The following is a 57,671-nucleotide window of genomic DNA, read 5'->3' on the forward strand; positions in this document are numbered from 1 at the left end:
GCGCGTCCGCGCGAGGGGACCGCCGTAAGGTTGGCGAGGCGCCCGGCAGCGCGCTCCTCGTCCACGGCGAGCCCGCAGACGATGGCGGACATGAGCGGCATGAGGGCGCCGAGGAACTGGGCGTAGGCGTCCGCGCCCAGCGCCGGGTCCCATCGGGCTACTGAGAAGTACTCGCCGCAGGCAAGACCGGCTGCCAGGCCGCAGACGAGGTGCACCGCCGTGAGCGGGGAGCGTGCCAGGCGCAGGGCCTCGGAGAGCAGGGCCCGCGAGAGAGTCATGCGCGGCGTCGGGTCGGATAGTCGCGTCACGGCCATCACCTCTCCTCGGAGCGCGCGAACCAGGCCGCGCCCGCCGCCGTGAGCGCGGCGAACGCGAGCGCGCAGACCGCAAGGCCCGCCAGCGTGAGCATGCCATCCGCCGCGAGCGCCCCGCCGAGCGCCATGTCCGCCGCGAGTGGCTCGCCGCTCGGCAGCACGGGGATGAAGCTCGTGGGGATGACCATGCTCGCCGAAGGCGGAAAGAGCTGCGGCAGCGGCACTAACGACCAGGCGAACCCACCCACGAGTTGCGCGGCGAGCGGGCAGAAGATGCCCGCGAGCATGCCGAGCCGCGCCGTGAGGAAGAGCCCTGCGGGGATCATCCACGCCGCGGTCACCGTGTTGACGAGCGCGCAGAGGAGCATCGTGAGCGTGCCCGCGGCCGTGAGGCCCTGCGAGGAGAACGCCGATCCCGCGAGGTAGATGCCGAAGACCACGAGGTTCGAGAGCGTGCAGAGCGCGAGGCACCAGAGCGCCTTGGCCCACCAGGCGCGCCCGAGCGGGAAGCCCAGGCCCAAAAGCCCCCGCATCCGCGTGCGAGCGTCCGCCCGCGCGACGCACGCCACCACGAGCGAGAGACACACGGGCAGGAAGAGCGCGTACCAGTAGTTCCACGCGCTGAAGATCTGCACGCCCCGGTAGGGCATCGCGCCGAGCAGCGGCATCGGCAGCGCCATGAGCACGGCCAGGCGAACCGGTGCCGCGTGGCGCGACTTCAGGGCCTCGGCGCGCAAGCCCGCGAGCAGGCCGCCTTTCTCGCCTGTCATGCCGCCACCTCCCCGCGCGCTCGTCGCCCTTCCCGGCAGAAGCTCATGAAGAGTTCCTCGAGGTCCTGCCCGGGCCGAAGCGCATCCTCGTAGGCGAGGCGCCCCCCGCAGATGATGCCGATGGTGTCCGCCATCTGCTGCACCTCGGAGAGGATGTGGCTCGAGACGATCACCGTCGTACCCGCCGCCGCGAAGCCGCGGATCTGGTCGCGCAGCTCCTCGATGCCGATGGGGTCGAGACCGTTGGTGGGCTCATCGAGCACGAGCAGGCGTGGCCGGGCGATCAGCGCCAGCGCGAGCCCCAGGCGCTGCCGCATGCCCATCGAGAAGCGCCCGGCGCGCTTCTTCCCGGTGTCCGCGAGGTCCACGGCGGCGAGCACCTCATCTATGCGGCTCTCGGGAAGGCCCAGCAGCGTGGTGCGCACGCGCAAGTTCTCGCGCGCGGTGAGGTTGGGGTAGAGCGGCGCCTCCTCGATGAGGCTGCCGATTGCGTAGAGGTCCTCGCGGCGCCAGGCGTGCCCGGCAAAGAGGATCTCCCCGGCCGTCGGCCGCAGCATCCCGCAGATCATCTTGAGCGTTGTCGACTTGCCGGCGCCGTTGGGGCCGAGCAGCCCGTACACCTCGCCCTCGCGGATATGAAGGCTCACGTCGGCCACGGCGTCCTGCGCCTGGTCGCCGCGGCCGAAGCGCTTGGTGAGCCCGCGCGTCTCGAGCATGTAACCCATGGGTTTATCCTTTCTCTTCCGGGCGCGCGGGCCGAGCCACCGTGCCCGCGCGCCTTACCTTTCGGGTTCACCATCCATGGTGGGGCGCGTTTCTAACGAAGCCGTAACGGCCGTTGGGTTCTTTTGGCGCTAGCCCTTCTCGACCCGCACATCATGATTAATTTGCTTAAGGCAACAACTTTCCCGATCGATGTAATCACCGAATCAAAACGTGTACATAAGCCATCAAAGATGCCGAAAAATGTCATATTTGGAGGCTGATGTACACAAATGCAGAATCCCGCACAACCCAGAAGCACCCTCCATATGTCTGGACTCTCTATGCTTACGCTGGATAGACATCGCCAGAACGGGTATAGTATCGAAAGTTTTGTCGTTTACCAGCGGGGGAGTCCTGTGGGCATCAAGAAGAAGATCAAAAAGGAGCTTATCGGCACTTCCGATTACCCGTCGAATAAGATCTTTACGATCTCCAATTTCATCACCTTTACGCGCCTGATCCTCACGCTCGTCTTCCTGTACCTGTTTGTGACGGACAACAACCGTGTCGTCGCCATTGTCATCTATGCCATCGCGGCCTCCACCGACTGGATGGACGGTCAGATTGCCCGCATGACCAAAACGGTCTCATGGCTCGGCAAGGTTATGGATCCCATCTGTGACCGTGCGCTGCTGTTTACCGGCGTGCTAGGTCTCGTGGTCCGCGGCGAGCTTCCCATCTGGGTCTGCGTGCTCATTATCGGCCGCGATATCTACCTGGGCATCGGCACGCTCATCGTGCGCCATTATCACCGTCGTCCCATTGACGTCGTCTTTCCCGGCAAGATTGCCACGGCGCTGCTCATGACCGGCTTCTCGCTTATGCTGCTTGGGTTCCCCGTCGTGGACGGCTGGCATCTGCTGCCTGCCACGTACACGGCATTCCCGGGCCTCAACGGCAGCTCGGTGCCCCTCGGCATCTTCTTTGTGTACGGCGGCGTCATCTTCTCCATGCTCACCGCTGTCATCTATTCCATTAAGGGCGGAGTGGCCATTAAACAGGCTCTCGCGCATCCCGAGGACGAGGACATCGACTTTCTGAACCCCGAAATCGAAGACTGATTCGTTGGGGTATGATTACGTACGGTTCATTATTTGCGGCACGTCCGCGATAAGTTAGGGGTTGTCATGGACAACATGGTTAACAATATGCCTCAGAATGATAAGACTGCTGACGCTACCTGCGTATTCCGCGTGCCTTCAAGCGACGTCACCGTTCCCGACCTCATGGCCAACGTGCGCATCACCGCCCCCGTTCTGTCCATCGTCAAGGGTCCGCAGACTGGTGCCGCCTTTGAGCTCGAGGACGACGTGACCACCATCGGCCGCGATCCTGCGAACGGCATCTTCCTCAATGACATGACCGTATCGCGCAGCCACGCGCGCATTATCCGCGAGGGCCTCGGCGCTCGCATCGAGGACTTGGGCTCGCTCAATGGCACCTGGGTCGACGGTGCCATCGTCAATGCAGCCCCGCTGCACGACGGTTCTTCCGTCCAGATCGGTACGTTTACGCTCATCTACCACGAGAGCACGCCGGAGCGCATCGAAACCGGTGAGTAGGGCATGGCCGAACGCAACTATCTGAGTATCGGCCAAGTCGTCAACCTACTTCGAGGCGCATACCCCGATCTTTCGAACTCAAAAATTAGATTTCTAGAAGATGAGGGGCTCATTACCCCTCATCGTACGCCTAAGGGATACCGTCAGTACTCTAAGGAGGACGTTGATCGCCTGGAGGTCATTCTGCATTTGCAGAAGACCCGCTACATGCCGCTCAACGTGATTAAGCAGCGCTTGGAAAACGCCACGGACCTGTCAACGCTCGCCTACGAGGTGGGCTTGCTGTCCGATGTTCCGCTCAAGACGGAGCCCAAGGAGACTAAGCAAAAGCTGCATCCCATTGAGACCATTCCCGATATGCTGGGCGTCGAGATTTCGTTTATCCGCTCGCTCGCCGAGAACGACCTCATTCGCATCATCAAGAGTCCGCAGAATCGTGAGCTCGTCGATGGTCGCGATTTTCCAATCATCCGCTACTGCTCCGAGCTGTCACGCTTCCATATCGAGCCCCGCAACCTGCGTCAGTACGTGTCTTCCGCCAACCGCGAGTCCTCGATGTTTGAGCAGGTGCTCGTGAGCATGCTCGGAATGGATACCTCCGATGACAAGCGCGACGCCAAGCTCGAGCGTGCGTTTAAGAAGCTTCACGACCTGACCGAGGGTGTGCACACTGCGCTGCTCAAGAACCGCGTTTTTGAGTCGCTCAATGCCGTGGTCGAGGACGCCGACATCGATGCACTCGATGAGGAAATCACTCGCTCCGAGTCCACCAAAGCCAAAAACGAAGAGATAGCCACGCCGGCTTCGCACGAGGATTCTCTCGTAAAGCCGCTCAAGGTCGTCGCCCCTTCGCACTCCGGCACCGCCACGGCGGGCAAATAACCGCTGCCGCTTATCCGGCAACCCATTGAAAGGTCATGCAATGTACGACTTCGAATCTCAAATCGTCGACATCCCCGACTATCCCGAGCCCGGAGTCATCTTTAAAGACATCACGCCGCTCTTTGGCAATCCCGAGGCGCTCAAAGCCATGACCGATACCCTCGCCGAGCACTTTGCCGGCATGGGAATCACCAAGGTCGTGGGTCCCGAGGCTCGCGGCTTTATGGTTGGCGTACCGGTGGCTGTAGCCCTTGGCGCCGGCTTTGTTCCCGCACGTAAACCGGGCAAGTTGCCGCGCGAGACCGTAAGCCAGAGCTACGAGCTCGAGTACGGCACCGATTCAATTGAGATCCATGCCGACGCTATCAGCTCTAAAGATACCGTGTTGATTCTGGACGACTTGGTCGCGACGGGCGGAACCGTCGAGGCAACAGGTAAACTGGTGCGAGATATGGGCGCAAAGCTTATCGGTTACGGTTGTATACTTGAGCTTGCGTTTCTCAACCCGCGCGAGAAGCTCACGCCGTCTGATGACGATGTGGAGCTCTTTAGCCTGGTGACGGTAGACTAGCCATTACCCTTAGTTACTGGAAAGGAAGCTACATGCGCACAGCAAACACGCACAAAAACATGGCACGCTGCGCTGCTACGGCAACCCTCGCTTGTGTTTTGGGCTTGGGCCTCGCGGCTCCTGCCTACGCCGATACCGCATCCGACCTTGCCGCTGCTCGTACCAAGCTCGAGCAGATCGGCACGCAAACCCAGCAAATTCATGAAGAACTCTCCGCACAGACGCAGGCGCTTGATCAGACTGCAGGCGAGATCACGCAAAAGCAGCAAGAGATCGCCGAAGGCCAGGCCAAGCTCTCGACCTATGTCGCCGGCGAGTACAAAACCGGCGGTCTGAGCCTGCTTCAGGTTTTGACGGGTGTCGATGATCTGAGCGATATGCTCAACCGTCTGTTCTACTACGGCAAAGTTTCCGATAAGCAAGCTCAGACCATTCAAGAGGTCAAGGAGCTTAAGCAGCAGCTCACCGATAAGCAGGCCGAGCAGGAGAAGAACGTCGCCGCGACGCAAAAGAAGGTCGACGAGCTCAATGCCCAGCAGGCTGAGGCTCAGAGTGTCGTGAACTCCCTGGATTCGCAGCTGCAGGCCGAGCTCGCTGCCGAGGCCGAGGCCAACGCTGCGCTGCAGGCTGGCATTAATGCTAGCACCGCCGAAAAGGCCACGGTGAGCAACGACACCGCCGGTACGACCGAGAACACCAACAATGGTGGCCAGACCAACAATAACAACAACCAGGGCGGCAACACGCCGGCTCCCGCACCGCAGCCTGCCCCCACGCCCGCTCCGGCTCCCACGCCTTCGGCACCGAGTCAGTCTGTTGATGGTGGCTCCGTTGTTTCGCGCGCCTACAGCAAGCTCGGCTATGCGTATTCTTGGGGCGGCATTGGACCGAACAGCTTTGACTGCTCCGGTTTTGTAAGCTATTGCCTCACGGGACGCTACTGCCGTCTGGGCACCACGGTCGACTTCATGGGTTGGACCCGTGTGTCCGATCCGCAACCCGGCGATGTTGTGGTTAACTCCTACCATACCGGCATTTATATCGGTAATGGTCAGATGATCCATGCTTCCGACTACAAAACGGGCGTCATCATCAGCTCCGTTGCCGCCGGCATGAACAACAACTATATCTTCGTGCGCTACTAAGTCACTCTGTATAGCAAACGAAGGTGAACCTCGTGGCCTTTGAGCTGCGAGGTTCATTTATTTATGACCGTGCTCCATACATGATCCTAATGTGCTAGTTTTCAATACTAGATGCACGCTTCATCGGTGAGCAATATAGCTATAATGATTGAGAAGCATATAGAAAGGACCCTCTATGAGCTGGGCACTTATCTCCGATTCGAGCTGCAATCTCCGCGATTGGAACCCGACCGCGCCCCATACCACCTTTGCATTTGCACCCCTCAAAATACGAGTGGGGGAGCGCGATTTCGTCGATGACCTCACGCTCGACGTTCACGAACTCAATTGCGCCGTGCAGGCGGAGTCGAGCGCTTCTTCGAGCGCCTGTCCGAGCGTAGGCGAGTGGACCGAACTCTTTAGACTTGCCGACAAGATGATTTGCATGCCCATCTCGGAGGGCGTATCGGGGAGCTATAACGCCGCCGCCACGGCACGCGATATGGTTCTTGCCGAGGAACCGGACCGACAGATCCATCTGGTCAATTCACGCGCAGCCGGCGGCAAAATGGACCTGATTTTTTTGCTGTTCGACCGCTATCTCGCAAGCAATCCAGACGTTTCATTTGAGGAAGCCTGTGGCTATTTTGATGAGCTGGAACAGAACAGCAAGATCCTATTTAGCCTGTGCAATTACGAAAACCTTGCGAAGGCCGGACGTATCCCCAAGGCGGCCGGCGTTATTGCCAATAAACTCAACATTCGAGTTTTAGGCACGGCAAGCGAGGCGGGGGAGATTAAGCTCGTTGGTCACACCCGTGGCGAAAAGAAGATGCTTGGCAAGATTGTCGACACCATGGAGGCCGAGGGCTTTACCGGCGGCGAGGTTGTCATCGACCATGTCGAAAATGAGGCGGGCGCCCAGGCACTTGCAAGCCGCATTGTAGAGCATTGGCCTGGCTCCAAGACCATTATCATGCCCTGCAATGGACTGGATTCATACTATGCCGAGATGCACGGTCTTATTATCGGCTACGGCATGGGCGTGGCTTCGGGTCGATAATGTCCAAATAAACAAACGTGCAGGCGGGACAAAGTGTCTGATGGCTCTTTGTCCCGCCCGTCCTGTACGTCGGCTAGCTATTAAACCCATTGAACTTTAGGTAGCTCATTAGATACGCCTTCGATACAAAAGACGATACCGCGCTGCGAACGAGCAGCGACTCGCGTGTGACCTGATGAGCTGTATCGGGTACAGGAACCTGCTCAATTGAAAAAGCCGCACGAATCGATGCCTCGAGCTGATCAATCACATAATCAAAGGCGGTCGGTGCATCGTAGCTCAGGCGCTGAATGTTAAAGAGCGCCTGAACCGCAGCGATGGGCAGCACCTGCTTAAAGATACAAATGGCGATGAGACGCGCAATCTGCTCACGGCCATATTGCTTTTTTACCGGAGCAGGTACCAGACCGATCTTCACGTAGTTGTTGATCATGGAGGGCGTAATAACGGGCTGGTCCAAACAAATCGAAAGCGGTTCCATCCACAGTTCGATGTACTCAATGACCTGATCACGGTAGAGCGTTACATTCGGCAACTGGTTATAGCGCGGCAAGCTGAGCGTATTGAGTTTGCGAACTATATCAGACTGGATAAATGCATCAGGTAGCACCGTTGGCTGAATATCCTCTGGGCTAATGCTAGCCGACGTATCGGACATAGGAATGACATGTTTAACGTGATTCATATGGTGCCTCCGTTCGTTTTCAATATTGTATTCTAGATTATCTAGTTTTGCATATCACAATGAACGGCATGATCGTCGGCTTTGGCTCGGGTCAAGCCACAGGATAGCTGGCCCATTTTTTACACAACAAAACGTCCCGCGGCAACGTTGTATCAAGCTCCTTGCCGCAGAACGTTTAAGTAACATAACAACCTTACATAAGATATATTATCGTACTTATCCGCGGAGAAACGCGTATGCGCTCGTTGCTGCTATGGCTCCGTCAGAAACGGCGGTCACAACCTGGCGTAAACGCTTGGAACGGATATCGCCGGCTGCGAATAAGCCGGGCGTACGGGTGGCCATCGAATCGTCGGTGACAATGCCGCCGTCAGGAGCCAGATCGACTAGATGCTCAACCAGCTCGGTATGCGGCAGCATCCCCGTAAAGACAAAGATGCCAAACGAGCCAGGTTCAAATGACTCGGTATGAGTCTCGCCAGATGCATTGTCCTTAAAGGTAATCGTCGTTGGCATGGCTTCGCCCGATAGCTCCACAATACTAGTTTGGTACCTAACTGTAATATTGTCCTTTGCGAGTACTTTCTGAACAACACCATCGGGCGCACGAAACTGGTCGCGGCGCAGCACGATGGTCACACTGCTGGCAATGTCGGACAGGAACAGCGCCTCTTCGCATGCCGAATTGCCACCACCGATTACAAAAACCTGCTTGCCGCGGAAAAACATGCCGTCACATGTTGCGCAATATGAAACGCCACGACCGCGATACGTATCCTCGCCTGCGAAACCTGCCGGACGCGGCGTGGCACCCATGCAAGCGATAACGCTCGAGGCCAGCGTATCGCCCATATCGTGATGCACCGTAAACAACGCTGCATCGGCATCGTAATCGATACCCGTAACCATGCTCCATGTAACCTGTGCTCCCAGGCCCTCTGCATGCTGCTGAAAACGCTCGCCAAGTTCGGCGCCACTCAGGAGCGGGAAACCCGGATAGTTCTCGACCTCATTGGTTGTGGCGATCTGCCCTCCCGACATGCCCTGCTCAATCACGGTCGTCGTCAGGTTGGCACGCGCAGCATAAATGGCGGCAGCATAGCCCGCGGGGCCGCCACCGATAATCGCAACATCGATCGGCTTATCGGTAGTCATGAAGCGTCCTTTCGTCGAAACGTTGTCGTTCTTTGCGCTCATACCCAAATTTACGTGAACGTGACACTCATGCACTACAATGATAAATCCGTATTACAAAGCTGAAGGGGAGTTATCGATGGACCAGGCGCAGACGAGTGACGACGCTCCCCTGCTCACGCACAGCACTCCCCAATCGGAGCAAACCACGCTCCTGGCTCAGCAAAAACCTCTCGTGACCATCGTGCACGCCTCCGTTGGCTCGGGCCACAAGGCCGCCGCAAATGCGATTGCGCAGGCATTCGACCTTATCCGCGGCACCAATGGCATCCCCGAGGATATTGAGATTGAAGTGCTCGATATCCTTGATTTTGGACGTATTAAATTCGACGGCAATAAGACCGCGGCTTCTTTTACGGGAGCCACGCGCCCCATTTACGACCTGACCTGGCGATATACGCTTACGGGACATCTTCTCTGGGGTGGCGGAACGGCATGGTCGCGAATTATGTTCCCCGCCTTCAACGAATATATTCGTAGCCGCAGGCCCATAGCCGTGGTTGCAACGCACATCACGGCAGCCAATGTTGCCGTGGGCGCCCGCGTAATTACGGGTATCGATTATCCGGTCATCTGCGTACCGACCGACTACGAAGTCGAGGGATGGTGGCCCCACAAGGACACCGATTTATTCTGTGTTGCCAACGAATTTATGGCCGAAACGCTGCGTCCGCGCAAGGTGCTCGAAACAAAGATTCGCATTACCGGCATTCCCATTCGCGCCGGATTCGACACGGATTACGATCGCGAGGAAGAGCTAGCTAAGTTCAACCTCCCCACCGACAAGACCGTCGTGCTGGTAATGGCCGGTGCCAGCTTGCCTCAACCGTACGTTCGCTTTCGCGCGGAGATGGACCGCACCCTCCCCTTCCTACGCAGCTTCGAAGACATGCACTTTGTCTTTTTGCCGGGCAAGGATAAGGAATACGCCGCCCGCCTCAAGACGCTCTTCGATGCCATGAAGCTCGAAAACGTCACAGTTCTGGACTACGTGAACGACATGGCGGCCCTCATGCACGGCTGCGACCTGGCAATTCTCAAATCGGGCGGACTCACCGTCACCGAGTGCCTATGCGCACATCTGCCGATGATCCTGCTGGGCAAGTCCTATGGCCAGGAAAAGGCCAACACCACCATGCTCACCGGCATGGGCGCCAGCATGCATGTCACCACCGCACGAGAACTCATCGTGACGCTGCGTCATCTCCACGATCATCCCGAGTCGCTCAAGGCACTGCTCATCAACGGCGAAGTACTACGCCGACCCCACGCAGCCGAAGACATCGCCATCGCAACCATGGAGCTCGTAGGCAAACCCCAAAAGCGCAAACGAGCCTTCTGCCGCTTCTACTGGGGCGGAAAACCCGCGCATATCCGCTAGCGTCTTTATGTCCGCTTACCTGCGGGAGGCCCCTATATATCATCCCATGCTCAAACATTCTCGCTTCGCTGCGAAACTGCGCGTGGGACGATATATAGGGGCCTCCCGCAGGTAAGCTGCGTTTACGTACTAGCAGCTATACCAGATTCCCCTCCAGTAGAATCTGCAAAGGGGAACCAGAAAATATAAATACAGTAAGTCGATGCGACAAAGGAGGTGACCCTTCATCGCATCGACTTACTAGAAAAGTAAATATTGTTTCAAGCGAGTAGCCGCCCGCCCGGGGCTTACCTATATCGTTCCACGCGCAGTTTCGCAGCGAGCGAAGCGACGCGAGAATGTTTGAGCATGGAATGATATAGGTAAGCCCCGGGCGGGAGGGATACGAGCGCCCTAGGCGATGCCGCTGGAGCCGAAGCCTCCTTTGCCTCGGTCGGTTTCGTCTAGTTCTTCTACTTCAATAAGGTTGACCGTGGGGACTTCTTGGATGACGAGTTGGGCTATGCGGTCGCCTTTGTTGATTTGGATGTCGTTGGAGGGATCCAAGTTGATAAGGATAACCTTAAGCTCACCTCGATAGTGAGCATCAATGAGGCCCGGCGTGTTGACTATAGACAGGCCCTGCTTGATGGCCAAGCCGCTGCGGGGCTGGACGAAGCCGGCGTAGCCATCGGGCAGGGCGATGGCCAGCCCCGTAGAGACCAGACGGCGTTCGAAGGGCTTCAGGACGCAGTCCTCGTTGGAGCGTAAATCCAAGCCGGCATCGGTGGGATGGGCGTATTTGGGAAGCTCGACGGTGGGGTCGAGACGCTTTATGTTGACGGAAATGTTGGACATGGAATCACCTTAGCTTGTCGAGCTCTTGCAGAAACTCATCGACGTCTTTGAAATCACGGTAGACCGAGGCAAAACGGATGTACGCAACCTTGTCGATCTTAGCCAAGCGCTTGAGCACCATGTCACCCAACTCATGGGACGTGACGGCCGTCAGCGTGCGAGAGCGAAGCTCGACCTCGATGTCATCGATAATCTCATTGAGCTTCTTAGTGTCGATATCGCGCTTGATGGTGGCGCGCATCAAGCCGACGAGCAGCTTATTGCGATCGAACCGCTGCTTGGTTCCGTCTGACTTAATGACCTCGATTGGGTCTTCGCATCGCTCGAACGTTGTAAAGCGATAGTTACACGAGCAACATTCGCGGCGGCGCTTAATGGTGTTATTTGACTCCTGCATACGGGAATCAACGACGCGGGTATGTGCCTTGCCGCATTTGGGACAGCGCATGGTACCTCCTCTTAAACGATAACAAGGGTACCATGCGCAGCGCGATAATGATTACGAACGAGCAGGAACCTTAAGATGCGCACCGGCGGCGAGCGAACCATGCTCCAGATGATTGACGTTACGGATCATGTCGGAAGTCTCTTGCGTGGAAAGGCCTTCGATTGGATATTCCTCGGCAAGCGACCAAAGAGAATCGCCAGGCTGAACGCGAATGGTCTCGTAGGTAACGTTGGAAACGGACTCGGCATACGCGGCATGACGAGCGCTAAAGACCGACGTAGCGAGGACAAAGAAGAGCGTAAGCGCAACGGCGACGGCGACAATCGTCGGAACCTTCAGGGCAACGCGGGCCGGCGCGACTACAGCCTGCTGATTGCGCGCAGGCTTTACGGTCAAAGGCTGAAAGCCGGAGCGGCCACCCTGAACAACCGTAAAAGTGGGTTCTGCAGGCGTCTCGAGCTTAAGGGCGAGGTTTCCCTGGACCATATTCGTTGCGTTCATCATGTTCTCCTCTCGCGTGTTTTGCTGAGAACAGTTTTATCAAGCCGCGCGGACAAAAATGTCTAGCGCGAGAACGAATGTTCGGTTATTATTATCTTCGAACAGTTGTTCCTGTCAAGCAAAATTCGAACATTTGTTTGACATGGGTAGAGAGGATGCCCTGATGGCTCGCAAAATTACCAAGCGTCAGCAGCAAATTTACGACTTCATCAAGGAATATCAGCAGGAGAAGGGTTATCCGCCCAGCGTGCGCGAGATGGCTTCTGCCGTGGGCCTTTCCTCCCCCAGCACCGTGCACGCCCATCTCTCTGCCCTTGAAGCGCGCGGGCTACTCAAGCGCGATGCCACCAAACCGCGCGCCCTGGAACTCTTTAACGAGGATGGTTCCTCTGTCTCAATTTCCAAATCTGACGAGCCCACCGCACCTCGCGGAACGGTCTCGCTACCGCTCGTTGGTCGTGTCGCGGCTGGGATTCCCATTCTGGCAGAGCAGAATATCGAAGACACGTTTACTATCCCGACCGAAATCGCCACTGATCAGGGTTCCTTTATCCTTGAGGTGCATGGGAGCTCAATGATCAATGTCGGCATCTTCAATGGCGATTACATCATCGTCCGTGAACAAAAGAGTGCCATGAACGGCGAAATTGTCGTGGCCATGATTGATGGTTCGGCGACCGTCAAGACGTTCTACAAGGAGCAGGGGCGTGTGCGCTTGCAGCCCGAGAACGACACCATGGAACCTATCTATGCAACGAATCCCGTTATCCTGGGCAAAGTCGTCGGCTTGATGCGCCGGTTCTCGTAATGCAAAAACGCATAACCATCTTTGATACCGTCCGCGGGTTTACGATGATTTCTATGGCAGGTTTTCACGCTTGCTATGATCTCGCCTACCTGTACGGCTGGGATATGCCTTGGTTTACCCAGACTGTCTTTCAAGACGTCTGGCGCGCCAGCATCAGCTGGGTATTTTTGTTTATCGCGGGTTGGATGTGCACGCTCTCACGCAACAATGCCAAACGAGCGGCTAAGTACGCTGCCGCAGCTTTGGTCGTCTGGATCGCAACAACGCTCGTATCGGTCGACGATTCAGTGAACTTTGGCATCATTTATTGCATGGCGGTGTGCACCGCGGTGGTTGCGTTCACCCGTCCGTTACTCCAAAAATTACCGGGCTCATGGGGCATCGCAGCGTGCCTTGTTCTTTTTGCCCTAACCTGGGGCATTCCAAAGGCGGTCTACCCACTCCCCTACCTGGCATGGCTTGGATTCCCAGGCCCGGGTTTTGTTTCGGGAGATTACTATCCGCTCATACCGTTTGTCTTTATGTACCTTACCGGCTTTTTTGCTGCCCAGGCAGCACAAGCATCAAGTCTCGAAGCGCCAGCATGGGCATACGCCAATCCTATCCCGGCGCTCGCAGTCCTGGGTCGGCATGCCTTACCGTTCTACCTGCTCCATCAGCCAGTCATTCTAGGCGTGCTAGAAATCGTTTATTCCGTACGATAGCGCTCGAGCCGCGGTGCAATACGAGCCGGCAGTTTCGCCACAATGCGAACGCCGTCCTCGAGATATTCCTCATGCAGAAGGGTTCCCTGCTCATGCACCAGCGTGATGAGAGCGCCCTCACGATACGGGATATCAGCGGAGAGCAACACATCGGTGGCAGCTGCCTCGCGAGCAATCCGGTCGACGAGATCGTCGAGCCCTTCGCCCGTTTGAGCCGAGAACAGAACGGCCTCCGGATAGCGACGACGGAAACTCAATCGATCGACGCTATCGAGAAGATCGATTTTATTGAATACGGTAAGCGTTAAACGCTCTCCGGCGCCGATCTCATCAAGCACGCGGTCGACAGCCTCCAGCTGCCGCTCATAGTCCTCGTCAGACGCATCTACGACTTTGAGAATTAGATCGGCACCCAAAACCTCGGACAACGTCGATTTAAAGGCATCGACCAGACCATGGGGCAGCTTTTGAATAAAGCCGACGGTATCGGTAATCGTCATGCCGCGACCGCCGGGCAGACGATACGAACGCGTCGTAGGGTCGAGCGTAGCAAACAGCTTGTCCTGCGAAAGTACCGTAGAGCCGGTCAGACGATTGAGTAACGTCGATTTACCGGCATTGGTATAACCGGCTAACGCGACGCGAAACGCCGGGGACTCAATGCGACTCTTGGATTGAACATCGCGACGCTGTTCAACCTGCTTGAGCTCACGACGAAGCGCAGCGATCTTATTACGAATGAGGCGACGGTCGACCTCGAGCTGACTTTCGCCCTGACCAAAACGTGAACCGATGCCGCCGCGCGTCTGCTCCTTGGCGAGATGGCTCCACATGCCACGCAGGCGAGGCAACAAATATTGAAGCTGTGCCAGCTGTACCTGCAGGCGTCCCTCACGCGTCTGAGCATGCAGGCCAAAGATATCCAGGATCAGTGCAGTACGATCGATAATCTTTACCGGCTCGCCCACGGCTTTCTCCAAATAGGATTGCTGCGAGGGGGTCAGGTCGTCGTCAAAAATAACGACATCGGCATCCATGCGATGCACCAGGCCGCACAGCTCCTCTACCTTACCGGAACCGATAAACGATTTAGGATACGGCTTTACCAAACGCTGCGACAAGCGTGCCACGCACTGGGCACCAGCTGTGTGGGCAAGACGCTTCAGCTCATCAAGCGAGCGATCGAGCGGCCATGCATTGTCGCGCCACTCAACACCAACTAAAATGGCACGCTCGGGCTCGGGTGCCGTGGGAACAAGGGGGAAACGGGGCATTAGGCAGCCTCAATACGATGCAGGATATCCTCAACGACCTCATCGATCGTACATTCATCCATATCAAACCACACGATACGGTCATCGCGCTTAAACCACGAAAGCTGACGCTTGGCATAACGACGCGAACGCATCTTAATGAGTTCGCGAGCCTCATCCATGCTCATCACGCCATTGAAAGCATCGATGATCTCTTTATAGCCAATTGCCTGCATCGACGTCAGGGCATCACCCAGCCCCTGGCCCATAAGACCGCGGACCTCATCGACAAGACCCTGCTCAAACATCAGATCGACGCGCAGGTTAATGCGTTCATAGAGCACCTCGCGATTTCGCGTCAGGCCAAACCATAACGCATGATAATGCTCGCGCGGAAAACTAAACTGCGATTTTTGCTGCGCATAGGAAACGCCATCATCGTGCATTTCGAGCGCGCGAATCACACGGCGCACGTTATGGGGATGAATAACAGCAGCCGATTCTGGATCGCGCTCGGCAAGCAAGGCATGCAGTTCTTCCTCGCCAATACGCTCGGCAAGCTCCTGATAGCCCGCACGACGATTGTCCTCAAGTTCACCCGAGGGAAAGTCCATCTCATCGAGGGCGGCCTTGAGATACAGGCCCGTACCCCCGCAAAACACCGGAAGACGTCCTGACCCGAGCAGGCGCTCAACATGCGCGCGAGCGTCGGCCTGGTAAAGCGCTGCAGAGTACGCTACGCCCGGCTCTACGATGTCAACGAGACGCAGGGGCGCCGTGCACTCATCGGGCGTCATCTTTGCGGTGCCGATATCCATACCGCGATAGATTTGCATCGCATCACACGAAAGCACTTCAGACGAAAGGCGAGCGGCCAAACGGTCAGCGACGTCACTTTTACCAACCGCAGTCGGACCGACAATCGCAACGGCGGAAAGACCTGCCCCGGGAGAAATCATTAGCGCGGCTCACCCACAACGGAACCTGACAAATACCAAGTCTTAGCAACGTCGACGTCAACATCAACGATCTTACCAATAAGCTGGTCGATGCTATATCCCTCGGGAATGGGCGCATGAACGGTCTGATTCTTGGGGCTCTTGCCCAGCAGCACCGCATCGTTCTTTTTACTCGTACCCTCAATGAGCGCCGGCACCACGGTATGGAGCTCACCCTGGTTGTACTCGTGCGCTGTCGTCTCGATAACCTTGACCAGACGGTTAAAGCGCTCAAGGATGACCTCGTGCGGTGTGGGATCATCAATCTCGGCGGCCGGGGTACCAGCGCGCTTGGAGTAGATAAACGTGTAGGCCTGAGCATAGCGAACGGTCTCGGCAAGTGAGAGCGTCTGCTCAAAGTCTTCCTCGGTCTCGCCGGGGAAGCCAACGATAATATCGGTCGAGAGCGCAATATCGGGCATGCGGTTTCGAATGCGATCGACCAGGTCTAGATAGTCCTCACGCGTATAGCGACGGTTCATCTCTTTTAGAATGCGCGTCGAACCCGACTGAACGGCCAGGTGCAGTTGTGGCATGACGGCGGGCGTCTCGGCCATGGCGTCGATAGTCTCGGGCAGCAGGTCCTTGGGATGCGAAGACGTAAAGAAAATGCGCTCCACGCCCGTATCGCCAACGGCGCGCAGCAGGTCGGCAAAGCGCGGCTTCCCAAACAGATCGCGGCCATACGAGTTAACGTTTTGGCCCAGCAGCGTGATCTCGCGCACGCCTTGGCGCACCAGACCGGTCACCTCGTCGACAATCTCCTCGAAGGGGCGGCTCTTTTCGCGGCCGCGCACATACGGCACGATGCAATAGGTGCAGAAATTGTTGCAGCCCGTCATAATGGGCACCCAGGCGTGATACTGGGTCTCACGATGCCACGGCATGCTCATGGCATCCGTGTCCTCATGCTCATTAGTGCGGATATGACGGTTGCCATCCTGGAATGCCTCGGCAATGAGCTCAGCCACATGTGCAATGGAATGCGTGCCGAAAATGACGTTGACGTTATCGACGTTGGTAAGCAGCCCCTCACCGTCGCGCTGGGCAATACAGCCGCCTACAGCAACCACGCGCTTGCCCGAGGGCGAAGGCGGCAGGCTTTTGCAGGAATTGCATTGACCGTACAGGCGCGTATCGGCGGCCTCGCGCACGCAGCACGTCATAAAGACGACGATATCGGCATGCTCGGGATCGAGTGCCATAAGGCAGCCATATGAATCAAGCAAGCCGCTCACGCGCTCGGAATCGTGCTGATTCATCTGACAGCCAAACGTGCGGATAAAGTAGGTTTTACCGGCAAGAATTTCGCGTGCGGAACGCTGGTCCATATGCATGTGTCCTAACGATAAAGGCAAATCAAACTAAGCAAACGCTACGCCACGGGCTTAACGTCATCAACAACGACGTTATCCATGGCGGCTCGATTGATTTGATGAACGTAAATAGAGAGACGGATCGCCGTGCGAGATTCCCCATTGATGAGAATATCGGAGAACACCGGCGCGCAGGAGATATCGAAGCCCGTGGGAATCAAAAAGCCGCGCGCAATAGCCACGGCCTTAATGGCCTGATTGACGGCACCGGCGCCGACACACTGAATATTGACGGGTACGCCATCTTTGACCATGCCGGCAATGGCGCCGGCTACGGACGCGGGTGATGATTTGCTTGATACCTTCAGGCAATCCATGAAGAAACTCCTGCGTTTAAAAGTACGTTTTAACTGCAATAACTGTATCGTACCGAGCGGACTCGGTAAAGATGCTATTCCTCTTTGGCAAGATCGAACGTCACGGTGATACGATCACGTGTAACACGAATCTTAGGGTCGCCGCAGAGGTTGAGGTAATACCGAGCAGCAAGGTCGTTAAAGTCACGCTCAACGGCTCGTGAGAACTGTGCCATATCATCCTTGGCAATACGCAAGCCGCGGCGGTCCTTAGCAAGATCGACCGGAGTGGACGCACGCGAGGACGAGTCGCGCTCACGAAGGAGGCGCGCGGTCACGCCGCGAACGGGCTTAATCTGCCCAGCCAAGATACGATGGGCCGTACGCTCGGACATCTCAAGGCCAAGACCCGAACAAATACGGATAAAGTCCTCGGCATCCGATGCAAGCCCCAGTCGATCGACCACCGGAAGCTCGGCTTCGTCATCAATAAACAAAAGACGGGACGCATCGAGACGACAGGAAGCCTGCGCATGCAGCGTCGCGGCGATTTCGGACGGAGAACCCAAATAGACATCACAGGCGCGCAGTTCCTCGAGGGCAAACTCGCAGGCGGCGCGAATGATGTTGTGGGGACCGCGGGCACACACGTAATGACCGTCATCGTCCTTGACGGCCTGGGGCCAGCTGGACTGATCGGCACGCTCGCTAAGGCGGTCGGTGGCGACGCTCACCTTAAAGGCAGAGCCAAGGTCCACGTCCGACGTGACGACACGGGCCTCGTCGGTGTTCTGCTTAATTGAGAACAAAGCCATGCCTCGTCCGTGAACACCCCAGCGATCCATCTTCATGCTCTCGAGCTTAGAGGTCACACGAGCATCGAAAATGCGCTCTTGCATGTCCTGCGGCACGCCCGAACCGTTGTCCAGGAAGACGAGCGTGCGGACGCCATCTTCCTTGGTCGTGGCGAGATAGACCTTATCGGCGCCGGCATCACGAGCATTACGAAGCATTTCGATGACGATATCCTCGACATGCTGAATGTCGTGCTTTGCCTGACGCCGCTCGGCCTCCGAAACGCGGAGGCGGACATACCCCTCGCCAAGGTTTTCCTCGACGCGAAGGTTGCCCTCCCCCGACATCGACGCGATAAATGAGATGAGCTCGTTCGCGTCGCTCATGTTATTTAGCGATATCGACGGCGCGGCTCTCGCGAATCACAACAACGCGCACCTGACCGGGATACTCCATCTCTTCCTCGATCTGATGGGCGATATCGTGAGCCAAAACCGTGGACTGGGCGTCGGAAATCTTGTCCGGCTGCACCATAACGTGAACCTCGCGACCAGCCTGCATAGCATAGGTACGCTCGACACCGTCATGGGAGTTGGCGATCTCCTCGAGCTTCTCAAGACGCTTGATATAGTTCTCGGCCGACTCGCGGCGGGCACCGGGGCGAGAGGCAGAGACAGCATCGGCGGCCTGAACGAGGACATCGAGTACTGAATTAGGGTCGACGTCGGCGTGGTGGGCCTCGATGGCGTGAACGATAACGGGCTTCTCGCCATAGCGGCGGGCAAGCTCGGCGCCAATAACGGCATGCGGGCCCTCGACGTCATGATCGATTGCCTTGCCGAGGTCGTGCAGCAGACCAGCGCGCTTGGCTGTCACAACGTCCAGACCAAGCTCGGAAGCCATCACACCGCACAGGTCGGATACCTCGAGGGAGTGCTGAAGCACGTTCTGGCCAAACGAGGTGCGGTAGCGCAGAGCACCCAGGGTCTTGACGATCTCGGGGTGCAGGTCGTGGATACCGGTATCGAAGGCAGCCTGCTCGCCAGCCTCGCGCACGCGCTGCTGAACCAGGTCGGCAGCCTTGTGATACATCTCCTCGATACGGGCGGGGTGAATACGGCCGTCGGCGATGAGGTTCTCGAGAGCGACGCGGGCAGTCTCGCGACGGACGGGGTCGAAGCTCGAGAGCACTACCGTCTCGGGCGTGTCGTCGATCACGAGGTTGACGCCGGACACCTGCTCGAAGGTACGGATGTTACGGCCCTCGCGGCCGATGATGCGACCCTTCAGGTCGTCAGAAGGAATATGCACGGAGGTAACGGTGACCTCGGCGGTGTGATCGGCGGCACAGCGCTGAATCGCCAGGGAAAGAATCTCCTGGGCGGTTTTATGGCACTCCGCGCGAACTTGCTGCTCAGACTCGCGAATAATGGTGGCAGCCTCATGGGTGACCTCGCCACGCACCTTGTCGAGCAGCTCCTTATGGGCATCCTCGCGGGTAAGGTCGGCGATACGCTCGAGCTCGGAGGTCTGCTTGGCACAGAGCTCCTCAAGCTCACGGGAGCGCTTCTCGACTTGGCCGGCCTGGCTGGACAGCTGATGCTCGCGCTTATCGAGGGCATCGTTACGGCGATCGAGGGACTCCTCGCGCTGCATCACGCGATTCTCGAGCGTACGAATCTCGCTCTTACGCTGCTTGTCCTCGGCCTCGGCAGCCTGCTTATTCTTGATGATCTCTTCCTTGGCCTCAAGCAGAGCCTCTTTTTTGAGGGTCTCAGCCTGACGCTGTGCATCACCGATCAGGGACTCAGCCTGTGCATGTGCCGACTGAATCTTTTCATCGGCCTCGTGAAGACTACCCTGCTTGGCGGTGCGCATGTAGGCAATGGCGGCGACGGCACCCAAAACGATGCCAACGAGCGCTGCAATGATAGGCATGCTCACTCCTTTTTATGGATTCGTTACACAACAAAGCGAACCGTCCTTACGAACGGCTCGCGACATTTGAGTAATATGGGCGCAGCTTATGCGGGTCGGATACAGATAAACATATAAACAAACTCATCACAGATGAGCACATATCACAAAGCAAATGACAGTGTTTATCGTACGTTGAACCACAACAACTGTCAAATAAATGGCCCCAGCACGGCGGCTAAAACGCGGTGAACGGCAGGGCCACAAAACACATACGCCTAAACCGCACATTCCTCACGTTCGGCATCGAGACGTGCCTTAACGGCATCGGCGGCGATGTGATACGAGAAGCCCTTGCCCATCAAAAACCGAACCAGTTTTTCAAATCCGCGCGTCTCTGGAACACGCCGCTTGGCGAGCAGGGCTGACGCACGCGCCAAATCGTCTTCGGCGGCAAAATAATCCTCGGGATAACCGGGAATGTCATCGAGCACGACATGACGACGCTTGAGCTCGGTCTCGATTTTACGCTGTCCCCAACCGCGCCGCTTGCGTTCCTCGATAAAGTACGAGCAAAAGCGGTTCTCGTCTAAAAAGCGATACTCGGTGGCGCGCTCGACGGCGAAATCGATCGCGGGCTGGCGAAAGCCGTAGCGAGCCAGCTTGTCACGGACCTCACCCGTCGCATGGTCGCGGCGCGACAACATCTCGGTCACCATGGTGAGAGCACATTTACGCTCGATGAGCTGCACCGCCTCACGAAAGTTATCCCAATCACAGGGAAGATCAGGGCGGTTTTTGACATACAGGCGCGCGGCCCGCACGGGAATCCAAATGGACCGCTTAAAACCGCCCTCAAGCTCACAATCGATCTGTGCGCAAGGCTTTTTGGACGCATACCCGCTCGAGAACGAGGAGGCCGCCTTCTTATCGGGAAAGACGACCGTGGCCTCGGTCACCGTATACGACATGAGCGTAACCGCTACTCGTCGCCATCATCGAGCATGGCGGAACCATCGATGGCGTAAAGCTCGTCAAACTCCTCAGGCGCAGGCTGATCGGTCAGCTCGACCTCGGACGGAGCATCGTCATCAAACTCAAGCCCGCAGGCAAGGCGGACCTTATGCTCAATCTCGTCGGCGCAATCGGGGTGTTCGCGCAGGAACGCCTTGGCGGCCTCGCGACCGTTGCCGAGCTTGTCCTCGCCATAGGCAAACCAGGAGCCCATCTTCTTGCAAATGCCGCACTCGACAGCCATGTCCAGAATCGAGCCCTCCTTAGAGATGCCCGTACCGTACATGATGTCGAACTCAGCAGAACGGAACGGAGCTGCCACCTTGTTCTTAACGACCTTGGCGCGCACGCGGTTACCGATAACCTCATCCTTAAGCTTAATGCTGTCGATGCGGCGAATGTCGATACGCACCGAAGAGAAGAACTTAAGGGCGCGGCCGCCCGTCGTGGTCTCGGGGTTGCCGAACATGACGCCGATCTTCTCTCGCAGCTGGTTAATGAAGATGCACGTCGTGTTGGACTTGGACAGCGAACCGGCGAGCTTGCGGAGCGCCTGGCTCATCAGGCGAGCCTGAAGACCGACCGTAGTGTCGCCGATCTCTCCCTCGATCTCGGCACGCGGGGTCAGCGCGGCGACGGAGTCGACGACGATGGCATCGATGGCGCCGGAACGCACGAGCATGTCAACGATCTCGAGCGCCTGCTCACCCGTATCGGGCTGGGAAATCAGTACCTCGTCGATATCCACGCCAATGCGCGCGGCATACGTGGGATCGAGCGCGTGCTCGGCATCGATAAATGCCACCACGCCACCCATTGCCTGGGCCTCGGCCAGGATCTCGAGCGAAAGCGTCGTCTTACCGGAGGACTCGGGACCGTAGATCTCGACGATTCGGCCGCGCGGCACACCGCCGATACCCAGAGCGGCATCGAGTGCCAGAGCGCCCGTGGGGATGGCCTCGACCTCGAGCTCGGGGCCACCGTCGCCGTACCTCATGATGGAACCCTGGCCGAATTTCTTCTCGATCTCGGCCTTGGTGGTGGCGATCATCTCATCGCGCTCTTTACCCGTCGTGCGAGCATGAACGGTACGTACGGGACCTGAATTCTTGGCCATGAAAAGCCCTCCTCTTAACAACCTGCATCGATAATAAACGAACGGCTGTTCGTGGTCAACCGTTCAGATAAATCATATGCAGCCGACCTTTCCAAAACCCAACCAAACGCCGACCAAACACTGACCAAATGCTTGACCACAAAGGACCAAATATGAACAAGGCAGGCAAAATTACGTCTACAACCAGCACAAACGCCAAATGAGCCTAAGGTCTCTATCTCCACAATTAAGGGGCCCGAAGGCCCCTTAAAACACGTCTATTCCATAGAGTTAAGCACAAGGGCAATGCGTCCCAATGCCTCCGCGACCGCATGGGCACGAACACGCGAACGGTCGCCCTCATAGTGGCAGCGCACAGAGTCCACGACCGGCACTTCCCCATCAGCCGCGCGATACGCCCAGCCAATATAGAAAGTGCCAGCCGGATCGTCCTCAGTGCCGCCGCCGGGGCCGGCATAACCCGTTGCGCTCACTGCAATATCGCTCTGGTACAGCTCCAGCGAACGCGCCGCCATCTCGCGCGCGGTCTGATGCGACACCGCGGTATAGCGGTCGAGCGTCTCCTGATCAACACCCAAAACGCGATGCTTGATCTCATCGCAGTAGGTCACCGCACCGCCACGCAGCACCGCCGAGGCGCCCGGGATATCGGCAATCGTCGAGGCGATCATACCTGCTGTCAGCGACTCAGCCGTCGAAACCGTCACGCCCCGAGCGCTCGCGCGCTCGACAATATGACGCGCCAGCTCCTCGTTATGTGCGGAAATCTGCTCAAAAGAGTCCGTCATACCCACCAGAACCTAGACCGAAAAGACGATCTTGCGGCAGTTCCAGAAGTACTGGGCGCCCGAGATAACGGTCAGGACAACGGCAACGGCGTACAGGAAGCGCGACACTGAGTAGATGCCGAGCGTCAGCGCCAGCGGGCCAAGGTGCAAGCCGGCCATCGCAAAGACGCACAGGTAACCGCAGATGGAGACCATCGTGGTCGCCGTCTTGTACTTGCCAAGCTTATCGGCGGCAACGACCACGCCGGCGGCACTCGCAACCATGCGCAGGGCACTTACCAGCAGCTCGCGGAACAAGATGATGAACACGGACCAAACCGACACGGCACCAAAGTCCAAGAATAGCAGCAGGGCCGAGAATACGAGCAGCTTGTCGGCGATGGGGTCCAAGAATTTACCGAAGTCGGTAATCTCGTTGCGCGAGCGCGCCAGGTAGCCGTCAACCTTATCGGTGCACGACAGGATGACGTACAGAATGAAGGCAGCGGCGGCGAGCGGGCCGTCGAAGGTGCTCCAATCTGTACCGGCAACACTCGTGTGAGAAAGCGCCGACACAATCATGAACACCGGGATAAAGACGATGCGAACGCACGTCACGATGTTGGCGGGCGTCCAAACACTCGTCAGTTCCTTATTGCTCTCGTTTGCCACGACGCTCTCCTACTCCACAACATGGCCGATAAGCTCATAGCAGAAGCTATCGGTAAACTCGACCGTCAGAATATCGCCCACAGATGCCTCGCTGGCATCCAGATGCACCGCGCCATCGGAATCAGGCGCCTGGAACCAGGCATGTCCGATCAGCTCGGCGCCGTCCTCGGTCTCTTCGATACCGTCGACAATCACCTGGGCGCGCTCGCCCACATGTGCGGCAGTTGCAGCAAAACCGAGCGACTCGGCCAGGTCCATGGCCTCCTGGGCGCGCTCGAGCTTGACCTCTTCGTCGACCTGGCCCTCCATCTTGGCGGCCAGGCTGCCCTCCTCCTGCGAGTAGGCAAAGACGCTCGTGTAGTCGAAGCCGACGGTGTCCATAAAGTCGATAAGGTCGCGGAACTCGTCGTCGGTCTCGGTCGGGAAGCCGACCATGGCCGTGGAACGGATCACGATGCCGGGGATGCGCTCACGCAGATCGCGGAACAGGTCCTCGAGCTCCTGGCGCGAACCAGAACGGCGCATAGCCTTGAGGATGCGCGCGTCGCAGTGCTGCACGGGGATATCGATATAGGGCAGCACCTCGGGCGTATCACGAATGGTCTCAATGAGCTCGTCAGTCATGCCCTCGGGCTGCAGGTAGAGCACGCGGACCCAGACGTTGTGCGGGCGCACGGCCTCGGCGACGGCATGCAGCAGCTGCGCCAGATTGCGCGGCGAGCCATCGGTGACGTCTTCGTCGGCAAAGTCGGTGCCCCAAATACCCGTGTCCTGGCCGATCAGCACGATCTCTCGCACGCCACCGGCAACCAAGTCGCGCACCTCGGAAATAATGCTCTCGGCATTGCGCGAGTGATAACGACCGCGGATATACGGGATCATGCAGAAGCTACAGAAGCGGTTGCAGCCATCGGAGATCTTGACGTAGGCGACAGCGCCCTCGACGGTGCGCTTGACCTGCGGAATATAGGCGGCAATCTCGCGCTCGACACCCAGCACGCCATCGATGACCGCCACGATGCCATCCTCCTCGTCGGCCTTCACAAAGGCAGCGACCTCGGGCAGTTCGTCAGGCAGGTCGTCGCCATAGCGCGACGGCACACAGCCGCACATGACGATGGGGCAAGAACGAACGCCGTCCTGAACCTCGTTGGCGAGCTCGAGCGTGGTCTCGATGCTCTCGGACGTTGCGGAGGCGAGGAACGAGCATGTATTGACGATGGCTATATCGGCATCCTGTGGGTCGAATGCCTCCTCGTAGCCCGCGGCGGTCAAAAGAGAACGCATGCGGTCGGTGTCAACCTCGTTCTTAGCGCACCCGAGGGTGATGTAGAGCACGGAGCCCAACGGTGTATCCATGTTGAAGAGCAGTCCTTTCGTATGATATTAGCGGTAGTTGGTGAACTGCAGCGGCTGGCCGTAGTCCTGGTCGCGCAGGAACTGGATCACGGTCTGCAACGCGTCCTTCGAAGCAGAGGAAACACGCAGCTTGTCGGCCTCGATAGTCACCTTGACCTTGAGCTTTTGGTCCTTGATGTCCTTGTTGATCTTCTTGGCGGTCGCCTGGTCGATACCCTCGACGATATGGCCGAGCACGCGCACGGTGCCGCCCGATGCCGCCTGCGGGGCATCCCACGAGACAGCCTTGAGGTCGATGCCGCGCTTGATGAGCTTGGAGCTCAGCACCTCGATAATCTGCTTGGAGACAAAGTCGGCCGGGGCGTTGATCGTAAAGAGCTTGTCGCCCTTCGAAAGCTCGATCGTGGCGCCGGAATCCTTCAGGTCATAGCGCTGGGAAATCTCGCGCGTGGTTTGCTGGAAGGCGTTGTCGACCTCTTGCATGTTGACCTCGGACACGACGTCGAAGCTGGAATCTTTAGCCATGATGTTTCCTTTCGCGTACGAGCGGCTTAGTAGCTATCGTACGAATAGTCGGTAGAATCGGTGGGCGTCTGGTCATCAGTTGCGGTATCGGCGCCATCCGTGGACTGGGCATCGGTGCCGTCGGTGGTGTCGGTACCATCGGTGGTGTCGGTACCATCAGAACTTTCACCATTCTCGGAACCAGTCGTCTCCTTCTTGGGAACGGTGATCGTCACACGCGCCACGCCCGAGGTCTTGGTATCGTAACGGACCTTTTCGCCGTTCTTGGTAACGGTGACATCGGAAGGCTTGGACGTGGTGATCTCGATCGAGGACTCAGGCGTGTACTCCTGCTCAAAGGGGCCAGTCGCCTGGGCGCCATAGACCGACTTGCCATCGACCTTGACCTCAATCCAGGCGGTCTTTCCCTTGGCAACGGAGACCTTGACCTTCGTTACCTCGTTTTCTTCCTTTTTAGCCGTCGTCTTGGTGGCGTCCGAATCGGTCGACTCATCCGTCGCCTCATCGGTGTCCTCATCCTCGTCGACCGTTTCGGTCTTCTTAGAAGACTTCTTGGGCGTCGTCTTGGTAGCAGTGGGCGTCTCGGGCGTGGTCTCGGGCGTCGAAGATGCGCAGCCGCGCAGAAGTACCACGATGAGCACGATCAGCAGCAACGCCACGGCACCGATGCCGGCGTAGACGATACGCGGATCGAGACCGTTGTTTTGAGGAGTACGGGAACCGCCGCGTCCACGACTGGAACTGCTGCGGCCGCCTCCCTGAGGCATACGACCACGATTGCTGTCGGAACGGCCGCGATAGCCACCCTGGCCCTGAAGGCTGCGCTGACCCGAGCGGGGCGCAAGTTCACCGCGGCCTTGATAGCCACGCTGGCCCGCACGCGGAGCCGAAGAGCGCTGGCCATACGGCTGTGATTGAGAGCGAAGACGCGGCGTCACCTGCGTGGCATCGGCGTCCGCATAGCCGCCGAGAGCACGACCGGCAGAGACACCACGGTAGCCACGATCGGAATAGCCGCCATCTCCGTAGCCGACACGGGGATCGCGCACCACACCGCGGGCAGCGGGAAGCGCACGATCGTCGGGCATAGGCGTGCTGCGGAAACGATCGCGCTGAGAACGGATTTCCTCACTGGACCCCGTCTCGGTAATATAGCCAGCCTGCTGCGGACGCTGACCATAACGCGTTGAGCGACCACCCTGAACCATCAGGAAGCGCCCGTTATCGACAGAGGAACGCGAATTGACGTAGCCGGCGGCGTCCTGAAAACGACCGCCCTGCTGCGACGTCTCGCGTTCGTATGCCATCAGGTCGTCAAAGTAGGCATTGACGACCTCGCGCGGATTGAGGCCCAAAAAACGAGCATAGCTCGAAATCATGCCCTGCGCATAGCCGCGCGGCGGCATCGAAGCAAAGTTACCGGTCTCGAAAAACTCGATGATCTGCGGCCTGATTTTGATGGTGTTGGCGACCTGCTGAATGGAAAGGCCCATTCGGCGACGCTGCTCGAGCAGCATGTCACCAAAGCGTGCAGCCATCAGAATCCTCCAAACTCACGATCTTCACGTGCCATCTCGGCATCGACAGATTCCAGCGCGGCAAGCCCCTCCTCGTCCAACAGGACCTCGCGCGGCTTGGAACCGTCGGGCGGGCCGACGACACCCTTTTCTTCCAGCATGTCCATAATACGCCCGGCACGCGCATAGCCAACCTTCAGACGACGTTGCAGGCCAGATGTGGAGCCAAGCTGCGATTCCACCACAATATGGGCGGCTTCCCAAATGAGTGGATCATCGTCTTGCGGCTCGGCTACTCCGGTGCGGACAATGCCTCCGCCACCCGCCATGGACATGGAAGCGGGCGCCACGGCAGACAGGATCTCCTCGTGGTAGTCTGGCTCACTCTGCGACTTGACGAACTCGACAATCTCGTTGATTTCGTCGTCCGAGACAAAGCAGCCCTGGATACGGCGGGGCTTGCCCCAGTCGACCTTGGAGAACAGCATGTCGCCCAAACCGGTGAGCTTCTCGGCACCCATCTGGTCGATGATGACGCGCGAGTCGATGCCCGTGGCGACGTTAAAGGCGATGCGGTTGGTGATGTTGGCCTTGATAAGGCCCGTCACCACGTTGGAGCTGGGGCGCTGCGTGGCAACGATAAGGTGAATACCGGCGGCACGGCCCAGCTGTGCAATACGCACGATCGAGGCCTCGACATCCTTACCGGCGACCATCATCAGGTCAGAGAGCTCGTCAATGATAATGACCAGGTAGGGCATCTTTTGCGGCGGGTTGTCGTAATGCTCAAACTCGCCAGCAGCCTGCTTTTCGTTGTAGGTCGAGATCTTACGCACGTTGAGACGCTCGAAGACCTTCAGGCGACGCTCCATCTCGGACACAGCCCATTGCAGAGCGCTCGCGGCCTGCTTAGGCTCGGTCACCACGGGCACATAGAGATGCGGAAGACCGTTATAGCCCGCAAGCTCAACGCGCTTGGGGTCGACCATAATCAGGCGAACGTCCTCGGGAAGGGCGCGCATGAGCAAGGTCGTGATGATGGAGTTGATCATCACCGACTTACCAGAACCGGTCGTACCGGCAATCAACAGGTGAGGCATCTTGGCGAGGTCGGCAACAACCGGCGTGCCCTCGGCGTCGCGGCCGATGGCGAGCTCGAGCGGACCGCCCTTCACATAGGGCAGCACGTCGCCCAGATTGACGTTCTGGCGCTTGCGGTTGGGAATCTCGATGCCCACGAGCGAGGTGCCGGGGATCGGGGCAAAGATACGCACCGACTGGGCAGCGAGCGAAAGCGCGATATCGTCCTCGAGGCTCGAGATTTTGCTCACACGCTCGCCCTCACCGGGCTGCAGCTTAAAGGTCGTCACCGTGGGGCCGGCGATCCAGCCGACCACGCGGGCACTGCGGCCAAACTCAAGCAAGGTGGATTGCAGTGACTCAGCGGTCTGCTCCAGCTCCTTGTCCGAAGACGCGGCGGAAGCCGACTGTGGGTTGGCATGCAGGATTTCGAGCGGCGGAAGCTTGAGGCCGTCCTCCTCTTCGCCCTCGTTATCTGCGGCGCCGTCGTCCACTCCCCCATCACGAGCCGCAGCCGATTCGATAGCACTCGTGGCAGGCGCATCGGCAACCTTGGGATGCTTCAGGAAGTCGGGAATCTGAGGTGCGGCCGAGACGGGATTCACGGCAAACGGCGGCTCGGACTCGTCGATCTTATCGGGGTCGTCTTCCATCGAAAGCTGGCCGGTTACCTGGCCGCGCTTTGCATGGCGACGCGGCAGCAAAGTTGTCTTTGCGGTCTCAATCGGAGCCTCGTCGTCCTCGTCATCGCCCTCGGTGAGCTCAATCTCGCTATCGGACCAAGACGGGTCGGGCTCACTCGTATTGAGCTTAGGCGCAGACTTGCCCTTCTTGGCATGGCGGCGCGGCAACAGCGTGGTCTTGGCTCGCTCGGCTTCAACCGACTCGGATACGTCGACAAACGGGTCATCGTCCTCGTCGTCATCCAAAACCGGGTCGACATCGCCACCCATGACCGTGGTCACCGCGGCGTCAGTCCCCTTCTGGCGCAGAATGCTCAGGTGCGGACGAGCAACGCCGGGAACAGACAGGGCCTCTTCATCGCCCCACGGGCTCGCATTGACATCGGCACGTCGACGCTCGGCAAAATCGGCAGCGCGATCGCGTGCGGAGCGCAAAACGCCACCCACCGAAAAGCCGATAATGACCAAACCAACGACGACAAGCCCCAGCAAGACAACCATGGCGATAGGTTTACCCAGGGCATTTTGCAAGGCACTTGCGATAAAGGCACCAATGTAGCCGCCCGACACGGAAAGGTTCTGCGGCGTAAACATAAGGTCGCACGAATCGCTCGTGCCCGGCACCATCAGCGAAAGAATGGAGACGACAGCGATAAAGACCAAGGCGCCGCCCGCAACAGAGCGCACGTTGAGCGGCGAGTCCTCACCCAAAAAGAGCGTGGCGGCAAACAGCAAGATGACGATCGGCAGCACGTAGGCGCCCAGACCAAAGCCCAGGTGGTAGAAACCGGCAACCGCAGCCGTCACGGGCGCTGTTGCCGGAGAGATCACGGCAATGAAGGACGCGATCGCCAAAACGGCGATGACCACACCAGCGATATCGCGATTGGCCGAAGGCTCGACCAAGGGCTCAAAATCGTCGAAGTCTGCCTCATGGCCCTTATTGGCACGAAGATGGGAACCGGCACCCTTAGCAGATGCCGGTTGGTTGTTGGCCTTATTGCCTTTGGCGTTTTGTGCAGATCCGCGCGCCAAACTAAACCTCCATGACGACCGGGATGATCATCGGGCGAGTGCGCGTACGGCTCCAGATAAAGTTGGAGAGCGAGTCGCGCACGGCCTTGCGAATGGCGTCGGAACCGCTGCTGGTAAAGCTGAACTTGCCCTTCTCGATCGTCTTCATGATGGACGCGGAGGCATCCTCGGAGAACTGGTCGTCGATGGCAAACGAAACGCCGCGGCCCGAGAACTCGATGGCCTCGATCTTCTTATGTTTGAGGGAGACGATGGCAACGGCCGTGACCATACCGTCGTTGGCGAGCTTCTGGCGATCGCGCAGGACGATGGGGTCGGTATCGCCGATACGCAGGCCGTCGACGTAAACGACACCGGACTCGACGGGCGTACCGCGCTTGACGATACCACCGCGCATCTCGAGCGTGTCGCCGTTATCGAGGATAAAGATATGATCGTCCTTGAGACCCATCTTACGGGCCAGCTGGGCATGGGCGCGCAGATGCACGGCCTCACCGTGAACCGGCATAAAGTACGTGGGCTTAGCCATGGCAATCAGGAGCTTGAGCTCCTCCTGGCTACCGTGACCGGAGACGTGAACGAGAGCGCGGTTCTTATCCCACACGTCGCAGCCGAGCTTGGCAAGGCTGTTGACGACCTGCTGGACGGCTTTCTCATTGCCGGGAACAGGAGTTGCCGAGAGGATAACGGTATCGCCCTCATGGATGGAGAGCGTCTTGTGCTCGCCATTGGCCATGCGGGACAGGGCCGACAGCGGCTCGCCCTGCGAACCGGTGCACATGACGACAATCTTGTCGTCAGGCAGGTTATCAATGTCGAAGGCATCGATGATATCAGCGTCATCGATGTTGAGGTAGCCCAGCTCGCGCGCCACGCGGGTGTTAGTGAGCATGGAGCGACCGGTCACGACGACCTTACGGCCGCACTTGCGGGCGGCATCGCAGATCTGCTGCAAACGATGGATGTGGCTCGAGAACGATGCGACGAACACGCGACCCGGGGCGTTCTTGATGGCGTGCAGCAGGTTGGGACCAACCTCGGCCTCGGACTTGGTAAAGCCGGGAACCGTGGCATTGGTGGAGTCGGAAAGCAGCAGGTCGATGCCCTGCTTGGCAAAGCGGCTGATAGCGGCGTAGTCGGGCGTGACGCCATCGATGGGCGTCTGGTCGAGCTTAAAGTCGCCGGTGTGCATAACGGTGCCCTGATTGGTGCGGATGAACACGCCCAGAGCGCCGGGGATGGAGTGCGTCATCGAGAAGAAGTCGAGCGAGATGCCGCCGAGGTTGACATGGCTGCCGCCCTTGACCTCGCGGAACTTGGGCGCGCGAATGCGGAACTCGGAGAGCTTGCCCTCGATAAAACCGAGCGTCAGCTTGCTCGAGAAGATGGGCACCTTGTTGTTGAGGTCCTGCAGCAGGTACGGAAGCGAACCGGTGTGGTCCTCGTGGCCGTGGGTGACGATGATACCGCGGAGCTTCTCCTCGTTCTCCAGAACATAGGTGTAGTCGGGAAGCACCAGGTCGATACCGGGCTGGGAGTCATCCGGGAACATGAGGCCAGCGTCGACGAGCACCATGTCGTCGCCGCACTCGAAGACCGTCATGTTCTTGCCGATGCCGTCAAGGCCGCCAAGCGGGATGATCTTCAAGGGAGATGATTTTTTAGCTGCCATAGGTAAGTGTGGTTTCCTTTCTTCGAAACGGGTCCGGAACAACCGACGGGGCGCTTCTGGCAAACCGACCGCCGGGAACGTACAAACATGCATCGCAGAGTCGATGCAATAACCACAGTATGATACCCATTTGCCCACCAACAGACCACCCATGCATCAAAGCCCCATCCAAACCGGTCTATCCCGCCGGTTTCCCGTGGGGCGGGCACTGATGAAGTTTCCTGCTCTACAGTCCTGCGCAAGATGGAAAGCACATTAAGTGCTTTCCTTTGCGTGCGGAACTCGCGATAAACTTCATCAGTGCCCGCCCCACGGGAAACCTGCCAAAAAGGGACAGGTTTATTTTGGTCGGTTTTATCTGGGAAGATGCTGCTGCGGCTATCTACAGATCTGAAATCTGACTACTGAATAGACTGTCTAACTAAATAGCGAGCGGCACTAACCAGTCCTTTTGCTTGCGCCCGGGAGGGCCGCATATGAAGTTTATCGCGAGTTCCGCACGCAAAGGAAAGCACTTAATGTGCTTTCCATCTTGCGCAGGACTGTAGAGCAGGAAACTTCATATGCGGCCCTCCCGGGCGCAAGCAAAAGGGCGACCCCTGTCCGGAGTCGCCCTTGCGGTGCTGGTTATGTACGGCTGTTACTCGGCGTCGTGGTGGCGGCGGGGCTTGCGGCCTCCGTTGTCACCGGGACGGCGCGGACGGTCGCTGCGCTCGGAGCGCTCGCGACGCGGACGCTCACGACGCTGGAAGTGCTCGCCGTCGCCCTCGGAGGCACCCTCGGCGCGAGCCGGGGCCTCAGGCTTGTCAAGACGATCGAGCGAGATCTTGCCACGGTCGTCGACCTCGATGACGACGACCTTGACCTCGTCGCCCACGTTGAGGACGTCCTCGACCTTCTCCACGCGGCCCTTGGCGACGCGGGAGATGTGGAGCAGGCCGTCCTTACCGGGCAGAAGGTTCACGAAGGCACCGAAGGGCTGGATGGAGACAACGCGACCGGTGTACTCCTCGCCCGGCTCGGGAACCTTGATGATGAGCTTGATGCGCTCGACAGCCTGGTCGACGGACTCGCCGGTGCCGCCGACAAAGACGGTGCCGTCCTCCTGGATGTCGACCGAGGCACCGGTCTCGTCCTGGATGCCGCGGATGACCTTACCACCAGAACCGATAACGTCGCGGATCTTGTCGGTCGGAACCTGGATGGAGACGATGCGCGGAGCGGTGCTGCGCGTGGTGTGGCGCGGCTCGGGGATCACATCGAGCATCTTCTGCAGGATGAAGGCGCGACCCTCCTTGGCCTGCTGCAGGGCGCGGGCCAGGATGTCGAAGGTAAGACCGGTGGCCTTGTTGTCCATCTGCAGGGCGGTGATGCCCTCGGTGGTGCCGGTGACCTTAAAGTCCATGTCGCCCAGGAAGTCCTCGAGACCCTGGATGTCGGACAGGACCACGGTCTTGCCCTCCTCCTGGATCAGACCCATGGCGATACCGGAGACGGGGCGCTTAATGGGCACGCCGCCGTCCATAAGGGCGAGCGTGGAGCCGCAGGTCGAAGCCATCGAAGAGGAGCCGTTGGACTCCATGACCTCGGAGACCACACGGATAGCGTAGGGGAACTCGTTCTCGTCGGGGAGCACCGGAAGCAGGGCGCGCTCGGCAAGGTTGCCGTGACCGATCTCGCGGCGCTTGGGGCTGCCCATGCGGCCGGTCTCGCCGGTGCAAAACGGCGGGAAGTTGTAGTGGTGCATATAGCGCTTGCCCTCGGTGGGCTCGATGGTATCCAGACGCTGGCCCTCGTTAAGCATGCCGAGCGACAGGACGGAGAGCACCTGAGTCTGGCCACGCTGGAACAGGCCGGAGCCGTGAACGAGCGGCAGGTAGTTGTCCTTCACCATGATGGGACGGATCTCGTCGGCGGCACGGCCGTCGACACGCTCGCCGGTCTCGACGACCATGGTGCGCATGGCCTTCTTCTCGAGCTTCTTAAGCGCCACGGGGATCTCGCGCTCCCAGGCGGCCTGCTCCTCGTCGGTGAACTCAGCGCGGATGGACTCCTTCAGAGCCTCGACCTTGCCGATGCGGGAAAGCTTGTCGGCGTCGCGCAGGGCAGCGGCCATCTCGTCGTAGTGGGCGAAGATGCGCTCCTGAACCTCCTCAACGGGCTGGTCGAGCGGGTACTCCTTCTTGACGATGGCGCCGTTGACCTGCTCCCACTCGGCGACGAACTCGTCTTGGGCCTGGCAGAAGGCAGCGAGGGCCTCCTGGCCAAACTTCATGGCGGCGAGCATGTCGTCCTCGGAGATCTCCTCGGCGCCGGCCTCGACCATCGAGATGAAGTCGGCAGAGCCACCCAGCTCCAGGTCCAGGTCGGAGTTCTCGCGCTCCTCATAGGTGGGGTTGACGATAAACTCGCCGGTCTCCACGTTACGGCCGATGCGCACGCAGGCAAGCGGGCCCTCGAAGGGCACGCCGCCGAGCGTCATGGCCAGCGAAGCGCCCATGACGTTGATGACGTCGAAGGGGTTAACCTGGTCGGCGACGAGCGAGGTGGCGACGATGTGCACCTCGTTGCGGAAGCCGTCCGGGAAGCTCGGGCGGATCGGGCGGTCGATCATACGAGCCGTGAGCGTGGCCTTCTCGCTGGGACGGCCCTCACGCTTGAGGTAGCCGCCCGGGATGCGGCCGGCGGCGTACATCTTCTCGTTGAAGTCGACGGTCAGCGGGAAGAAGTCGTAGTTCTTACGCTCCTTGGAGACGACCACGGTATCGAGCATCGTGGTGTCGCCCTGCTTGACCAGACAGGCGCCGGTGGCCTGCTTGGCAAGCTCGCCGGACTCAAAGGTGTAGGTCTTGCCGTACAGCTCAAAGGTCTTGGATACGAGTGTCATTGTTCTCCTTTACCCCACAGGCCCCTTGCCTGCGGGCTTCTCATGTGACGCGGGCCCCCTGCCCCCGCCACGCTTCAGAGCGTGATTGTTCACGCCCTTACACAAAAAGAGCGCCCCGCTGCGCAGGACGCTCTTAGCATGTACAAATCCTACTGGATGTTGTCGCGGATGCCCAGAGCCTTGATGAGCTCACGGTACTCGACGATGTCGTTCTTCTTGATGTAGGAGAGAAGACGACGACGACGGCCGACGAGCATGAGCAGGCCACGACGGGTGTGGAAGTCCTTCTGGTGGGACTTCATGTGCTCGGTCAGCTCCTTGATGCGCTCGGTCAGGATGGCGACCTGAACCTTGGGGTTGCCGGTATCGACCGGGGTGTTACCGAACTGGGCAGTCAGCTCCGCCTTGCGCTCTTTGGAAACAGTCATTGTTTCACCTTTCGTTTTGCGTCGCCCACGGGCGACTCGATTCGCCTCGGACTGGGAAGCCGCCGGTGGAGCGAGCAACCAAGGTCGAGGTACCAACAGGTCGGTATGTTACCACAAGCAGCCCGTGCCTGCGCATCATCACCGACCCAACATGAATTCCATCGCACGGAGGCGCTGATCGGTGTGCGTCGCAGCCCACACATGCGAAAGCCCGAGCAAGAACGCCGCCGTATGCGTGTCGATCCTCTCGACCATAAGCGCATCGAAGGTCATGGACATGAGGGCGCGCAGCCACGCGACCTCACCGGTCGACACCAGCTCGGCACCCGGAACGCTCGACGCGCACGACCCGCACATGAGACCGCCCGCCTGGGGCGAAAAATACGACAGCATGGGGTCTCCGCACAGCACGCAGGCCGAAAAATCGGGTCGATAGCCAACGTGCGACAGCAGCTTAAAGACATATGCCGCCACAAGTAGATCCATATGCGCCGCGTCGAGCCCGCTGCCCACCAGGGCAAGCGCTCGCTGCGTTATGGCAAAGGTAAACGGGTCCTCGGCGTCCTCGAACGAGCACACGCGCGCGACCTCGGCGATCGCGCTTGCGGCGCATGTCATCTCGTAATCGGGAGCAGCGCCGAGCGGCGCCTCCATAAGCTCGGCCTGGGAAACCACGTCGAGCGACCGTCCATGCGCAAGCAGCAGATCAACGGTACAGAACATCTCGCAGCGCGCAGCCAGGCGTCCGCCGGGTTTGCGGGCGCCCTTTGCCACGGCACGAACCTGCCGACCCCGCTCGTCAAGCATCGTCAGGATCAGGTCCGTCTCTTTGAGCTTCGTCTTATCGAGCACGAGCACTTTCGTGCGATATGTACGAGAACCTGCCATTCGCGCCGCGTGTCCCTAATCCTCGGCGTTATAGCCAAAGCGGCGAATCTGGGCCTCGTCGTCACGCCAGCCGGCCTTGACCTTCACGTCCAGCTCCAAAAAGACCTGGGTGCCAAAGATGCGCTCAAGGTCGCGACGGGCGTCGATGCCGATATGTTTGATCATCTCGCCGCCCTTGCCGATGATGATGCCCTTTTGGCCCTCGCGCTCGACGTAAATGGTGGCGTGCACGCGCAGCACCTTCTTGGTCTGCTCAAGCGCATCGCAAATCACGCCCACGGAGTGCGGGATCTCATCACGGGTGCGGCGCAAGACCTTCTCGCGCACAAACTCGGCAACGAGCGTCTCATCGGAAGCGTCGGTACCCATGTCCTCGGGGAACCAACGCGGACCCTCGGGCAAAAAGTGCGCAACGGTCTCGATGAAGGCATCGACGTTAAAGTTCTTGACCGACGACGTCACGATCTCGTCGTCATATTCCATAAGCTCGTGGGCGGCCTTAAGCTGCTCCATGACCTGTGCGGGGTCGGCTTCATCGGCCTTGGTGAGCACCAGGACCTTCTTGGAACGGGCATTCTTGACACGCTCGGCAACCCAGGCGTCTCCCCTGCCGATCGGTTTAGTGGCATCAATCAAAAACGCGACAACATCGACATCGTTCAGCTCGAACAGCGCGCTCTTGTTGAGCTCGGACCCAAGACCGTCCTTGGGCTTGTGGATACCCGGGGTATCGACAAAGACCAGCTGGTAGCCGGGGCGGTTGACGACGGCGCGCATGCGACGGCGGGTCGTCTGGGCCACCGGCGAGGTGATGGCGACCTTTTTGCCATAGCAGGCGTTGAGCAGCGTTGACTTACCGGCGTTGGGGCGGCCGACCAAGGCCACGAAGCCACTGCGGAAACCGGGCTCAACGTCGCCAAAGCCCGCGAGGCTGTCGTCCTCGTCGCACAGGGCGTCGAGTTCCTCGTCGCTCATGCCCTCAAACGGGTCGAACTCCTCGGCTTCCTCATAGGCCTCGGTCGCCTTAGCATCCGGGGACTCGTCGTCCAAAATTTCATCGATAGGCTGCATATTGTCGGACAAGGGAATCCCTTTCTAAATAAAGCCGAGCGCGTGGGCAAATACCAGCAAGCCCACAATCGCGGCGGTGATTGAAAGTACGTATACCGAGGCGGCGGCGATGTCCTTGGCGCGTTTTGCCAGCGGATGGAGCTCCTGGGTCGCCAGATCGACAATGGCCTCCATGGCGGTATTGCACAGCTCGCCGTGAATCACCAGGCCGCAGCAGATGATAATCGTGGCCCACTCGGCAATGTCGAGCCCCACGATGCAGCCGGCAATGATGGTGCACACGCCCGCTACGAGCATAACCTTAATGTTGCGCTCGGTCTTGACGGCGGTGACGAAGCCCTCCATGGCGTAGGAGAACGACTTTAAAAAGGACGGATGGTCCTTGTTCGATCCGGGAATCATAAGCGGCTCCTAGTCGTGGGCATGATTGGTGATGGGGCCGACGTGAACGAGTTTGGGGTCCTCGCCGCGCTCGAGCGCCAGATCGCGCAGGATAGCGTCCTCGCGGGCCTCCATGACCTCGGCCTCGTCGTCCTCGATATGGTCATACCCCAGCAGGTGTAGCATGCCGTGTACGAGCATCAGGCGGCACTCGTCGGCAGGGCTATTGCCAAAGCCGGGGGCCTGACGGGCAATGACCTGCGGGGCCAAGATGATATCGCCGAGCTCGAGCGTCTCGTCGGCGGGAATATCCTCGTCAAAGGCCGAGTCGCATTCAAACGAGAGCACATCGGTGGTGCGGTCGATGCCACGCCACTCGTGGTTGAGCTCGTGCATCTCGTCCTCGTCGACATACGAAAGGGAAATCTCGACTTCACGTTCAACGCCCTCGGCGGCAAGCACAACCTCGCAGATGTGCTCCACCTCCTGCGCGTCGAGCAGCGTATCGAGCTCGGCATCGTTGCTGATCAATACACTCAACGGGACTCCTTTCGGTCGCGCGAGCGCTGCTCGCGCACGTCATCATAAGCATCATATGCCTCAACGATACGACCCACTAGGGCATGGCGCACCACGTCGGCGCGCTCCAGGTGTGCAAACGCCACATCGTCGACACGGCCCAAAATCTTCTCAACATCCGCCAAGCCACCACGACGACCCACCAGGTCGCGCTGGCTGAGGTCGCCGGTAATCACGAACTTGGAGTTGAATCCAAGGCGTGTCAGGAACATCTTCATCTGCTCGGGCGTAGTATTTTGCGCCTCGTCGAGCACCACGAAAGCATCGCTCAGCGTACGACCGCGCATATAGGCAAGCGGGGCGATCTCGATCACGCCGCGCTCCATAAGCTCATCGGTGCGCTCGCGATCCATCATGTCAAAAAGGGCGTCGTAGAGCGGACGCATGTACGGATCGATCTTTTCCTCGAGGGTGCCAGGCAAAAAGCCCAGGTTCTCCCCCGCCTCGACAACAGGACGCGTCAAGATCAAACGGCCCACCTCATGGCGCTTGAGCGCGGCAACGGCGAGCGCCATGGCCAGATAGGTCTTACCGGTACCGGCAGGACCCAAGCCAAAGGTGATGGTATGCGAGCGAATGGCATCCACATAGCGCTTTTGCCCGAGCGTCTTGGGGCGAATGACGCGACCGCGATACGAAAGCAGCACGTCATCGCGAAGCGACGTAGCCTCGTGCTCACCATCGCGCAAGACGGCCAGGCAGCGAGAGACATCGTCGGCAGACAGGGTACGACCGGCCGCCGCCTCGCGAAAAGCATGTTCGAAAAAGCGAGCCACGAGTTCGACCTCGTCCGGGTCACCGCTCACGGCGATGCAATCGCCACGGGCGACCACATGGGCGCGAACCAAGCTCTCGAGTGCACGAAGGACGCCGTCGCCGGCGCCCAAAACGCACGAGGGATCAATTCCCTCGGGAACGGTAAGTCTAATCTTCGAGGCTTCCATGGACCTCCCTGCGCGCATGGACCAAGCCGGAATCATCGACTCCGATGATAGCAACATCGAGCAGGCACGGGGCTGTAAGTCCACAGGTATCGTCAAGACGGGCATGATGGAACGAACCGAGCGTCAGGCTGTCACCATACTCGAGCACGGCACGCTCGACAGTGCCCACGCGACGACGAGCATCGGCAATAGCGAGCTCCTGCGCCGTGTCTCGCATACGACGGCTGCGCTCGGCCATAACCTCGGGCGGCACCTGGTCGGGCATGTCGGCAGCAAGGGTACCGGGACGCTTGCTATAGCGGAACACGTGCATACGCGAGAAACCCACACGGCGGCACAGCGCCAGCGACTCCTCGAACTCCTCGTCCGTCTCACCAGGAAAACCGACGATGACGTCGCACGAAAGAGACGCCTGCGGCAGGATGGCGCGAATCATGCGCACCGTGTCCTCAAAGGCCTCGGCACTATAGGGACGACCCATGCGATGCAGCGTCGCCGTACAGCCGGACTGCACGGGCAGGTGCAAAAACGGGGCAATACGCTGCGGATAGCGCGCCATAACCTTAAGCAGGCGCTCAGAGATATCCATGGGCTCGACCGAGGAAATGCGCACATGCGCAATAGTCGTGCGCTCCATGATGGCCTCGAGCAGCTCATCGATTTCGACATGCTCGTCGGTCGCGCTCTTGCCATCGTAGGCACCCAGGTTCACACCGGTCAGCACCACCTCGGGCACGCCGGCCTCCTGGGCCTCGCGAACTTGTTCAAGCACGGACTCGACGGGCACGGAGCGCTCGGGGCCGCGCGCCTTCCACACAATGCAATAGGTGCAGCGATGGTTGCAGCCGTCCTGGATCTTCACGCCCAGGCGAGAGCGACCGAGCGCATCGACCACCTCGCCATCGCTGCAGGCGGGAACGCTATCGGACTCAACGCCCAGCACCTCGCAGACACGTTCGGCGACATCGATCTTGGACGGCTCGGCGATCACGCGATCCGAAAGCTCCAACAGCTCCTCGGGATGCAAATTGACCACGCAACCGGTCACGAGCACATAAGGCTCGTTTGGATGGGCCAGCGCATGACGGACGGCCTTACGTGTCTTGGCCTCGGCCTCGCCCGTAACGGCACAGGTGTTAATGACGATCAGATCGGCATCCTGGGGCTCCACCATAGCAAAGCCCAGGCGCATAAGATCGGCAGTGATACGGTCAGACTCAACCCGGTTGACACGGCAGCCGAGGTTGACGACGGAAATATGGGGTGCGAGCACGCGGGCTCCTTAATCGAGGATATCGTCGAGGGCACTCTTGATACGGTCGGTCACCGACTTCTTACCGGAAGCGACGTCATCGCCCATCTCATCGGCAAAAGCACGGAGCAGCTCGCGTTGCTTATTGGAAAGATTGGTGGGAACGACCACGCGCAGTTGCACGATCAGGCGGCCACGCGAACCGCCACCGCCAATGCGCGGCATGCCGTAATTATTGACGCTCACGGTGTCGCCGTACTGGGCGCCGGCGGGAACCGTCACCTTAACGACCTCGTCGGGCATAATGCCCTCGACCTCGATCTCGCAGCCGAGCGCAGCCTGCGCAATCGAGATATCGCTCACCAAGTACAGGTCGTCACCGTTGCGCTTAAAGCGCTCATGGTCGGCAACGCGCACGTTGACAATCAGGTCACCCGAAGGCTCGCCGCGAAGGCCGGCCTCGCCAAAACCACTCACGCGCAGCTGGCGACCAGTCGAAACACCGGCGGGAATATCGATGTCGATCTTTTCGTGCGAAGGCGTGCGGCCCTGACCGTCACAGGTCTCGCAGGGATGGTCGATAACCGTGCCCTCGCCGTGGCAGTCGGGGCAAGGCGAAGAGGACTGAACCTGGCCCAGGAACGAACGCTGGACCGTCGTGACATAGCCCGTGCCGCGGCAGCGGCTGCACTGCTTTTCCTGTGCACCCTCGGCCCTGCCGGTGCCGTTGCAATCCTCGCAGGGGGCAAGGCGGTCATAGCTGATCGTCTTTTTGCAACCGAGCGCCGCCTCCTCAAGGGTCACCGAAAGGGAGATGGCCATATCGCGGCCGCGACGACGCTCACGGCGATTTCGGGCGCCACCGCTGGCACCGCCGCCAAAGAACGAGGAGAAGAGGTCGTCCATGCCCATGCCGCCAAAGATATCATTGATATCGACGTAGCCGGAGCCACCGGGGCCGTCGGCAGTGCCGTAACGGTCGTAGTTAGCACGCTTCTGCTCATCGGAAAGAACGGAATACGCCTCGTTGAGCTCCTTGAACTTGGCCTCGGCCTCGGGGTCGTCCGAAACGTCCGGGTGTACGGTACGGGCCTTCTTTAGAAACGCGCGTTTAATCGTCCGCGCGTCGGCATCCTTGTCGACGCCAAGTACCTCGTAGTAATCCCTATTTTCCGACACGACCGAATCCTTCCGACTTTCATTATTGTCACAGTGCGTCCTATACCCAAGCTGGGCCGGCCGCAAACAGAGGGTTTGATGTTATTGCATTGCGTAGGGCGAAAGCATGGCACGCTGCGAGCAGCTCGCAAACCAAACCGACACGAGCGCAAACATAAATCCGTTGGCAAAACCATTGGCAAACTGCATCGCGCCGCGCTTCCACCACAGCAGGCTGCGATGCAGTACGCCGTCCGAGAGCACCATGAACAGGCCCATGGCAAACGGAATAAAGCACATCACGGCAAAGGCCGAGAACACGCCCGAGATGGCCGACAGCACCAAAAACGGCGCCACGATGCCCATCAGGTAAAAACCGGTACGGGCCTTGCCTTCCAGGCGCTCGGCCTCAACATGGGCGCGACCGACCAAATCGCCACCCGAGGCACCGTTGGTGCCGGCGTGACCCATACCGCTAATACGGACCTCGTCGCCATCGTGCGTACCGGCAGGAAACTCAATCGTCTGCTCGGAGGTCACACGGGTTCGCCCGCTGCCGCCGCAATCGGGGCAGGGGTCGGCGACGACCTTACCGGAACCGCCGCACTCGGGGCAGACCGACTGAAACGTGCCGGCACCAAACAGGAAGGACAGGTCGACGTCGATGTGGCCGCGACCGCCGCAGCTCGGACAGGTATGTGCATGCTCGGAGGAGACAGAACCCGAGCCTCCGCAGTGACCACAGGTATCGAAGCGCGTATAGCGGACGGTCTTGCGGGCACCACCCTTGGCTTCCTTGGCGTCGAGCTTAATATCGACGACCACGTTGGCGCCGTTCTCGGGATTATAGGCAGCCTGCCCGCGACGCGGCTGGCCCCAGGCGCCACCAAAGGGAAAGCCGCCCTCAAAGGGATTGCCATAGCCCGCGCTACCGGCGTAGCCGCCGCCATAGGGAGAAGCCGCAGGAGCGCCGGCGAAGGGATTGCCCGAGCGCATGGCGTCATAGCGCGCACGCTTCTGCTCGTCCGAAAGCACGGCATAGGCCTCGGAAACCTCTTTGAACTTTTCCTCGGCATCCGGCTCTTTATTGACGTCCGGATGGAGCTTGCGGGCCTTTTGCTGGAAGGCTTTTTGTATATCACGCGAGGTGGCGTCCTTAGAGACACCCAAAATCTCGTAGTAATCTTTTTCGTTCATCGTCGCCATGCGCGGCAACCTCCTGCTCACAGCAGCGTATATATTGCGGTAATTCTACCCGAGCGGCCTAGGCTAGACCCCAAAACAGCTCGAACAGCACATTTCCATCGAGCCAGCCCAAGTGGGTGGGCGCTAAACGAGCACGGACGCGACCTGCGATAACGTCTTTTGAGGTGACGCGTCCCGCATGTCCTTCAATATGATCGGGCACCCAGGCGGCAAGGCCCAACTCGAGTGCACGGTCACAGGCCGCCGCCAACTCATCTGCAGCGATCACGCTTGCCGAGCGAACCAACAAGTCGGGCCCAATGCCACGCGTCATGCGGCAGGCAAGCATCAAATCCTCGGCTGCCGCCTCGCGCTGCGACAGATACTCGGCATCAAACGTCGTAGCGGCATCGTCGCGTTGCACCAAGCGCACGCGATACGCATCGCTGCGAGCGGGCACGGCGGGAAACAGCCCGGCCAAGCGATCGAAATCCCCGGCGTCGAGCATACCGGCGGCAGAACGACCCAAGCCCAGATAGCCTTGTCCGGTCCAATAGGCAATGTTGTGAGCACACTCATGGCAGTCGAGCGCGTAGCTTGCCACCTCATACGGATGGTAGCCTGCCGAACTCAGCCGCTCGCGCGCAACGTCCATGCATGCGGCTTGGAAATCCTCATCGGGCTCAAGCGACTCGTCACGGCACGCCATGCGGTAAAGCGGCGTGCCCTCCTCGAGCGTGAGCGGATAGACCGACACATGGTGCGGGGCCGCCGCAAGCACGCCATCGAGCGTACGCTGCCAGCTTACAGCGGTCTGCCCGGGAAGGCCGCACATAAGGTCGCACGACACATCGAGCCCGGCATCCTTGACCGTGGCGATGGCCGCAAGGGCGCGACCCGCATCGTGGATACGGCCGATCGAGGCAAGCTCGGCGTTGTCGAGGGTCTGAACTCCCAAAGAAATGCGCGTGACGCCTACGCTGGCAAGCGCCGCAGCGAGCCGTGGAGTCAACGACTCTGGATTAGCCTCGCAGGTAAACTCAACGGGCTTACACCTCGCAGAGATACGCCGGGCGAGTTCTACCAGACGCTCCCCCGCCAGCGACGGCGTGCCGCCGCCAACATAGACGGTGCGGATCTGTGCAAGCGCCCCGGCGTCGCCATAGGCATCGAGGCGTGCATACAGCTGTTCAAAATAGGCATCGAGCGCAGCGCCCAGGTCGAACGGGGGAAAACTGCGCGAGTCAAAGTCGCAGTACCTGCACTTTTGGGCGCAAAACGGCACATGCACATACAGCGCGGTAATGGCCACCCTTAAGCCTCCAGCGGATGAGCGGGCACCGGCTCACCAGCGGCAAGCGCGGCCTCACAGAGCACCACGTCGCGCTCGATATCATCGACCAGCGCCATAAACTCCTCGTACGTGGAGCAGCGCACCACCTGAGCGCGCCAGGCGGCGGCATGGGGCATGCCCTTTAAGTACCAGCTTGCATACGTACGGGCACGCGACATAAGCGGCAGAAGCTCGTGCGTCAACGTCAGGTGCTCACGCAGAGCCTCCAGGCGCTCAACCGAGGAGCGAGAAGGAACCGGCGTGCCATCGAGTGCAAGGGCTCGGGCATCGCCGAACACCCACGGATTGCCGTAGATGCCGCGCGCGATAAACACCGCTCTGGCACCCGAGCCTTGCAGATGCTCGGCAGCGTCCTCGGCCGAGAACACATCGCCCGAACCGATCACGGGAATCTCGACAGCGTCGGCAACCTCATCGACGACAGACCAATCGGCCTGGCCCGTGTAGAGCTGCGTGGCGCAACGACCATGCACGGCGACTGCGGCAGCCCCTGCGCCCTCAAGCATCTGGGCAAATGTCGCGGCATTGCGGTCCTCGGCATAAAAGCCCTTGCGAATCTTGACGGTCACGGGCACGTGCGCCGCGCCCACCGTGGCCTCGACGATCTTCTCGGCCAGGTCGGGCGTGCGCATGAGCGCCGAGCCCTCGCCCTTGGTAACGACCTTGCGGGCGGGACATGCCATATTGATATCGATGAGCGACAGGCGATCGCCAACGCGCTCCTCGACGGCGGCGACGGCGCTCGCAAACTGATCGGGCTTGGAGCCAAAGAGCTGCACGCAAATCTGCTGCTCCTCGTCGGCCGGTAGCACCAGGCGCCACGTCTTATTACTGGCATAGGCAAGGCCTGCCACGCTCACCATCTCGCTGTAGGCAAGGTTGGCACCGCGGCGGCGACACATGATGCGATAGGCAGGGTCGGTCACGCCCGCCATGGGAGCCATAAGGAACGGCTGCTCGGCATAGGCGCCCAGCAGCCGCAGACTATATTCGGAAAGAGCCATAGACCTACTCGTCCACCTTGAGGATCGCCATAAAGGCCTCCTGCGGGACCTCGACCGATCCGATGGCCTTCATACGCTTCTTGCCCTCTTTCTGCTTCTCGAGCAGCTTGCGCTTACGCGAGATATCGCCGCCGTAGCACTTAGCAAGAACGTCCTTGCGACGCGCCTTGACGGTGGAACGGGCGATGATCTTGTTGCCGATAGCACCCTGGATGGGCACCTCGAACAGCTGACGCGGGATGATCTCCTTGAGCTTGTCGCACAGGCCACGGGCCAGGCCATATGCCTTGTCCTTATGGACGATAAACGAAAGCGCGTCCACCTCGTCGCCCGAAAGCAGGATGTCGAGCTTGACGAGCTCAGAGGGGCGATATTCGTTGAACTCATAGTCGAGCGAGGCGTAACCCTTGGTGCGGCTCTTGAGCTGATCGAAGAAGTCCAAGATGAGCTCGGCGAGCGGCATATCGAAGCGCATCTCGACCGATTTGCTCGTCAGGTGGATCATGTCGGTTGTGACGCCGCGGTGCTCGATGGCGAGCTGCATGACGGCACCCGTGTACTCAGGCGGGCAGATGATCTTTGCCTTGAGGTAGGGTTCCTCGATACGATCGATGCGTGTGGCCTCGGGAAGGTCCTGCGGACTGCGGACATCGATCATTTCGCCGTCGGTCTTGTAGACGTGATAGTCGACCGAGGGACTCGTGGCAATGAGGTCCAGGTTGAACTCGCGCTCCAGGCGTTCCTTGACGACTTCCATGTGCAGCAGGCCCAGGAAGCCCACGCGGAAGCCAAAGCCGAGCGCCACCGAGGTCTCGGGCTCCCACACCAACGACGGGTCGTTGACGTGCAGCTTATCGAGGGCGTCACGCAGGTTCTCGTAGTCCTTGTTGTCGATCGGGAACAGGCCCGTGTAGACCATGGGCTTGGCCTCGCGGTAGCCCGGCAGAGGCTCGGGGCAGGGGTTCGAAGCCCACGTAAGGGTATCGCCCACGCGCACAGCCTCGGGGTCCTTCAGACCCGTGACCACATAGCCAACCTCGCCGACGGTCAGCGCGTCGACCGGGGTCTCGGCAGGACGCTTGACGCCCACGCCGTCGACCAAAAAGTCGCCCTTGGCCTGCATCATAAGCAGGGTATCGCCCTTTTTGATGGAACCATCGAAGACGCGCACCGTAGCCACCACACCGCGATACTCGTCAAAGTACGAATCCAAAATGAGCGCTTTGAGCGGAGCGTTTGCATCGCCCTTAGGCGGCGAAATCAAAAAGACGATGGACTCCAGCAGATCGTGAATGCCCTCGCCGGTCTTGCCCGAGACGCACACGGCATCATCGGCGGGAATCGCCAGGTCGTCCTCGATCTCGGTCTTAACCTCGTCGGGATGGGCCGAGGGCAGGTCGATCTTGTTGATGGCGGGCACAATGTCCAGATTGGCGTTCATGGCGAGCGTCGCGTTGGAGACGGTCTGTGCCTCGACACCCTGAGTGGCGTCGACGACGAGCACCGCGCCCTCACAAGCGGCCAGCGAACGCGAGACCTCGTAGGTAAAGTCTACATGGCCCGGCGTATCGATGAGGTTGAACTGATACGTCTCGCCGTCGTCGGCGTCATAGGACACGCGGACGGCGTTGGACTTGATCGTGATGCCGCGCTCGCGCTCGATATCCATGGTGTCGAGCAGCTGCGACTCCATGTCGCGCTCGTCGACGGTATGGGTGAGCTCGAGGATGCGGTCGCTGATCGTAGACTTGCCATGGTCGATGTGCGCAACGATTGAGAAGTTGCGGATGTGGGAAATGTCAATTGAAGTATTCATGCGGACTATCTTACCCGAGCGGTACAAAAAATGGAGCCTGTTCCATAAAACAGGCTCCATTTATGCGCGTAATCTGTGTAGTGTGAAATTTACAACTTAGGCGTTGATGCTGTTCACGAGCTTGGCAAGACCGGACTTGCGGTTGGAAGCCTGGTTCTTGTGGATAACATGCTTGGCGGCAGCCATGTCGAGACGCTTGGTAACGGTCTTGAGGGCAGCCTGGGCCTTCTCGGCGTCGCCCTCGGCGACGGCGGACTGGACGTGCTTGGTCAGCGTCTTGAGCTCGGACTTGACAGCCTTGTTACGCATGCGAGCTGCCTCATTGGTGCGGATACGCTTCTTCTGAGACTTGATGTTTGCCATTTCTGGAGTTCCTTTCGAGTTCCTTGCAAAAAATGTATGACACCTCTGAGACACGGTGAGGTCATGCAAGCGCCTACTATAGCACGCTCCCCCTCAAAGGAATAGAACGAATTTGTCAAATAGGCAGGTATCATCACGATTTTCTCAAGATGTTCGTAATCCAGAGCAAAAGCGCGGTCTCAGAATCGGCAGAGCCCTTGAGCGCGAGCTCCACATCGACCGCACCCTCGAGCGCTGCGACGAGCTCTGCCATCGAAAAGCGACGCGCCCAAGTCAGGTGATTCTTGACCTGCCAGGGCTGGAGCTTGAGCGTTGCGGCCAGCTCACGACCCTGTCCACGCGCATCGAGCGCCTTGGCGACGATCAGCTCACGGATGCGACCGCACAGCAGCGTGTAGGTCCACACATAGCTCTTGGCGGGCAGCAGATTGAAGAGCTCGAGCGATCGCCGCATATCGCGAGCCGAGACGGCGTTGAGGAAGTCCCAGGGTTGAACCTCGGCCGTACGGACAATCCAGCGCTCAACATCGGCAAGTTCAATCTGAGGCGACTCGACCATCTGGGCAAGCTTAGCCAAGTCGTTATCGAGCATGCGCGTGTTTTCGCCCGAACGCGAGACGAGCTCCTCGGCGGCCGCCGTCGAAATCGACTTACCGCGCTGCGTCGCCATCTGCTGAACACGGCGCGGCAGTTCCCAGCGCTTGGTACCCGAGCAATTGACGATAGCCTTCTTGTCGATCTTGGCGATTGCCTTATACAGGCGCGTATTCTTGGCAAGTGAGTCGGCGATGATGAGGCAGACCGTAGTGGGGCTGGGACTCGCCAGATACCCAACGAGCGGCTCCGAGACCGCCTTGGCGAGCTTTGAGCAGCCATCGAGGATTACCAGACGAAACTCGCTGCCCATCGGAAAGGTGTTAAGCGATCCGATAATGGACTCGATATCGGGGTCCTTGGTCATGTCTCGCTCGTCGAGGTTGAACTCGACCATACCCGATTTTTCCAGACGCGCTTTCATACGCGAGACGGCGTGGTCGCGCTTAACTCCGTCGGTACCGACGATCAGATATGCCGGCAGCAAACCGGTTTCGGACATTGCGCTCCCCTCCCACAGGCCTTCGTATTCGTTCCGTGCCATTTTAGCCCAGGGGCCCACCACACGCCAACGACGTCGTCACGGTCACTGGCATCGCATCACAAAGCCATTCGCAGTCGGTGTGACGGTAATGTCGCCGTGTTCGATGGTACACGCGAACACACCACCCGCTTCCTTAACGGCATCGATGCAGGCATCGGACGGATGGCCATATCGATTCCCCTCACCAGCGCTTGCGAGGGAAAGCTCGGGCTTCAGGACGTCCAGCAACTCACCATCGACTGAAACCTTGGAGCCGTGATGCCCAAGTTTAAGCACATCGATATCCCCCACCTCCTGCACGAATTCCCGTTCTTGGTCGAGCTCGGCATCACCGGTGAGAAGTATTCGCAGGCCCTTACCTTCCTGAACATAAGAGAGCAGCAGGACAAGCGAGTCCTCATTTCCCTCGCCATCCACGGACTCGAATGGCCACATCACGCGGGCGCAAAATGAGCCGATGTCGACCGTATCCCCACGGCGCACCTGCCGATACTCCACGCCAGGTCGGTTCAATACCTCGGCAGGAGCATCCTCCAGCGCATCCGCCGCCACGGCAATCGTTCCGACCGAAAACTGTTCGAGCACGGCAGGCAAACCACCCCAGTGGTCCTCATCCCAATGCGTCACAAAAACGGCATCGATATGGTGCACGTTATTGCGAACCAACGCCGCAACCACACGCTCGTCGAGCCCGCAGTCGACGAGAGCTACTGCGCCGCCTTGGCGGATAAGAATCGCATCGGCCTGGCCCACATCGAGAACCGTCACCGAAGGCGGAGCGAATCGATCCCAATAGACGTACGGAATCGCAGCCAAGAGCATCAGGCATGCAAGCCCCACCGCCATAGGACGTGCACGGGGACGCGGCCACCAGACCAGCAGAACCGCCAGAAAACACGGCACTAGGTAAATCCACATGCTATCGGGCGGCACGCTCACGTATGCACCCGGCACGGCGGCAAACAGCTGCTCGAAGAACAGCGCGCAACGGGCGGCAATCATGGGCACAACGAGCGCCCAAGTCCGCAACGGTCCCACGAGCGAAAAGGGAGCCAGCACGATCGACACAGCGAGCAGTGCGCTCACCACCGGACCGATGACCGCATTTGCCAGCGGAGCAATGAGCGAGAACGTACCGAAGGCAGGAATGGTAATGGGAAGTGTCGCCAGTTGTGAGCACAGCGTGACGGAAAGCACGCTGGCAACGCCTGATGGCACACCTAGCTCACCCAAAGCGTAGGTCGCATAGGGACAAAAGCACAGAATGGCTAAGACGCTGGCACACGAGAGTTGAAAGCCCATCTCGAACAGCACCGTCGGCCGCAGCAGCACAAAGATGGACATGGTTACGAAGAGTGCCGAAAGGCCGTGCCGACGACGCCCCGCGCCGTTTACGACAAGCGTCACGAACACCATGCAGCACGCACGCACGGCCGAGGGAGACGCGCCCGTAAAGGCAGCATAGCCCACAAGCGTTATCGCCAATATCGCCCGCTGAAGACCACGTGAGCACCGAGTCTTTTGCAATACACCCTCGATTACAAACCCCACGATAGCCAAATGGCTGCCCGAGACGGCGATAAGATGTGCCGTTCCCGTCACAGAAAACCAGTCGCCCGCCGGCTGGGCGCGCAGCCTGGCCGAACGACCGCAGACGACACCGGCTATGAGCGCACGCGCCGGGTCGGTCGCAGGCGCGATGGACGCAAGCAGCCCATTTCGCAGCCGAAGCAGCGGCCCCGGAGAACCCTCATCGACCGATAAAATCCGAACGGCTTTAACCTTGCGCACCTCGCCTCGGAGCACGCGCGATCGTCCATATGCGTCGTTCTCAAAACGCGAAACGCGACCGATAACACGCACGTGCGCCCCGACCTTGAGCTCACGATCACACGATAGGCGAACCGTTGCCAAGTTCTTACCGTCCGCGCGTGCCTCGCAGGTATAGGAATACACGTCGTCGTTTATGGATGGATCACCCTGCACGACAAACTCGAGGCCGCTTGCCGCTCGACCGTCGAGCGCCTTCGAGGCGCTGAGCGCACCCACAGCCCACCACGCCGAGACGACCGCTCCCGCCACGAGACCGGCGGACGCGGCATACAGCCACCGCTTCAAAGGGGCAAGCCGCGCACAAGAGTGAGCCAGCACAACGAAAACCGCTGCCGCAACGGGAATGGCCCATAGCGGCCCGACCGCCGTCGCCTGCTCCCTCAGCAGCGCATCAGCGGCTATGCTGAGCACCAAGGCGCAGCTCACGCACATGCCGGCACACAGGGCCATCGTCCACGGAATCAGGGGCCGCGGAGGCATCACGTGCTCTCGCTCGGTCGCACTCATACGCAGATGCAATCTTTGATTTTGGCAAGCTTCTTTTCGCCGATTCCCGACACGCGCATCAGATCGTCAACCGAAGCAAAAGCACCGTTCTTTGTCCGCTCATCGATAATCGACTGTGCCATTGAGGGACCGATTCCCGAGAGCGTCTGCAGCTCTGCCGAGCTTGCCGTATTAATGTTTACTAGGCCTGTTGCGCCACCGACGCCTGATGATGCGGAAGTCCCACCATCAACACCAGCTTCCGCAATGGACGCCTGCTGCTCCCCTACCGTTGGAACGTGAATCTTCTGTCCATCGACGACCTTAGATGCACGATTAAGCCCCGTAACGTCTGCTTCGGGCGCCAGCCCGCCGGCGGCATCAATCGCCTGAGCCACCCGCGCCCCGTCTTTGAGGCGATATACACCGGGTGACACCACGGCGCCATCAACATCGACATAGACCTCTGCCGCGGCAGACGCCTTAGGCGAAGAGCCTTCAGATGTCTTTCCACTCGAAGCATCGCCGGATCCCGGCTCCACTAACGTGCCCGAACCATCAGTGCGCTCAAACGACACACCGCCGGCACCGCCGCCAAAGTTCGCCATTGCCAGTCCACTCGCCATCGCAATGACGACCAGTATCGCCATCACCACTGCCTTATGACCGAGCAGTTTGCCCGCCCAGCGGTCCATCTTTTTGACTCGTTCGTGTTGTTCGCGCTGCGCCATAGCAAAACCTCCCAACATCATCGTGTCAGGAAAGGAGCTCCGCAACAGCCACGCCCCAAAACCGGTTTTCGAGGTCAAAACAAAAGCTGACCAAAACCTTGCACAAATCTGTCCATTTATTCAGGCACACGTCAGCAAATGAACACTTAGCCGCAAAATGCCCAGATAGCAAAAGACCGACGATGCAGGCGCATCGTCGGTCTATGCACAAATTTACTCGTAATCTTGGTAAATCTCACGCGGAGCAAGCTCCGAATGTTTGCGTTTTAAGGTCTTAGGGGCCTTATACGTGTTGCTCTCGAAGTCGATGTACTCGGTCTGCTTGAGCAGGCGCTCGATCATCTCCTCATGATCGAACAACTCCCAGGCCTCATGCACGGCATCGAGTTTAGCGTGCGTCTCGGGTCGGCGCGGCATAAACAGCGTGCAGCAGTCGGGAGCGGCCTCAGTCGAGATATCGAACGTACCGATCTCCTCAGCACGCGCGATGATCTCCTGCTTGTCCGAACCGATGAGAGGACGGAACACGGGGATCTTCACGGCCTCGTTGACGGCCATGATGTTCTCAAGCGTTTGGGAGGCAACCTGCCCAAGCGATTCGCCCGTAACGATGGCCTTGGCGCCCTCGATGTGCGCAATGCGCTCGGCAACCGAATACATAATGCGACGATACATGATCACACGCAGGTTGCTGGGGCAGGTGACCGAAATCTCACGCTGGCAGTCGCCAAACGGCACCACGTACAGGCGGCCGATCTGGACACCCGGCTCAAGCGCACGGATGATATCCTGCACCAAATACTCACTCGTATCGGGCGTCTGCGGACGACCGGAGAAATGTACCGGCACGCAAACCGCGCCGCGGCGCGCGAGCATCCAGGTCGCCACCGGAGAATCGATACCCGAGGACAGCAGCGTCACGACCTTGCCGGCAGAACCCACCGGCAGACCGCCCACGCCGCGCTCGGAGCGTGCGTACACGTAAACGCTACCCTGGACCACCAGTACGTGCACCATTGCATCGGGGTCGTGCATTTGAACCTTTTTATCGGGGAAGGCCTCACACAGTACCTCGCCCACCTGACGATTGATATCGATCGAGGTGAGCTCATAGTCAGTATTGGAGCGCTTGGCGTGCACCTTAAACGAATCGAAGGAACCAAACTCGCGCAGCGCCTTCACGGCGGCGGCGCAGTACTCCTGCGGGTCGCGGTTGGTGTGATACGCCAAAGACACACGGGCAACGCCGGGAACGGTGCGAATGACACGCGCCGCCTCGTCGGCCTGATGTTCGTTAAAGGTCACGAGGATATAACCGGAAATTCGAGACACGGCGTTCACGGAAAAGGCGGCCAAGGCCGCCTTGATGTTATCCATGAGGATATGCTCAAAATGTGCGCGGTTCTTGCCCTTCAGTCCAACCTCGTGATAGTGGACCAGGCAGACGCGAGCCGCCATTTAGGCTTCAGCAACCTTGTGGCCGAGCGCCTTCTCGTAACGGGCCTCGTCGTAAGAGATGTCACCGTCGACAATCTCGTCCATAGCCATCGAGATGGTATCGGCACCGGAAAGCCCGATGGTGATGTCATCGACATCCTGGACGGCAAGCACGCGGTTGTGCTGGCCACGCAGCATGCTATTGATGTCGCAGGCGCGCTTAGAGGCAAGCGAAGCGAGCAGGAAGCGGTTGTGATCGGTCTTCTCCAGAAGATCGTCAATGCAAGGCTTTACAACGGACACGGACCTCAGATCCTTTCATGCATATCGAGAACGCGAACGAGCTCATCGGTCGCGCGGTCGAGATCGTCATTCACCACGACGTCGTCGTAGCGGTCGGCAAGGGCAAGCTCATCGGCGGCGTTTGCCATACGCAGCTCAATCGTCTCGGGCGTCTCGGTACCGCGACCGACTAGACGCTCGCGGAGCACCTCAAGCGAAGGCGGCTTGATAAAGATCAGCACGGCCTCGGGGAAACGCTCCTTCACCTGCAGGGCGCCCTGGACATCGATCTCCAAAATCAGAGACGAGCCCGAGGCGAGCTTGGATGTGACCTCGCTCACCAACGTGCCGTAGCAGTTACCGTGGACCTTGGCCCACTCAACAAACTCACCGTTTGCCACGCGGCGGTCGAACTCCTCGCGCGTCAGAAAAAAGTAGTTGACGCCGTCGACCTCACCTTTGCGTGGTGCTCGCGTGGTAGCCGAAACCGTCAGACCCAGGTTCGAGCGGCGCTCGCGCACACGAGCGACGAGCGTACCCTTGCCTGCGCCTGACGGTCCAGAAATCACAAAGAGCTTGGAATCCTGAGCGCTCACTTATTTGGTCAGCTGCTCGAGGAGCTGCTCGCGCTGACGGACGCCGAGGCCCTGGACGCGACGAGTAGCGGAGATACCGAGCTCCTCCATGATCTTGGCGGCCTTGGCCTTGCCATAACCGGGGAGAGACTCGATGAGGGTGGAAACCTTCATGCGGGAAGCGATGGGGTCATCGGAGTTGAGCACGGACTCGAGGGACTTCTCGCCCTTCTTGATCTGCTCGCGAAGCTCAGCGCGGGCGTGACGTGCGGCAGCAGCCTTCTCAAGAGCCTGCTTGCGCTGCTCGTCGGTAAGCTGAGGGAGTGCCATTCGTACCTCCAAATAGTTGGGTTATATCTGATTCAATAATTGGCATTTTAGCACGTAGAACGTACAAAATGCCTAATCGCGGCTCCATAGGTTAGACGATACCCGCAAAAAGTGCAATATACTGCGCCCAAAGTTAAGCCCCTGACCTGCGATTCCACACAAAGGATGGGAAAGTTTACGCAGGCACAGGGGCTATTTTGTGCTAATGAGACCCAAAAGTGGTGACTTAGGGGAATCTTTTACGCGACGTTTTCTACCAGCTCGGCGACGATGGCGTCAAAGGCGGCAACCGGATCGTCGGCACCGGTGATGGGACGGCCCACCACAATGTGGCTTGCGCCACGCTCGATAGCCTGGGAAGGCGTCGCCACGCGGGACTGGTCACCAAGGGCGGCACCCACCGGACGCACACCCGGAGTCACGATCAGGGCATCAGGACCCAGCAGCTCACGCATGTCATGAGCCTCCATCGGTGAGCACACGATGCCATCGATGCCGTTGGCCTGAGCAAGCTTTGCCAAGCGGGCGGCCTCCTCGGCCACGGGCGACTCGACGCCGATCTCGGCCAGCGCATCCTGGTTCATACTCGTGAGCACGGTAATGGCGACGAGCTTGGCGCGGTCCTCGCGCGCCTCCTCGGCACCCTCACGGCACGCGGCGAGCATGGCGCCCGAACCCAAACCGTGGACCGAGAGCAGGTCGGCACCGGCAAGCGAGGCCGAACGGGCGGCACCGCGCACCTGATGCGGAATGTCATGGAACTTGAGGTCGAGGAAGACCTTAAAGCCCAGGTCCTTGAACGTCTTGACGATCTCGGGGCCCTCAGCGTAATAGAGCGTCATGCCGACCTTGAGCCAAGCGGCATGACCAGAAAGCTCGTGGGCGAGCTCGAGCGCACGCTCACGGTCGCAGTCGAGGGCGACGATAACGCGGTCGCGGGCATCGGTCTCTAGCATTCGAAAGCACCTACCAGCTCGTTGATGTCCTTCACGCCCTGGGACTCCGCCCAGGCCTCGAGCTCGTGCGCGATCTTGAGCGAGGCGCACGGATCGACGAAGTTGGCCATGCCGACCGACACGCAGGTAGCGCCAGCCAGGATAAACTCGGCCGCATCCTCGCCCGTCATGACGCCGCCGACACCGTTGATGGGGATATCGACGGCCTGAGCGACCTCCCAGACCATGCGAACGGCGATGTGGTGGCACAGTGGACCCGAAAGGCCGCCCTTGGGTTTGGCAACGCGGGACTTGCGGGTGTGCACGTCAATGGCCATGCCCTGGATGGAATTGATGACCGAAAGGCCGTCGGCGCCTGCGGCCTCGAGGGCTTTGGCGATCTCGGCGACGTTGACCGGAGCCATCTTGACGAACAGCGGCTTATCGGTCACCTTACGGCAAGCAGCCATAACGGCAGAGGCGCCCTCGGGCGAGGAGCCCATGGCGGCACCGCCGGCGGCGATATTGGGGCAGCTCACGTTGATCTCATAGCCGGCAGCCCAGGGGCACAGCTCGACATACATCTCGAGCGCGCGGACAAACTCGTCAACGGAATGGCCGGCGACCTGACAGATGACCTGGCAGCCGTCCTTGGACAGCTGTTCGAGCCACGGACCGGACTCACGGGCAAAGGCGGCCACGCCAGGGTTCTGAAGGCCCACGGAGTTGATCATGCCGCCCGGGATCTCGGCCATGCGGGGCGCGGGGTTGCCGGGCCAGGGCTCGGCAGCGCAGCCCTTGGTGGTGATGGCACCCAGCTGGGAGACATCAAAGAAGTTCTGGAACTGCCAACCGTAGCCAAAGGTACCGGCTGCGGTGTTGATGGGGTTCTGCATCTTGACGCCGCCGAAATCGACGGCCATATTCACGGTACCCACTAGAAGACCACCACCTTGGAAGCATCGAACACGGGGCCGCACATGCAGGCGCCCTTCATACCGTCGACCGTCTCGACGTTGCAGGTGTTGCAGGCGCCAAAGCCGCAGCTCATCATGCGCTCGAGCGACACCTCGCAGTACACACCGGCCTCAGCGGCAGCGGCGGCGACCTTCTTCATCATGACGGCAGGGCCGCAGCTGGCCACGTAGTCGTAGCCGCCCTCGCCGAGCAGCTCGGCTGCCGGTTCGGTGCAAAAACCGTGCGTGCCCAGCGTGCCATCGTCGGTGCATACGTTAACCGTGGCGCCCAGCGCGCGGAACTCATCGACACCCACGGCCTTGGAAGCGGTGCCAAAGCCCAAGCACACGTCGACATCCACGCCCTGCTCGGCAAGCATGCCGGCGAGGCAGAGCACGGGCGGAACGCCGATGCCGCCTGCCACGAGCAGCGCCTTCCTGGTGCCCTCGGGAACAAGCCAGCCGCGGCCGCCAGGGCCCAGCAGGTTAGAAGTGGAACCGGGGGCCATCTGCGACAGACGGCGGGTGTCGTCGCCCACGACTGCGTACCACAGCTCGACGGTGCCGGCCTGGGCGTCGGCGCGATAGAAGCTCAGAGGCACGCGAAGCAGCGAAGAGGCATCGCCGGGCACGGCGATGTTCACAAACTGACCGGGCTTGAGCGCACTTGCAAGCTTGGGGGCCGAGATTACGAGCGAGAAGATGCCGTCGGCGATCTCCTGGTTCGAGACGACCTCGAAGTCGTGCATGCGTGCAGTGGAAGGTGTGGGCATAGACGCTCCAATCCCCCATGCGGTTGCATGGTTCAGGCGAACAGAAAGCGCGGCACCGCAAGGGCGCCGCGCACAAAAGCGATAAGGCTATGCTAGCAGATGCAGCCGTCGGCAAGCGTCTGCTTGCCGCCGACAAACACATCGGTGGCACGACCGGTAAGCGTGCGGCCGGCAAAACCGGAGTTCTCGGCGCGCGACTCGTAACCGTCCTCGCCAACCGTCCAGGTTGCGGACGCGTCGAACACGGTCAGGTCGGCAACGGAGCCCGCCTTGACCTGAACCTGGTCGAGGCCCAGGATCTCACGCGGCTTGATGGCCATGAGCTCGACCATGCGACCCATGCTCATCTTGCCCGTGTTGACCAACTCGGTGAGCACGAGCGACAGTGAGGTCTCGAGGCCGATCATGCCGAAGGGCGCAAGCTCAAACTCGCGGGCCTTCTCCCACGGAGTGTGGGGAGCGTGATCGGTGACGATAGCGTCGACGGTACCGTCGATAACGCCCTGGCGGATGGCCTCGGCGTCCGCTTCGGTACGCAGCGGCGGGTTGACCTTGAGAGAAGTGTTGTAGGTTTCGTCCAGGTCGTTCTCGGTCAGGAACATGTGATGCGGCGTGGCCTCGCAGGTAACCTGAACGCCAGCGGCCTTGCCGGCACGCACGAGCTCCAGGCCATGGGCGGTGGAGATGTGCTGGATGTGCAGTTTGGCGCCGGTCAGCTTGGCGATCTCGATGTCGCGGGCGATCTGGAGCTCCTCGCCGGCAGCCGGCCAGCCCTCGAGAGCCAGACGGGTCGAAACCTTGCCCTCGTTGATCTGGCCGTGGCCGACCAGGTCCTCGTCCTGGCAGTGGCTCATAAAGACCTTGCCGAACATCTTGCCGTAGTCCATGCAGCGACGGAGCATGCCCGCGCCCTGCACGCCACGACCGTCGTCAGTGAAGGCGACGGCGCCGTGGGCGACCATATCGCCCATCTCGGACATGGCCTCGCCCTTAAGACCGCGGGTCATGGCTCCCGACGGATAGACGCGGCAGTGGCCGACCTCGGCAGCGCGGGACTTGACGAACTCCACGACGGTGCCGTTATCGGTGACGGGATCGGTGTTGGGCATGGCGCACACGCCGGTAAAGCCGCCCTTGGCAGCTGCACGGGTGCCGCTCTCGATGTCCTCTTTGACCTCGTAGCCGGGCTCGCGAAGGTGA

At 59.6% G+C, this 57,671-nt stretch carries 56 protein-coding genes and 1 pseudogene (1 of these 57 running past the window's edge); 9 read left to right on the plus strand and 48 right to left on the minus strand.

The window, feature by feature from the left end; all coding sequences use genetic code 11:
* The 3 genes and pseudogenes from DW850_RS01210 to DW850_RS01220 all read right to left on the minus strand — a co-directional run.
* Positions 1 to 314, minus strand: a pseudogene (locus tag DW850_RS01210) (hypothetical protein); the annotation flags it as partial.
* Complete coding sequence (locus DW850_RS01215; protein ID WP_117786021.1) at positions 314 to 1,084, minus strand: hypothetical protein; 771 nt, start codon at positions 1,082 to 1,084, stop codon at positions 314 to 316. The gene DW850_RS01215 and the pseudogene DW850_RS01210, both read right to left, overlap by 1 nt.
* Positions 1,081 to 1,809 (minus strand): lantibiotic protection ABC transporter ATP-binding protein, encoded by a 729-nt coding sequence (locus tag DW850_RS01220; RefSeq protein ID WP_055250122.1) that lies wholly within the window; start codon positions 1,807 to 1,809, stop codon positions 1,081 to 1,083. Before DW850_RS01220 ends, DW850_RS01215 begins: the two co-directional genes overlap by 4 nt.
* 396 nt (positions 1,810 to 2,205) lie before the next feature.
* Between DW850_RS01220 and DW850_RS01225 the strand changes: the two genes are divergently transcribed.
* The 6 genes from DW850_RS01225 to DW850_RS01250 all read left to right on the plus strand — a co-directional run bounded on the left by DW850_RS01225 (position 2,206) and on the right by DW850_RS01250 (position 7,051).
* Positions 2,206 to 2,910, plus strand: coding sequence for a CDP-alcohol phosphatidyltransferase family protein (locus tag DW850_RS01225; RefSeq protein WP_117786022.1), 705 nt, complete (start codon positions 2,206 to 2,208; stop codon positions 2,908 to 2,910).
* 66 nt (positions 2,911 to 2,976) lie between these two features.
* Positions 2,977 to 3,411, plus strand: coding sequence for an FHA domain-containing protein (locus DW850_RS01230; protein WP_006236002.1), 435 nt, complete (start codon positions 2,977 to 2,979; stop codon positions 3,409 to 3,411).
* 3 nt (positions 3,412 to 3,414) lie between these two features.
* Entirely contained in the window at positions 3,415 to 4,293 is an 879-nt protein-coding gene (locus DW850_RS01235; RefSeq protein ID WP_117786023.1) for a MerR family transcriptional regulator, read from the plus strand.
* A 40-nt stretch (positions 4,294 to 4,333) separates the two neighbouring features.
* The gene (locus tag DW850_RS01240; RefSeq protein WP_089573365.1) at positions 4,334 to 4,864 is read left to right on the plus strand and encodes an adenine phosphoribosyltransferase; all 531 of its coding nucleotides are present in this window, start codon (positions 4,334 to 4,336) and stop codon (positions 4,862 to 4,864) included.
* Between the two features lie 32 nt (positions 4,865 to 4,896).
* Positions 4,897 to 6,009 carry an NlpC/P60 family protein gene (locus tag DW850_RS01245; protein WP_117786024.1) on the plus strand — a complete coding sequence of 371 codons (1,113 nt, stop codon included), beginning with the start codon at positions 4,897 to 4,899 and terminating at the stop codon, positions 6,007 to 6,009.
* 175 nt (positions 6,010 to 6,184) lie between these two features.
* A complete protein-coding gene (locus DW850_RS01250) occupies positions 6,185 to 7,051 on the plus strand; it encodes a DegV family protein (RefSeq protein ID WP_117786025.1) in 867 nt (288 codons plus the stop codon).
* Positions 7,052 to 7,124: 73 nt separating this feature from the next.
* Here DW850_RS01250 and DW850_RS01255 read toward each other — a convergent pair whose 3' ends face one another.
* Together DW850_RS01255 and DW850_RS01260 are read right to left on the minus strand one after the other, a co-directional pair.
* Positions 7,125 to 7,736: a DUF1836 domain-containing protein gene (locus DW850_RS01255; protein ID WP_199575458.1), complete on the minus strand. Its 612-nt coding sequence runs from the start codon at positions 7,734 to 7,736 to the stop codon at positions 7,125 to 7,127.
* 216 nt (positions 7,737 to 7,952) lie between these two features.
* Entirely contained in the window at positions 7,953 to 8,891 is a 939-nt protein-coding gene (locus DW850_RS01260; protein ID WP_117786026.1) for an NAD(P)/FAD-dependent oxidoreductase, read from the minus strand.
* Between the two features lie 118 nt (positions 8,892 to 9,009).
* On the opposite strand from DW850_RS01260, the gene DW850_RS01265 reads away from it, so the two are divergent.
* Positions 9,010 to 10,311 (plus strand): glycosyltransferase, encoded by a 1,302-nt coding sequence (locus DW850_RS01265; protein ID WP_117786027.1) that lies wholly within the window; start codon positions 9,010 to 9,012, stop codon positions 10,309 to 10,311.
* Positions 10,312 to 10,704: 393 nt separating this feature from the next.
* Here the strand turns inward: DW850_RS01265 and dut are convergent, their stop codons facing one another.
* The 3 genes from dut to DW850_RS01280 are packed head-to-tail and all read right to left on the minus strand — an operon-like array spanning position 10,705 to position 12,097.
* The gene (gene dut / locus DW850_RS01270; RefSeq protein ID WP_117635235.1) at positions 10,705 to 11,148 is read right to left on the minus strand and encodes a dUTP diphosphatase; all 444 of its coding nucleotides are present in this window, start codon (positions 11,146 to 11,148) and stop codon (positions 10,705 to 10,707) included.
* Between the two features lie 4 nt (positions 11,149 to 11,152).
* Positions 11,153 to 11,596 (minus strand): transcriptional regulator NrdR, encoded by a 444-nt coding sequence (gene nrdR / locus DW850_RS01275; RefSeq protein ID WP_022093781.1) that lies wholly within the window; start codon positions 11,594 to 11,596, stop codon positions 11,153 to 11,155.
* A gap of 51 nt (positions 11,597 to 11,647) precedes the next feature.
* Positions 11,648 to 12,097 carry a LysM peptidoglycan-binding domain-containing protein gene (locus DW850_RS01280; protein WP_158565204.1) on the minus strand — a complete coding sequence of 150 codons (450 nt, stop codon included), beginning with the start codon at positions 12,095 to 12,097 and terminating at the stop codon, positions 11,648 to 11,650.
* 163 nt (positions 12,098 to 12,260) lie between these two features.
* Here DW850_RS01280 and lexA point away from each other — a divergent pair, with 163 nt between their 5' ends.
* A complete protein-coding gene (lexA, locus tag DW850_RS01285; protein WP_040359862.1) occupies positions 12,261 to 12,905 on the plus strand; it encodes a transcriptional repressor LexA in 645 nt (214 codons plus the stop codon).
* A complete protein-coding gene (locus DW850_RS01290; protein WP_089573371.1) occupies positions 12,905 to 13,609 on the plus strand; it encodes a heparan-alpha-glucosaminide N-acetyltransferase in 705 nt (234 codons plus the stop codon). The genes lexA and DW850_RS01290 overlap by 1 nt, the downstream gene beginning before the upstream one ends.
* Here DW850_RS01290 and hflX read toward each other — a convergent pair.
* The 40 genes from hflX to DW850_RS01490 form a co-directional block, all read right to left on the minus strand.
* Positions 13,594 to 14,883 carry a GTPase HflX gene (hflX, locus tag DW850_RS01295; protein ID WP_117786028.1) on the minus strand — a complete coding sequence of 430 codons (1,290 nt, stop codon included), beginning with the start codon at positions 14,881 to 14,883 and terminating at the stop codon, positions 13,594 to 13,596. The two genes, DW850_RS01290 and hflX, sit on opposite strands and share 16 nt — an antisense overlap.
* Complete coding sequence (gene miaA / locus DW850_RS01300; protein ID WP_117786029.1) at positions 14,883 to 15,821, minus strand: tRNA (adenosine(37)-N6)-dimethylallyltransferase MiaA; 939 nt, start codon at positions 15,819 to 15,821, stop codon at positions 14,883 to 14,885. Before miaA ends, hflX begins: the two co-directional genes overlap by 1 nt.
* On the minus strand, positions 15,821 to 17,191 hold the full coding sequence (miaB, locus tag DW850_RS01305) for a tRNA (N6-isopentenyl adenosine(37)-C2)-methylthiotransferase MiaB (RefSeq protein ID WP_117786030.1): 1,371 nt from the start codon (positions 17,189 to 17,191) through the stop codon (positions 15,821 to 15,823). The genes miaA and miaB overlap by 1 nt, the downstream gene beginning before the upstream one ends.
* 44 nt (positions 17,192 to 17,235) lie before the next feature.
* Complete coding sequence (locus DW850_RS01310; protein WP_117786031.1) at positions 17,236 to 17,553, minus strand: stage V sporulation protein S; 318 nt, start codon at positions 17,551 to 17,553, stop codon at positions 17,236 to 17,238.
* 74 nt (positions 17,554 to 17,627) lie between these two features.
* A complete protein-coding gene (locus DW850_RS01315; protein WP_117786032.1) occupies positions 17,628 to 18,713 on the minus strand; it encodes an ATP-binding protein in 1,086 nt (361 codons plus the stop codon).
* A 1-nt stretch (position 18,714) separates the two neighbouring features.
* Positions 18,715 to 20,265: a ribonuclease Y gene (gene rny / locus DW850_RS01320; protein ID WP_117786033.1), complete on the minus strand. Its 1,551-nt coding sequence runs from the start codon at positions 20,263 to 20,265 to the stop codon at positions 18,715 to 18,717.
* Between the two features lie 257 nt (positions 20,266 to 20,522).
* A complete protein-coding gene (locus tag DW850_RS01325) occupies positions 20,523 to 21,215 on the minus strand; it encodes a regulatory protein RecX (protein ID WP_117786034.1) in 693 nt (230 codons plus the stop codon).
* A gap of 11 nt (positions 21,216 to 21,226) precedes the next feature.
* On the minus strand, positions 21,227 to 22,375 hold the full coding sequence (gene recA / locus DW850_RS01330; protein WP_117786035.1) for a recombinase RecA: 1,149 nt from the start codon (positions 22,373 to 22,375) through the stop codon (positions 21,227 to 21,229).
* A gap of 257 nt (positions 22,376 to 22,632) precedes the next feature.
* Positions 22,633 to 23,163, minus strand: coding sequence for a CinA family protein (locus DW850_RS01335; protein WP_117786036.1), 531 nt, complete (start codon positions 23,161 to 23,163; stop codon positions 22,633 to 22,635).
* Positions 23,164 to 23,175: 12 nt separating this feature from the next.
* The gene (pgsA, locus tag DW850_RS01340) at positions 23,176 to 23,724 is read right to left on the minus strand and encodes a CDP-diacylglycerol--glycerol-3-phosphate 3-phosphatidyltransferase (RefSeq protein WP_229071689.1); all 549 of its coding nucleotides are present in this window, start codon (positions 23,722 to 23,724) and stop codon (positions 23,176 to 23,178) included.
* 99 nt (positions 23,725 to 23,823) lie between these two features.
* Complete coding sequence (gene rimO / locus DW850_RS01345) at positions 23,824 to 25,173, minus strand: 30S ribosomal protein S12 methylthiotransferase RimO (RefSeq protein ID WP_117786037.1); 1,350 nt, start codon at positions 25,171 to 25,173, stop codon at positions 23,824 to 23,826.
* Positions 25,174 to 25,200: 27 nt separating this feature from the next.
* Entirely contained in the window at positions 25,201 to 25,698 is a 498-nt protein-coding gene (locus DW850_RS01350) for a YajQ family cyclic di-GMP-binding protein (protein WP_117736852.1), read from the minus strand.
* Positions 25,699 to 25,724: 26 nt separating this feature from the next.
* Entirely contained in the window at positions 25,725 to 27,236 is a 1,512-nt protein-coding gene (locus DW850_RS01355; protein WP_117786038.1) for a RodZ family helix-turn-helix domain-containing protein, read from the minus strand.
* The gene (locus tag DW850_RS01360; RefSeq protein WP_233540583.1) at positions 27,236 to 30,013 is read right to left on the minus strand and encodes a DNA translocase FtsK; all 2,778 of its coding nucleotides are present in this window, start codon (positions 30,011 to 30,013) and stop codon (positions 27,236 to 27,238) included. The genes DW850_RS01355 and DW850_RS01360 overlap by 1 nt, the downstream gene beginning before the upstream one ends.
* A gap of 1 nt (position 30,014) precedes the next feature.
* On the minus strand, positions 30,015 to 31,685 hold the full coding sequence (locus DW850_RS01365) for a ribonuclease J (RefSeq protein WP_117786039.1): 1,671 nt from the start codon (positions 31,683 to 31,685) through the stop codon (positions 30,015 to 30,017).
* A 640-nt stretch (positions 31,686 to 32,325) separates the two neighbouring features.
* Positions 32,326 to 34,572, minus strand: a complete 2,247-nt coding sequence (locus DW850_RS01370) for a polyribonucleotide nucleotidyltransferase (RefSeq protein ID WP_022094703.1) — start codon at positions 34,570 to 34,572, stop codon at positions 32,326 to 32,328.
* Between the two features lie 149 nt (positions 34,573 to 34,721).
* The gene (gene rpsO / locus DW850_RS01375) at positions 34,722 to 35,000 is read right to left on the minus strand and encodes a 30S ribosomal protein S15 (protein WP_099431792.1); all 279 of its coding nucleotides are present in this window, start codon (positions 34,998 to 35,000) and stop codon (positions 34,722 to 34,724) included.
* Between the two features lie 138 nt (positions 35,001 to 35,138).
* Complete coding sequence (recO, locus tag DW850_RS01380; protein WP_117786040.1) at positions 35,139 to 35,888, minus strand: DNA repair protein RecO; 750 nt, start codon at positions 35,886 to 35,888, stop codon at positions 35,139 to 35,141.
* 15 nt (positions 35,889 to 35,903) lie between these two features.
* A complete protein-coding gene (gene era / locus DW850_RS01385) occupies positions 35,904 to 36,971 on the minus strand; it encodes a GTPase Era (RefSeq protein WP_199575460.1) in 1,068 nt (355 codons plus the stop codon).
* A 12-nt stretch (positions 36,972 to 36,983) separates the two neighbouring features.
* A complete protein-coding gene (locus DW850_RS01390) occupies positions 36,984 to 37,361 on the minus strand; it encodes a diacylglycerol kinase family protein (protein ID WP_117635248.1) in 378 nt (125 codons plus the stop codon).
* 9 nt (positions 37,362 to 37,370) lie between these two features.
* Entirely contained in the window at positions 37,371 to 37,880 is a 510-nt protein-coding gene (ybeY, locus tag DW850_RS01395) for an rRNA maturation RNase YbeY (RefSeq protein WP_117564282.1), read from the minus strand.
* Positions 37,877 to 38,863 (minus strand): PhoH family protein, encoded by a 987-nt coding sequence (locus DW850_RS01400; RefSeq protein WP_117786041.1) that lies wholly within the window; start codon positions 38,861 to 38,863, stop codon positions 37,877 to 37,879. The genes ybeY and DW850_RS01400 overlap by 4 nt, the downstream gene beginning before the upstream one ends.
* Positions 38,844 to 40,136: a MiaB/RimO family radical SAM methylthiotransferase gene (locus DW850_RS01405; protein WP_117786042.1), complete on the minus strand. Its 1,293-nt coding sequence runs from the start codon at positions 40,134 to 40,136 to the stop codon at positions 38,844 to 38,846. The genes DW850_RS01400 and DW850_RS01405 overlap by 20 nt, the downstream gene beginning before the upstream one ends.
* Before the next feature lie 9 nt (positions 40,137 to 40,145).
* On the minus strand, positions 40,146 to 41,294 hold the full coding sequence (dnaJ, locus tag DW850_RS01410; protein WP_117786043.1) for a molecular chaperone DnaJ: 1,149 nt from the start codon (positions 41,292 to 41,294) through the stop codon (positions 40,146 to 40,148).
* Between the two features lie 81 nt (positions 41,295 to 41,375).
* On the minus strand, positions 41,376 to 42,479 hold the full coding sequence (locus DW850_RS01415; RefSeq protein ID WP_199575467.1) for a DnaJ domain-containing protein: 1,104 nt from the start codon (positions 42,477 to 42,479) through the stop codon (positions 41,376 to 41,378).
* Positions 42,480 to 42,537: 58 nt separating this feature from the next.
* On the minus strand, positions 42,538 to 43,770 hold the full coding sequence (locus DW850_RS01420; RefSeq protein WP_117786044.1) for a coproporphyrinogen-III oxidase family protein: 1,233 nt from the start codon (positions 43,768 to 43,770) through the stop codon (positions 42,538 to 42,540).
* Positions 43,771 to 43,772: 2 nt separating this feature from the next.
* Positions 43,773 to 44,816, minus strand: coding sequence for a tRNA dihydrouridine synthase DusB (gene dusB, locus DW850_RS01425; protein WP_117786045.1), 1,044 nt, complete (start codon positions 44,814 to 44,816; stop codon positions 43,773 to 43,775).
* 4 nt (positions 44,817 to 44,820) lie between these two features.
* A complete protein-coding gene (gene lepA / locus DW850_RS01430) occupies positions 44,821 to 46,632 on the minus strand; it encodes a translation elongation factor 4 (RefSeq protein ID WP_117776228.1) in 1,812 nt (603 codons plus the stop codon).
* A 96-nt stretch (positions 46,633 to 46,728) separates the two neighbouring features.
* On the minus strand, positions 46,729 to 46,995 hold the full coding sequence (rpsT, locus tag DW850_RS01435; RefSeq protein ID WP_022094714.1) for a 30S ribosomal protein S20: 267 nt from the start codon (positions 46,993 to 46,995) through the stop codon (positions 46,729 to 46,731).
* A gap of 133 nt (positions 46,996 to 47,128) precedes the next feature.
* A complete protein-coding gene (holA, locus tag DW850_RS01440; protein WP_117786046.1) occupies positions 47,129 to 48,091 on the minus strand; it encodes a DNA polymerase III subunit delta in 963 nt (320 codons plus the stop codon).
* Positions 48,092 to 48,175: 84 nt separating this feature from the next.
* The gene (locus DW850_RS01445) at positions 48,176 to 50,473 is read right to left on the minus strand and encodes a DNA internalization-related competence protein ComEC/Rec2 (RefSeq protein ID WP_117786047.1); all 2,298 of its coding nucleotides are present in this window, start codon (positions 50,471 to 50,473) and stop codon (positions 48,176 to 48,178) included.
* Positions 50,470 to 51,183: a helix-hairpin-helix domain-containing protein gene (locus DW850_RS01450; protein WP_158565205.1), complete on the minus strand. Its 714-nt coding sequence runs from the start codon at positions 51,181 to 51,183 to the stop codon at positions 50,470 to 50,472. The genes DW850_RS01445 and DW850_RS01450 overlap by 4 nt, the downstream gene beginning before the upstream one ends.
* A 213-nt stretch (positions 51,184 to 51,396) precedes the next feature.
* On the minus strand, positions 51,397 to 52,641 hold the full coding sequence (gene thiI, locus DW850_RS01455) for a tRNA uracil 4-sulfurtransferase ThiI (protein WP_117758525.1): 1,245 nt from the start codon (positions 52,639 to 52,641) through the stop codon (positions 51,397 to 51,399).
* Positions 52,642 to 52,923 carry a DNA-directed RNA polymerase subunit omega gene (locus tag DW850_RS01460; protein ID WP_035138532.1) on the minus strand — a complete coding sequence of 94 codons (282 nt, stop codon included), beginning with the start codon at positions 52,921 to 52,923 and terminating at the stop codon, positions 52,642 to 52,644.
* Between the two features lie 5 nt (positions 52,924 to 52,928).
* Positions 52,929 to 53,498, minus strand: coding sequence for a guanylate kinase (gene gmk, locus DW850_RS01465; protein WP_117786049.1), 570 nt, complete (start codon positions 53,496 to 53,498; stop codon positions 52,929 to 52,931).
* Positions 53,499 to 53,807 carry an integration host factor, actinobacterial type gene (gene mihF / locus DW850_RS01470; protein ID WP_006236130.1) on the minus strand — a complete coding sequence of 103 codons (309 nt, stop codon included), beginning with the start codon at positions 53,805 to 53,807 and terminating at the stop codon, positions 53,499 to 53,501.
* Between the two features lie 239 nt (positions 53,808 to 54,046).
* Positions 54,047 to 54,763 carry an orotidine-5'-phosphate decarboxylase gene (gene pyrF / locus DW850_RS01475; RefSeq protein WP_117758526.1) on the minus strand — a complete coding sequence of 239 codons (717 nt, stop codon included), beginning with the start codon at positions 54,761 to 54,763 and terminating at the stop codon, positions 54,047 to 54,049.
* Complete coding sequence (locus tag DW850_RS01480; protein WP_199411071.1) at positions 54,757 to 55,665, minus strand: dihydroorotate dehydrogenase; 909 nt, start codon at positions 55,663 to 55,665, stop codon at positions 54,757 to 54,759. The genes pyrF and DW850_RS01480 overlap by 7 nt, the downstream gene beginning before the upstream one ends.
* 14 nt (positions 55,666 to 55,679) lie before the next feature.
* Complete coding sequence (locus DW850_RS01485; RefSeq protein WP_117786083.1) at positions 55,680 to 56,447, minus strand: dihydroorotate dehydrogenase electron transfer subunit; 768 nt, start codon at positions 56,445 to 56,447, stop codon at positions 55,680 to 55,682.
* A gap of 116 nt (positions 56,448 to 56,563) precedes the next feature.
* Positions 56,564 to 57,671: the 3' portion of a dihydroorotase gene (locus DW850_RS01490; RefSeq protein ID WP_117786050.1), read on the minus strand. Its footprint extends 182 nt past the window's final position; only the last 1,108 of its 1,290 coding nucleotides appear in the window; its start codon lies beyond the right edge, outside the window — the gene reads right to left on this strand; it ends in the stop codon at positions 56,564 to 56,566.

Source organism: Collinsella sp. AM36-4AA (assembly GCF_003467795.1).
GTDB lineage: Bacteria > Actinomycetota > Coriobacteriia > Coriobacteriales > Coriobacteriaceae > Collinsella.

Bases quoted from the DNA above. Each gene is read 5' to 3' on its own strand.
- DW850_RS01215 (WP_117786021.1), bottom strand. From the start codon at position 1,084: ATGACAGGCGAGAAAGGCGGCCTGCTCGCGGGCTTGCGCGCCGAGGCC.
- DW850_RS01220 (WP_055250122.1), bottom strand. From the start codon at position 1,809: ATGGGTTACATGCTCGAGACGCGCGGGCTCACCAAGCGCTTCGGCCGC.
- DW850_RS01230 (WP_006236002.1), top strand. From the start codon at position 2,977: ATGGACAACATGGTTAACAATATGCCTCAGAATGATAAGACTGCTGAC.
- DW850_RS01235 (WP_117786023.1), top strand. From the start codon at position 3,415: ATGGCCGAACGCAACTATCTGAGTATCGGCCAAGTCGTCAACCTACTT.
- DW850_RS01240 (WP_089573365.1), top strand. From the start codon at position 4,334: ATGTACGACTTCGAATCTCAAATCGTCGACATCCCCGACTATCCCGAG.
- DW850_RS01245 (WP_117786024.1), top strand. From the start codon at position 4,897: ATGCGCACAGCAAACACGCACAAAAACATGGCACGCTGCGCTGCTACG.
- DW850_RS01250 (WP_117786025.1), top strand. From the start codon at position 6,185: ATGAGCTGGGCACTTATCTCCGATTCGAGCTGCAATCTCCGCGATTGG.
- DW850_RS01255 (WP_199575458.1), bottom strand. From the start codon at position 7,736: ATGAATCACGTTAAACATGTCATTCCTATGTCCGATACGTCGGCTAGC.
- DW850_RS01260 (WP_117786026.1), bottom strand. From the start codon at position 8,891: ATGACTACCGATAAGCCGATCGATGTTGCGATTATCGGTGGCGGCCCC.
- DW850_RS01265 (WP_117786027.1), top strand. From the start codon at position 9,010: ATGGACCAGGCGCAGACGAGTGACGACGCTCCCCTGCTCACGCACAGC.
- dut (WP_117635235.1), bottom strand. From the start codon at position 11,148: ATGTCCAACATTTCCGTCAACATAAAGCGTCTCGACCCCACCGTCGAG.
- nrdR (WP_022093781.1), bottom strand. From the start codon at position 11,596: ATGCGCTGTCCCAAATGCGGCAAGGCACATACCCGCGTCGTTGATTCC.
- DW850_RS01280 (WP_158565204.1), bottom strand. From the start codon at position 12,097: ATGAACGCAACGAATATGGTCCAGGGAAACCTCGCCCTTAAGCTCGAG.
- lexA (WP_040359862.1), top strand. From the start codon at position 12,261: ATGGCTCGCAAAATTACCAAGCGTCAGCAGCAAATTTACGACTTCATC.
- DW850_RS01290 (WP_089573371.1), top strand. From the start codon at position 12,905: ATGCAAAAACGCATAACCATCTTTGATACCGTCCGCGGGTTTACGATG.
- hflX (WP_117786028.1), bottom strand. From the start codon at position 14,883: ATGCCCCGTTTCCCCCTTGTTCCCACGGCACCCGAGCCCGAGCGTGCC.
- miaA (WP_117786029.1), bottom strand. From the start codon at position 15,821: ATGATTTCTCCCGGGGCAGGTCTTTCCGCCGTTGCGATTGTCGGTCCG.
- miaB (WP_117786030.1), bottom strand. From the start codon at position 17,191: ATGGACCAGCGTTCCGCACGCGAAATTCTTGCCGGTAAAACCTACTTT.
- DW850_RS01310 (WP_117786031.1), bottom strand. From the start codon at position 17,553: ATGGATTGCCTGAAGGTATCAAGCAAATCATCACCCGCGTCCGTAGCC.
- DW850_RS01315 (WP_117786032.1), bottom strand. From the start codon at position 18,713: ATGAGCGACGCGAACGAGCTCATCTCATTTATCGCGTCGATGTCGGGG.
- rny (WP_117786033.1), bottom strand. From the start codon at position 20,265: ATGCCTATCATTGCAGCGCTCGTTGGCATCGTTTTGGGTGCCGTCGCC.
- DW850_RS01325 (WP_117786034.1), bottom strand. From the start codon at position 21,215: ATGTCGTATACGGTGACCGAGGCCACGGTCGTCTTTCCCGATAAGAAG.
- recA (WP_117786035.1), bottom strand. From the start codon at position 22,375: ATGGCCAAGAATTCAGGTCCCGTACGTACCGTTCATGCTCGCACGACG.
- DW850_RS01335 (WP_117786036.1), bottom strand. From the start codon at position 23,163: ATGACGGACTCTTTTGAGCAGATTTCCGCACATAACGAGGAGCTGGCG.
- pgsA (WP_229071689.1), bottom strand. From the start codon at position 23,724: ATGATTGTGTCGGCGCTTTCTCACACGAGTGTTGCCGGTACAGATTGG.
- rimO (WP_117786037.1), bottom strand. From the start codon at position 25,173: ATGGATACACCGTTGGGCTCCGTGCTCTACATCACCCTCGGGTGCGCT.
- DW850_RS01350 (WP_117736852.1), bottom strand. From the start codon at position 25,698: ATGGCTAAAGATTCCAGCTTCGACGTCGTGTCCGAGGTCAACATGCAA.
- DW850_RS01355 (WP_117786038.1), bottom strand. From the start codon at position 27,236: ATGGCTGCACGCTTTGGTGACATGCTGCTCGAGCAGCGTCGCCGAATG.
- DW850_RS01365 (WP_117786039.1), bottom strand. From the start codon at position 31,685: ATGGCAGCTAAAAAATCATCTCCCTTGAAGATCATCCCGCTTGGCGGC.
- DW850_RS01370 (WP_022094703.1), bottom strand. From the start codon at position 34,572: ATGACACTCGTATCCAAGACCTTTGAGCTGTACGGCAAGACCTACACC.
- rpsO (WP_099431792.1), bottom strand. From the start codon at position 35,000: ATGACTGTTTCCAAAGAGCGCAAGGCGGAGCTGACTGCCCAGTTCGGT.
- recO (WP_117786040.1), bottom strand. From the start codon at position 35,888: ATGGCAGGTTCTCGTACATATCGCACGAAAGTGCTCGTGCTCGATAAG.
- DW850_RS01390 (WP_117635248.1), bottom strand. From the start codon at position 37,361: ATGATTCCCGGATCGAACAAGGACCATCCGTCCTTTTTAAAGTCGTTC.
- DW850_RS01400 (WP_117786041.1), bottom strand. From the start codon at position 38,863: ATGGAAGCCTCGAAGATTAGACTTACCGTTCCCGAGGGAATTGATCCC.
- DW850_RS01415 (WP_199575467.1), bottom strand. From the start codon at position 42,479: ATGGCGACGATGAACGAAAAAGATTACTACGAGATTTTGGGTGTCTCT.
- dusB (WP_117786045.1), bottom strand. From the start codon at position 44,816: ATGGCTCTTTCCGAATATAGTCTGCGGCTGCTGGGCGCCTATGCCGAG.
- lepA (WP_117776228.1), bottom strand. From the start codon at position 46,632: ATGAATACTTCAATTGACATTTCCCACATCCGCAACTTCTCAATCGTT.
- rpsT (WP_022094714.1), bottom strand. From the start codon at position 46,995: ATGGCAAACATCAAGTCTCAGAAGAAGCGTATCCGCACCAATGAGGCA.
- holA (WP_117786046.1), bottom strand. From the start codon at position 48,091: ATGTCCGAAACCGGTTTGCTGCCGGCATATCTGATCGTCGGTACCGAC.
- DW850_RS01445 (WP_117786047.1), bottom strand. From the start codon at position 50,473: ATGAGTGCGACCGAGCGAGAGCACGTGATGCCTCCGCGGCCCCTGATT.
- DW850_RS01450 (WP_158565205.1), bottom strand. From the start codon at position 51,183: ATGGCGCAGCGCGAACAACACGAACGAGTCAAAAAGATGGACCGCTGG.
- thiI (WP_117758525.1), bottom strand. From the start codon at position 52,641: ATGGCGGCTCGCGTCTGCCTGGTCCACTATCACGAGGTTGGACTGAAG.
- mihF (WP_006236130.1), bottom strand. From the start codon at position 53,807: ATGGCACTCCCTCAGCTTACCGACGAGCAGCGCAAGCAGGCTCTTGAG.
- pyrF (WP_117758526.1), bottom strand. From the start codon at position 54,763: ATGCTAGAGACCGATGCCCGCGACCGCGTTATCGTCGCCCTCGACTGC.
- DW850_RS01480 (WP_199411071.1), bottom strand. From the start codon at position 55,665: ATGGCCGTCGATTTCGGCGGCGTCAAGATGCAGAACCCCATCAACACC.
- DW850_RS01485 (WP_117786083.1), bottom strand. From the start codon at position 56,447: ATGCACGACTTCGAGGTCGTCTCGAACCAGGAGATCGCCGACGGCATC.